The organism is Ensifer sp. VA4, assembly GCF_055710065.1.
The window spans coordinates 164,592-222,262 of sequence record NZ_JBVQPO010000001.1; the positions used below are offsets into that span (position 1 = coordinate 164,592).

The window sequence follows — 57,671 nt, forward strand, 5'->3', positions numbered from 1 at the left end:
CCCCTGCCCTCTTCGGCGATGCGCTTCATGATGCGATCGATCTGGCAGTCCTTGCCGAAGACATCGGCGCCGACATTTTCAAGATGCAGCCGGACCGGGATGTCGACGCCGTCGCGGATGTCGCCGAAGACGACGGCGAGATGCTGCATCGGATCCCAAGGGAGCGAATAGGAATGCCCCTTGGCCGGACCGTACGGCGTTTCGATGTCGAAGGAGCCGCCCTGCTCGATCAGCGTTTCCTTGCGCTGGCGATAGGCGATGAGGTCTGCGACCGAAACCTGCTTCAGTCCGTTGGTTTCGGCAAAGCTCGCGACCTGCGGCCCGCGCATCACGGTGCCGTCGTCATTGACGAGTTCGCAGATGACGCCGATCGGCGGCAGGCTTGCGAGCTTGCAGAGGTCGACGGCAGCTTCCGTGTGACCGGAACGCATGAGGACGCCGCCTTCGCGCGCGACCAGCGGGAAGATGTGGCCGGGGCGAACGAAGTCCGTCGGCCCGACATTGGGATTGGCAAGATTGCGCACCGTCAGCGTGCGGTCGTCGGCGGAAATGCCTGTTGTCGTGCCGTGCTTGAAATCGACCGAAACGGTGAAGGCCGTCGTGTGGGCGGAATCGTTTTCAGCGACCATGGCATTGAGGTTGAGGCGTTTCGCCTCCTCGCGCGGCATCGGGGTACAGACGATGCCGGAGGTATGGCGCACGATGAAGGCCATCTTTTCCGGCGTGCAATGCACCGCGGCGACGATCAGGTCGCCCTCGTTCTCGCGGCCGTCGTCATCGGTCACGACGACGATTTCGCCGGCCTCGAAGGCGCGGATGGCATCGACGACACGCTTCTGATCATAGGACATGGTGCTCTTCCCGACTTGCTTGGCCGATTTGCTTAAGGCCGAATTACTTACAGCGCCGCGCGTCTACTAGACGCGCAAGGGTCGCTGTAACACTTTAAGTTGCCGCATAATTTTGTCCTTAAATCGTCTCCGATTTAAGGAGTTGTGCAGTGACGGCCGGTCTGGCCGCGGTCACGCAGATAGTGATCGGCGATCGTGCAGGCAAGCATCGCCTCACCGATCGGCACGGCGCGGATGCCGACGCAAGGATCGTGGCGGCCCTTGGTGCGGACATCGACTTCGTTGCCATCGCTGTCGACCGAGCGGCGCTCGGTGAGGATCGACGAGGTCGGCTTGATGGCAAAACGCGCGATCACCGGTTCGCCGGTTGCGATGCCACCGAGAATACCCCCGGCATGGTTGGAGAGGAAGACCGGCTTGCCGTCCGCGCCGATGCGCATCTCGTCGGCGTTCTCCTCGCCGGTGATCTCGGCGGCACCGAAGCCGTTGCCGATCTCGACGCCCTTGACGGCGTTGATCGACATCAGGTTGGAGGCAATGTCCTGATCGAGCTTGGCATAGATCGGCGCGCCGATGCCGGCGGGCACGCCTTCCGCGACCACTTCGACCACGGCGCCGATCGAGGAGCCGGCCTTGCGGATCCCGTCGAGGTACTCTTCCCACACCGGCACGATCTCGGGGTCCGGGGCAAAGAAGGGATTGTTGTTGACCTCGGCCCAATCCCAGTTGGCCCGGTTGATCTTGTGCTTGCCGATCTGCACCAGCGCGCCGCGCACGACCAGCCCCGGAACGACCTTGCGGGCGATGCCGCCGGCAGCAACGCGTGCCGCGGTCTCGCGCGCCGACGAACGACCGCCGCCGCGATAGTCGCGAATGCCGTATTTCAGGTCGTAGGTATAGTCGGCATGGCCCGGGCGGTAACGCTTGGCGATTTCGGAATAGTCCTTCGAACGCTGGTCGGTGTTTTCGATCAGCATGGAGATTGGCGTACCGGTCGAGATCATCGTCTCGCCGTCCTCGTCGAACATCACGCCTGACAGTACCTTGACGAGATCGTCCTCGCGGCGCTGCGTCACGAAGCGCGACTGGCCGGGCTTGCGCTTGTCGAGCCAGGCCTGGAGTTCGGCGAGCGTGAAGCGGATGCCGGGCGGGCAGCCGTCAACCACGCAGCCAAGCGCCGGCCCGTGGCTTTCGCCCCAGGTGGTGACACGGAAGAGATGACCGAAAGTATTATGCGACATGAAGGCTACCGGACCTTAAGCAAGCAACGGCCGTACGTTTCGTAGGCGGATGCCCTCTCTTAGTGGAAAGCCGGGGACGGGGAAAGACTTTTGCGCCTGCTGCCGTCGCATTCGTCACGAAGCCAGGCGCAGGCCACGCTCGGCGGCAAAGGCGAGGAACTTCTCCGAGCTCAACGGCCTGGCGAAGGCATAGCCCTGCAGAACGTCGCAGCCGAGGATGCCGAGCATTTCGGCGTGCGCCATGGTCTCCACGCCCTCGGCCACGGTCTCGATGTTGAGCGAGCGGGCAATGTCGATGATCGAACGGACCAGCGCCTGCTCCCTGCGCGCGCTCAAGACCGGAACGACGAGCTGCCGATCGATCTTCAGCCGCTTCGGCTTGATCTTCAGCAGGCTGACGATCGAGGTGTGGCCGGTGCCGAAGTCGTCGAGTTCGATGTCGATGCCAAGCTTCTTGATGCCTTCGATATTGGTGGCAACGATGTCGTCGCTCTCGTCGAGGAAGATCGATTCCACCAGTTCGAAGCAGATCTGGCCGGGCGCGATGCTCAGGCCTTCGAGAGAGGACAGGAGGTCGTCGTCCTGAAGCCGCTTGGCCGAGACGTTGACCGAGATCTTCGGCACCCGCACGCCGGCAGCGGCCCACCGCATCTGGTCGGCCAGCGACTTTTCGAGCACGAGACGGTCCAGCGCCGCCGTGACGTTCAACTCCTCGGCGATGCCGAGAAAACGATCCGGCGTCAGGATGCCCTCACGCGGGTGGTTCCAGCGCACCAGCGCTTCCACCCCGCAAAGCGCGAGCGTGATTGCATCGAACTGCGGCTGATACCAGGGCTCGAACTCGTCACGCTCGATGCCTTCGAGGATTTCGTCAGCGATCCGCTTGGCGGTCACGACCTCGGCCTGCAGCACTTCGGTGAAGAACTGATAGCGGTTACGGCCCGCCTCCTTGGCGCGGTAAAGCGCGATGTCGGCATTGATGAGCAGCTTGCGCGCATCGATCTCCGCGCCACGGCCGACCGCAACACCGATGCTGACGCCGAAACGGCAGGGAAAACCGTTGTAATCGACCGGCTGGCGCATCGCGGCAATGATCCGGTCGCAGCGCGCCGCCAGTGCCGCCTCGCCGGGCGCGCCGATGGCGGCGACCACGAACTCGTCGCCGCCGATGCGGGCGATGATGTCACCGGGCGATGTATTTGCCCGGAGGATTTCGGAAGCGTGGATCAGCATGGCGTCGCCGGCGGCGTGGCCGAGCGTGTCATTGATCTGCTTGAAACGGTCGAGATCGATATGGAGGATGGCGATATCCTCGCGATCACCGGCGCTCGCCAGGCGCTCCAGCGCCTTGTCGAGCATGCGGCGGTTTCCGAGGCCGGTCAGCGGATCGTGGAGGGCGTTGTGCTCGATCCGCACCCGGGCCTGTTCCAGCTCGGCGTTCTTCGCATCCGCCATCGCCTTGGCTGCGCGCAACTGTTCGGTCATCAGCACGTCTTCGGTGACATCGAGCGCCATGCCGACAAATTTGCGTGCGCCATCCGGCGCCACGTGAAGCTTGCCGACCGACCGGATGTGGCGAACGCCGCCGGCCGGCAGAATCGCGCGCGCCTGGTGCACATAGGTCTCGTCCGCCGCAATGGCGCGGTTGACCGCGTCCAGCGCCGGCGCCCGATCTTCAGGATGAAGCGCGGTGAGCCACGTCTCCTCATTGGTGGTCCCATCGATATAGACGAGACCGTAGAGCTGGTGCATGCGTTCGTCCCAATAGGTCAGTCCGCTGTCGAGATCCGCCTCCCACATGCCGCATCGATAGGAATCGAGCGCCAGGTCGAGGCGGCGCGAGAGCAGTTCAAGGTCCTGCTCGCGCTCGTAAAGACCCTTCAGCGCCTGCTCGAGCTCGAGATTCTGCTGATCGACCTGGGCCTTGGCCGCAGTCAGCCGCTCGGTCTTCATGACGTCGTCTGTGACATCCCAGCTAATGCCGGTGACCTTTGCACGGCCGTCGGCACCACGATGGCTGGAGCCGACGTTGCGGATATGGCGCACCGCACCGTCAGGCAGGACGACCCGGTATTGCGAGCGGTATTCCAGTCCGTCGTCCAAGCTGCGGAACAGCGCGTTGGCGGCGATGCAGATATCTTCCGGGTGCACCGTCGCGCGCCATTCTTCATAGGTCGGTTCCTCCAGGTGGACCTCGAGCCCATGCAGATGGAACATGCGATCGTCCCAAGAGCGCTGCTGCGTTTCGACGTCGATCTCCCAGATACCGATCTTGGAAGCGTCAAGCGCAAGGTTCAGCCGGTGAGACAGCGTCATCAGCTCCCCTTCCCGCGCCTTCAATTTGGCAATATTGCGCTGCCGCTCGTTGACGAGCCCGCCGGTCAAAAGGATCGGGATCACCACGATGGCGACGGCGGCGGCGATCGCCAGGCGAATGCTCTCTATGTTTTCAGGAAGCTGGTCCCAGCCTCCAACCGGCATGGCGGCGAGTTCCCAGGCGCCACCTGCCAGATCGAGCCGGCGCGTCACCGGCGCCTTGCGAAAAAGTGCGTCGTCGCCGAAGAACGCATCCTGGATCCGCTCCTGCTCGGAGATATCCCTGATCGCGAGGTGAACGTCGATGTGCCGATGATCCTTCGTCAGCTCCGGTGCTTCGCTGCCGGTCTCCAGGAGGCGCGCCGCGCGATAGAGCGCCTTCTCGTCGATAATGGCCTCGACATAGCCCCAGCGCTCCATGCGTCCCTGGATCTTGGAAAAGACCGGCAGGAAAAGCTCGAAACCGTTGCGTCCGCTCGGCAGGCGAATGGGGCCGATCATCACGGGCCTCACCGTCGACGACGCCCGCTCGATGGCGTGCCTCGTCGCGCCGAACCTGTTGAAATCCGTGCCAACGAACCATTGCTGGCTCTCACGCGGAAAAGCGATCCCCACCACGCCGCCGGGCGCAGCCGAAGCGCGCACCATCTGCGGGTTCTGCAGCAGGAGCTTCGTCGCCATGACGGTGAAATCGTCAGGCGTCATCGCCGGGTGCACGCCGATGCTGTTGGCGAACCCGTTCAGCGCCGCAATGTTGGTGTTTATCGCCGATTGCAACCGATTGGCGATGAGGTTCAGTTCATTCTCGACGTCGATCCGGAGATCATTCTGGAAATTTTCGCGATTTTGCCGCTCGTAGACGTAGCCGCCGGCAAAGACGACGAGGCCGGCGATCGCCGCTGGTATCAGCGATGGTTTCGCAAATCTGGCGGCCGCCCGAACGCGCTGGCGCAGAACGTCGATGATCTTCAATCTCTTCCCCTCGATCCCCAACCAAAGGTAGCGAGCGATTCTTAAGATTGGCTTTCGTCACAATTCCTTGGAAAACCCTATGATTCATGGGGAAATCGGCATTCCGCCTCCCGGACTTCGGCGCCCACCCGCTTGAAAAAAGCGGTGTCGCCGTTCAGTGTTCCGGCGTCGAAAGGCCCGTCAAAAAACCGGGGCCTGACGGCCAAAAGCCAAGCTACAAGGCAATTTTTGCCACAATCGGGGGCCAAGGGTGATGAGAGGGATGTTCGCAGAATCGTTGAAGAGGGCAAGAAAGATGCGTTTTGTCATTGCCGCGCTCATGGCCACCGCCGGCTTGCTTTCGCCTTTATCCGCTCTTGCGGAAAGCGCCGACGTGGAAGCTACCATTACGGGTGTCGATACCGAGCGCCTCAGCCTCCAGCTCGATGACGGCAAGAGCTACCAGGCACCTGAAGAGTTCAATTTCGAGGGCCTGAAGGCAGGCGTGAAGGTTCTGGTCTTCTACACGGAAGTCGATGGCAAACGGGTCATCAACGACCTCGAAATCGTGCAGTAAAAAAGACCAAGATCCACCCGTCCTCCGGGGCGGCTCCTTCATTTCAGCGGTCAGATCCAGCCAATGGTCCCGCCGGAAATGCGCAGGAGGCGATCCTGCGGGATCGCCGCAGACGCAGCCTCCTCGGCCTCCATTTCCCCAAAGAGCTTGAAAAGCGATCGGATGACGCCGCCGTGGCTGACGCACACGGTCGGCTTCGTCACATCCTTGAGCCAGGCGGCAACGCGCCAGGACAGAATCTCATAACTCTCGGCATCGGGTCCCGGCGGAATGAAGTCCCATTTCACCGCGCGCCGTTCAGCGATTCTTTGCGGCGCCGAACGCTTGAGTTCTGGAAGAGTGTGCCCTTCCCAGTCGCCGAAGGAAACTTCCTTCAGCCGTTCGTCTGTCCGGTAGGCGGTGGGATCGAGCCCCATCGCCAGCCTCACGCGCTCCATGGTCTCGCGCGTGCGGCCAAGCGGGCTCGCGACGAAGTCGAAATGCACGGCGTCGGCGCCGAGGATAGCGGCAAGTGCTGCGCCATTGCCGGTCGCCTGCTGGCGACCGAAATCATTGAGCGGGATGTCCTTCTGCCCCTGGAGCCGGCTTTCGGCATTCCAGTCAGTCTGTCCGTGACGGATCATATAGATCAGCACAACATGTCTCCGGGCAGAAGGCCGTCGACCGAACCCGTCGTGGAGGTTCGGTCAGTCCTTGATCACGGAGATATCGGGCGCGTCCACGGCCTTCATGCCGACGACATGGTAGCCGCTGTCGGCATGGTGGACTTCACCGGTAACCGAACGCGACAGGTCGGAGAGCATGTAGAGGCCAACATCACCGACTTCTTCGATCGTTACGGTCCGGCGCAGCGGCGCGTTGTATTCGTTCCACTTGAGGATATAGCGGAAGTCGCCGATGCCGGAGGCAGCCAGCGTCTTGATCGGGCCGGCCGAAATCGCGTTGACGCGGATGTTCTTCGGACCGAGGTCCACCGCGAGATACTTCACGCTCGCTTCGAGCGCAGCCTTCGCGACGCCCATGACGTTGTAGTTCGGCATGACCTTTTCGGCGCCGTAGTAGGTCAGGGTCAGCATCGAGCCGCCATCGGTCATCAGCTTTTCAGCGCGACGGGCGACCGAGGTGAACGAGTAGACCGAGATCTGCATCGTCTTGGCGAAGTTCTCGGGCGAGGTATCGACGTAGCGGCCGGTCAGTTCGTCCTTGTCGGAGAAACCGATCGCGTGAACGACGAAATCGATCTTGCCCCAGTGCTTTTCGAGCGTGTCGAAGACGGCGTCGATGCTGGCTTCGTCGCTGACGTCGCAATGGCCGGCCATGAAGCCGTCGATCTCGGCGAGCAGCGGCTCGACACGCTTCTTGAGTGCGTCGCCCTGATAGGTCAGCGCAACTTCACCACCCTGCGCGTGGATGGCCTTGGCAATGCCCCATGCGATGGAACGGTTGTTTGCAACGCCCATGATGACGCCGCGTTTGCCCTTCATCAGACCGGATGCCTGAGCCATGGTAAAGTCCCCAATACTATTTCCAGCAACGGCCGGCGCCGTTGCCGAAGTTCACAAATGTCGCAGACGCACCGCCGGAACGGGTGCGGCAAAATGTCGAGAATTGCCTATGGCATAGCCGCCGGAGTGGTTCAAGCGCGGCCGACATCAGGAACTGTTAGTCCCCGTAATATTGGTTCAAAGTGTCAGAGAACTGTCACAAATGGGCCATCACAAATAGAGTCCGTCGCGCTGCGACTTCATCAGATCGGTCACCTTCTCATCCGGCGTGTCATTCAGAACCAGCCGCAGCTCGACCAGGAGGTCGCCGCGGGTGCCGTAGCTTCCAGGCAGGCCTTGGCCGGTGAGGCGGATGGTCTTGTCCGACCCGGACCAGGCAGGCACGACGACGGTCACCGGGCCGACCGGCGTCTCGATGCGCTCCTCGCAACCGAGAACGGCGCCCTGGAGATCGATCGACAAGGTCGTCAGCAGGTCGAGACCGCGGGTGCGGAAAGCGCCACCCTGATCGACCCGAAGCGTAACAACCACGTCGCCACGACTCATGCCGGTGACGCGATAGCCCTGTTCGGCAAGGCGAATGGCCTGGCCGTCGACGGCACCCGGAGGTATTTGAACCTTCAGGCTCTCGCCATCCGGAAGTTCGACCGTCAGACGCTGGCGATTGATCAGATCCTCGATGCTGACAGCCAGATCGACGGTCAGGTCGGGCACCTTCTCCGCGGTCTTCGCGGCACGGCCGCGGATGCGCCGGACGATGGCTGCGACGAGTTCGGCTGCGGGCGCTGCGGCGCGCTGCATGAACGGCGAATCCACCTTGGCTGCGGTTTCTTGCTGCACCTCGGCCGCGGGTTGAGACTTTGCCTCGGTGGTCTGAGCAGGCCGCTCCGGTTCCTTCGCCGCGGCCGGTTTCGGTGTAGGCTTGGGCGACGGGTTCGACGCGGGCTTCGGTGACGGCCGGGCCGACTTGGCCCGCGCCTCCGCACCAAAAATCTGCGAGATGGCGTCCTCGGCCGTCTCCGCGTCGACAGGCGGCTCCTCCTGCACGTTACCGCGCATCTTTGCCTTCATCGCCTCCATGCGACGAAGCTCGGCCTCACGGCGTGCATAGTCGTAGCGGCTCCTGAGCTTCGGGTCGCGCAGAAGTTCGTAGGCCTTGCCTGCCTCGGCAAAGCGCTCGGCCGCGGTGGGATCGTCCTGATTATGGTCCGGATGCACGGCCTTTGCCAGCGAACGCCAGGCCGCCTTGATTTCGTCCTGGCCGGCATTGCGCCGGACACCGAGGATCACATAGGGATCACGCATGGCTTCTACCATCTTCTCTGATCGGCGGCCTCTCCCTGACGCCCGCCTCATGCCCCGATTGAAGGCGTCGTTGTCGCCCGTCCACTGGGCATCGATGATCCGGAGAACTTGCTAAATAGTGGTTAGCCGCAGCGGCGCCGCCGGCACTGGAATGAGCGCCAAGGACGATCGTTCGCACCTTTAGAGAATTGTGGTTAATCGCCGATTTCCGAGCTTTGTCTCAGTCGCGCGGGCCGAAGCTCGTCAGATACCAGGCGCCATCGCCGCCCTGGCACGTGCTGCCGTCGAACTTTGCGATACCCTCATAGGAATGGCGCGTCGTGGTGAAGCGGCGGCAGAGCATGCCGCTCGCGCGGTCTTCCTGAATGCTGCTGATGACACCGGCACTGCCCGAAGTCGCATTGGCCCAGGGGATCGGGTTGATCATGCCGCCGCCCAGTTCCGCCGAGGTCACGGCATTGCGAACCATCACGGCATCGGAGAGGCCATCGGAGGTCTTGGCAACGGGAACGGTACCGGTGGAGACCGTGCGGTCGACGCTGCTGCCGAAGAGATCGAGCCCCGCGCCCATGCAGCCGGACAGCGCCAGGACCGGCAGGCAAATTGCCGCGCTACGCAGCAAGGCGAAGGAATACCCCTTCTTGGCGTCGATCCACTTTGCTATGTCTTGCACGGCAATCCTGTCAGACTCGCTGGAGCCGCACGTTTCTCGACAAGGTCAACATACAGGCTCCGACATTTTCGATGCGGAAATACAGGTCGGGCTCATCCCGAAGCATTTCCGCGCCAGACATCACGGCATTGGAACGCAATATGGCGGCGAATGAGTTAACAAGCGGTGACTTCACCGAATCAAATGAACCCTTTTCCCTGTTTGGCACATGGCTGAAGGACGCGGAAGGCAGCGAAATCAACGACCCGAATGCGGTCGCTCTCGCCACCGTCGACAGCGACGGATTGCCGAATGTCCGCATGGTCCTGCTGAAGGGCTTCGACGAGCGCGGCTTCGTTTTCTACACGAATTTCGAGAGCCAGAAGGGCCAGGAAATCCTTGGCGCCCGCAAGGCGGCCATGTGCTTTCACTGGAAGTCCCTGAGGCGGCAGGTGCGCGTGCGCGGTCCGGTCGAGATCGTGACCGACGAAGAGGCGGATGAATATTTCAAGAGCCGGCCGCGCGGCAGCCGCATCGGCGCCTGGGCATCGAAACAGTCACGCCCGCTTGAAAGCCGTTTCGCGCTGGAAAAAGCCGTAGCCGAATACACCGCCCGCTACGCGCTCGGCGAAATTCCGCGTCCGAGCTACTGGTCCGGTTTCCGTATCCGCCCGACTTCGATCGAATTCTGGCACGATCGCCCGTTCCGTCTGCATGACCGGCTGGAATTCCGCCGGGCAGCACCCGAGGGCGGCTGGGAAAAGGTACGAATGTATCCGTGATTGGCCGCCGTTCAGGCGCCCGTTACTGCATGTTTCCTCTGATCGTAGCCGATTGAAGGACCCGCTACAGCGCTCTTTGCACGTCTAATAGGACGTGCGGCGCTGTAGGCGAAAGGGAATGCCCGAGGCCAGTGCCGAGACGTAACGGGCCCGCTGAAAATGACCATTCAGCGAAATACGTGGCAGCGCATGAGGCCGGGAGTGGGCTCGTGCGACCAGCGTACCGGGTTGGGTCGTGACCGCGAGAGTGAAACCGAGATCGGCGACGATCCGATGATCGCGCGGCGAGACCGCCGGTGCGTCGCCATAGGGATAAGCAAAAGTTAGGGGCCGGCGGCCGGTAATGGCCTCGATGCGTTGTGCTGACTCGCCAATTTCCCGCCTTGCCTCGGCGTCGGAGAGACGGGCGACCGACCGGTGGCTGATCGTGTGGGCACCGAGGCTTGCCAGCGGGCTTTCGATCAGCCGCCGCAGCCCCGTCTCATCCAAGGTCAGCCGGTCGGTTATTGCCTTCGGATCGATGCCGCGCTGGAGCGCGGCGGCATTCAGCGACGCAATCGCCTTCGCCTCGTCATGGCTATGGATGTAGGCTGCGACGCGGCCGAAGACCGCCTGTTTCTCCGCCGTCGTACGGGCCTCTAGCGCCTCCATTCCTGAGCCGAAGTCGAAGCGCAGCGTCTCGCTCACCGCGAGCACGTCGGCAAGCGTTTCCCACCAGAGCGTATGGGTACGGTCGATGAAGCCGCCGGTGACGAAGACTGTGAAGGGCGCCTGATGGCGCTCGAACACGGGCAGTGCATGCTCGAGATTGTTGCGGTAGCCGTCATCGAGCGTGAAACAGGCGATCGGCCCGCTCCCCGCGGCCAGCGCATCGGGCAACTGTTCGAGCGTGACGAAACGATTGCCGTCGCGCTTCAGCGTCGTCAGTGTCGCGTCGAGGAATTCCGGGGTGACTTCCAGATGACCGTTGGGATCGAAGGCACGCGCGAGCTTTGGCCGGACATGGTGCAGCGTGAAGATGGCGCCCTGCCCGCGCGCGCCAGCCATCAGCCCGGCGCGGCTCAGCCCGCCGGCGACCTCCAGCCCGCCGGCAATCGCGGCACGGCGAACAATCGTCCTGATCGTGTTCTTGGTGGTCGGCCCCATGTTCCCTCGTGCGGCGCCAGAGCGTCGTGCTCTGCGGGCTCAAGGTTAACGACGAGGGCGTTAAACCTTGTTGAATGAGAAGACATTTATCGCCCATTTACCACAGACTCGAAAACGGGCTAGGACTGTCCCAGTCCGCCCTAAAGTTGCAGCAAAGACACGGATCTTGTCACAAAACGAAACAGCATCGCGCCCGTGACTAACGGCGCTCTTTCGACGGGGATCGACATGAAAACTTTGCGCTGCCTCCTGTTGGCGACCTTCGCATTCGCGCTTGGGTCGGCAACGGCGATCGCCGGGAGTGCGTCGCTGGTGCTCGACGCGCGCACGGGCAAGGTTCTCTCGGCAGAAAATCCTGACGTCCTCAACCACCCGGCTTCGCTGACCAAGATGATGACGGTCTACTTGGCCTTCGAGGCGCTCAAGCGTGGAGAACTCTCCTGGGACAGCAAGATCAAGGTCTCGAAGGCGGCGGCGGCCAAACCGCCGACGCGCCTCGGCCTCAAGCCCGGCATGACGATCACGGTCCGCGAGGCGGTGCTCGGCATGATCGTGCGCTCGGCGAACGATGCGGCAGCGACCATGGCGGAAAAACTCGGAGGTTCTGAAGCCAATTTCGCTCGGATGATGACCGCCAAGGCACGGCAGCTCGGCATGAGCAAGACGGTCTTTGTCAACGCCTCGGGCTTGCCGGCGAGCAAGCAGGTGACGACGGCACGGGAAATGTCGACGCTGGCCGTCGCGCTGATACGCGACTTTCCCAAAGAGTACCGGCTCTTTGCAACCGAGAGCTTCCGTTTCCACGGCCGCAAGCTTCGCGGCCACAACAACCTGATGTATCGCTACGAGGGCATGGACGGCATCAAGACCGGCTATACCAACGCTTCCGGCTTCAACATCGTCAGCGCCGTCAAGGACGGCAATCGCCGGGTGGTCGGCGTCGTGCTCGGCGGCAGAACGGCGCGCAGCCGCGATGCCAAGATGGCCGCGCTTCTCGATCGCCATGTCGGCAAGGCGGCAAAGGGCGGGCGGCAGCTCGTGGCATCGGCGCGCGGTGGCAAGCCGGTCGAAAGTGCGGTGGACGTGGCATCCGTAGCGACAGCCGAAGCGCCGATGCCCTACGCCGCGCCACAGCGCGCCAAGCAGGATTCCGTTGCGGCGCTCATCGCAGCGACATCCGCGACGGCGATCCCCGCGGAACGGCCGACCGAGGTCGCCGAGATCGAAAATACCGCGGCGACGCCCGTATCCGGCGGCTGGCAGATCCAGATTTCAGCTGCACCGTCGGCCGAGGCGGCGCGCATGCTGCTTGCCCAGGCGCGCTCCGAAGCGGGCGCTCCGCTCGCAGGAGCCACGCCCTATACCGAAGCTGTCGGCAAGGGCGCCAATGCGGTCTACCGCGCCCGCTTCGTCGGCTTTTCGAGTCGGGACGCGGCAGCGGCCGCCTGCGATGCGCTCAAGCAGCGCTCCTACGACTGCATGATGCTGCCGTCACGCGGCTGAGCGGCAACAAAGGTTATGCGCCGAGGCGGCGGACGTAGAACTTGCTGTCGACCGCCATCAGCGGAAACGTTCTTGGCAACGCATTGCGGTTGATCTCGGTAAAGCCGTTCTTCTCGTAAAAACGATGCGCGGCCAGGAACTTGTCGGTCGTTCCGAGGAAGACGGCGGAGATGCCGGCGTCTGCGGCATGCCGGAGGAGCGTTTCGAGCAACAGCGGCGCGACGCCAAACTCGCGGCCGCGAAACTCTGCGGCGACGAACATCTTGCGCAAGGCCGCATTACCGGCGCCAATATCCTTGAGACCCACCGTGCCGACAATCCTGTCGTCGGCAGTCGCCACCCAGAAGCCGCCACGGCCGGTCTGATAGAAGTCCGGGATAACGTGCAAATCCGGCTGTTCGTCAGCCGTGATCACGATCCCGAACTCTTCGCGCTGAATCGGCAGAATGACGCCGATGACCGCATCAACGTCCGATGGCTCAAAAGGTCTAACCGCGATCTTGTGCATGGGCCCGTCCTTTCCCCTCGGTCCGCGACAACGAAGATCATTACGCCTGCGTGCCGCCGACGGTGATCTGGTCCATGCGCAGATGCGGCTGGCCGACACCGACGGGCACCCATTGGCCGGCCTTGCCGCAATTGCCGATGCCGGTGTCGAGCTTGGTATCGTTGCCGACCATCGTCACCCGCTTCATCGCGTCCGGGCCATTGCCGATCAGCATGGCGCCTTTCACCGGCGCGCCGATCTTGCCGTTCTCGATCAGATAGGCCTCGGTGCAGCCGAAGACGAACTTGCCGGAGGTGATGTCCACCTGGCCGCCGCCGAAGGAGACAGCATAGATGCCCTTCTTGACCGAGGCGATGATTTCCTCGGGCGTCCGGTCGCCGGAGAGCATGTAGGTGTTGGTCATGCGCGGCATCGGCACATGGGCGTAGCCCTGGCGGCGGCCGTTGCCGGTGGGCTGCATGCCCATCAGCCGGGCGTTTTGGCGATCCTGCATATAGCCGACGAGCCTGCCGTCCTCGATCAGCACGTTGTAGCCGGACGGCGTACCTTCGTCGTCGATGGAAATGGAGCCACGACGCGCCTCTATGGTCCCGTCGTCGACGACGGTCACGCCCTTGGCCGCGACCTGTTCACCCATAAGGCCGGCAAAGGCCGAGGTCTTCTTGCGGTTGAAATCACCTTCGAGGCCATGGCCGACCGCTTCGTGCAGCATGACGCCCGGCCAGCCGGATGCCAGCACCACGTCCATGGTGCCGGCCGGCGCATCGATCGCTTCGAGATTGACCAGGGCCTGGCGCAGCGCCTCGTCGGCGCCCGTCTTCCAGTTTTCCTCGGTGACGAAATCGCCGAAGCCGCGGCGTCCGCCGGTGCCGAAAGAGCCGCTCTCCTGCCGGTCGCCGTCGCCGGCGACGACGGAAATGTTGATGCGCGTCATCGGCCGGATGTCGTGGACGCGGTGGCCGTCGGCCCGGAGGATATCGACGACCTGCCAGCTTGCCGCGATCGAGGCGGTGACCTGGCGAACCTTCGGATCCTTGGCGCGCAGATAGGCGTCGATCTCCTGCAGGAGCGCAACCTTCGCCTCGAAGCTCGGCTCGCCGATCGGGTTTTCGTCGCCATAGAGCTTCTTGTTGGTACGCTGCGGCGCTGCGGCATAGGTGCCGGCGTAACCGCGCGTTACCTGCGCCACCGCGTCGGAGGCTCGACGGAGGGCAGACAGGGTAAGCTCGCCGGCATGGGCATAGCCGACCGCCTCGCCGGCGACGGCGCGCAGGCCGAAGCCCTGGTCGGTATTGAAGCTGCCGCCCTTGAGGCGACCATTATCGAAGGACAGCACCTCGGCCTGGGCATGCTCGAGGAACAGTTCGCCGTCGTCGGCAGCGGCGAGCGTCTCCGAGAGAACCTTGCGGATCGTTGCCTCGTCGGCATCGAAGAGGCTCATCAGATCGGTGTTCATGGTGGCGCGCTCCCGCATCAAGATATCTATGGCCTCCATTTAGGAAGGCCGCGGGTTCAAGCCAAGGAAAATCTCACTTAGGACGGGATGAGGAAAAGTGTGTGCGGTTGTCCGCCCGCATCCCGCTCTGACCGATGAGAGACGATCTCGATGACTTGCTGGTCGGTGCGACCAAAAAGTCATCATGATCTAAAGTGACGCGTTCCAGCCTTCGAGGCGCTCGATTCGATCGACGCCTGCAAAACGGGCTACACGGTCGAGCTCCGCATCGATGCGTTCCAGGCGGCCCGCCGACGCCCGGACGCCCTTCTCGAGCCAGAGCTTGCGGACGTCGAGGCTGCCGCGCTTGCGGTCCGCCTTCATGTCGATGCGGCCGATCATCCGATCGCCTTCGATCAAGGGAAAGACGTAGTAGCCATATTCGCGCTTGGCTTCGGGCACGAAGATCTCGATGCGATAGAAGAAGCCGAACAGGCGCTCCGTGCGGTTGCGGTCGCGCAGCAGCGGGTCGAAGGGGCTGAGCACCCGGACACGGCCTGGCGGTTCGGGAATATCACCCAGCGTGTCCGGAAAACCGGCGAAGGCAAAAGCGGCGCGCGGGCGCCCACCATCGATCGCCTCGATCGAAACTTCATCGAGCTCGTCGCGATGCTCGGCAACCCAGGCCTTGGCTTCATCAGGAGACACCAGATCCCAGAAGGCAGCGATCTCGCCATGGGTCGCAAAGCCCAGACGCTCGAGCGCGCTGCGGCAAGCCCAGTCGATGAATTCTTGGTGGCTGACGTCGCCATCCTGATGATGCGGCGGGATCACCCGCTCGGTCAGATCATAGACCTTCTGGAAGTTCTCGCGCCTTGCGATCGCCAGCTTGCCCGTGCGCCAGAGCACTTCGAGCGCCGTCTTCGAGGGATGCCAGTTCCACCAGCCACCGGATTCGTGTTCGGCTTCCTTGAGGTCGCGGGCGAGCACCGGTCCGCCCTCGGCGATGCGCTGATAGGTCTCGTCGCAGCCCTTTTCGAAGCCTTCGCCGCGCCATTTCCGCCAGCGCTCGACAATCGTCTCGCCCTCCCATTTGAAGCGATGCTTCCAATAGCGGAAGAAGCTGCTCGGAATGATCGAGGCGTCGTGGGTCCAGTGTTCGAACAGATCGCGGTCGTCTTCCAGAAGCGCGGTCAGATGCTCGCGCCGATAGGTCTGGTTGCGGGCAAACAGGATCTGATGATGGGCGCGCTCGACCGTGGCGATGCTGTCCACCTGCACGAAACCGATGTCGTGGATGAGTTTGAGCAGTCCTTCCTTGCCGAGTGCACGGTTCGGCGCACCGGAAAGGCCCTGCTTGGCGAGGAAGATGCGACGGGCGTCGCTGTTGGAAAGGCGAATCGTCATGGCGACAAGAATAGGCTTTTATTCCCATAATTCAAACGCGGTACCAGGCAGATCACGCGCATTGCCCTTGTTGTCGGACTTGGCCTATAGAGCAACCCGAAAACGGCGCGAGCCGAAGACAGCGAGGACGGAATGGACATCCGCTTTACCGATTGCGCGGTCCGCTTCGGCGAGCGGGTAGCGTTGCACCCCCTGACCCTCACGCTCGGCGAGAGACGCGTCGGCATCATCGGCCTCAACGGTTCCGGCAAGACCACGTTCGCCCGGCTGATCAATGGCCTGGTCAAGCCTTCCGCGGGCCGAGTGACAGTCAACGGGCTGAATACGGTCGAGGACGATCGCGCCGTGCTTTCCGAAGCCGGCTTCATCTTCCAGAACCCGCAGCACCAGCTCATCATGCCCATCGTTGCCGAGGACATTGCCTTCGGCTTGAAGAACCGCGGCCTTTCGCGCGAGGAAATCGATCGCCGCATGCAAGGTGCGCTGTCGCGCTTCGGCATCGAACATCTGGCGCGCCGGCGGGTGCATGAGCTTTCGGGTGGCGAGACCCAGCTCGTCGCCATGGCGAGCGTCGTCGTCACCGACCCGAAGATCCTCATCCTCGACGAGCCGACGAACCAGCTCGACCTCAGGAACCGGCGCCGGGTGGCCGCCGCAATCGATGAATTGCCGGAGGATACGGTGGTGATCACCCACGATCTCGCGCTCGTCGAGAACGTTGACCGGCTGCTGCTCTTCCACGAGGGTCGGCTTGCCGCCGACGGCAACCCACACGAGACGATCCGCCACTACCACGAGATCGCCGGATGCTGACGAGCCTGCACATCGAGGGCGATAGCCTGCTGCACCGCCTGCCGGTGAGATTGAAGCTCATTGCGCTCCTGATGCTGAGCATCGTGCTTTTCCTCAGCTCGTCGCTCGCGCATCAGGCAATCGCCTTCGTCATTGCCACCGGCCTCTATCTGTCCGTCGGGCTCTCGCCGAGGGAGGCGTTCAAACGTGTCGGCTTCGTCTTCCTGACGATCTTCTTCCTGGCTGCCGTCAACCTCGTTCTCCTGCCGGTTGCCGAGGTCGCGGCTTTGACATTGCGCCTGATGGCGCTGGTGCTGTTCGCCGCCACAGTCACGGCAACGACGACGATCAGCGCCTTCATGGACGAAGTCACCATCCTGCTGACGCCGCTCGAAAGGCTGGGCTTGGTGCGGGCGGCGGATGTCAGCCTGGCGCTGGGGCTCGTGCTGCGCTTCGTCCCAGATATCTTTGCGCGCTACGAGGCGATCCGCGAGGCCCATCGCGCCCGCGGCCTGCCCGTCAGACCGTTCACGATCATCGGCCCGCTCATCATCCTGACGCTTAAGGATGCCGATACGATTGCCGCGGCAATTGACGCGCGCGGCTTTCGCCGTCAATAAATTCGCGCCCACTAATACACAAGGGAACCGGACCTGCATGAATACCAGAGACCTCGTCCTCATCGCCCTCTTCGCCGCGATCGTCGTCGTGCTCGGCCTCATCCCGCCGATTACGCTCGGCTTCATTCCCGTGCCGATCACCGCACAGTCGATGGGTGTCATGCTCGCCGGCTGCATTCTCGGAGCCAAGCGCGGCGCGCTTGCCTTCCTCTTGTTCCTGCTTCTGGTCGTCATCGGCCTGCCGGTGCTTTCGGGTGGGCGCGGTGGCCTCGCCGCGATCGCCGGGCCGTCCGGCGGCTTCATCATCGGCTGGGTCGTCGCTGCTTTCGTCACCGGCCTCATTGCCGAGCGCATGGTGCGCGAGGGCCAGGCGGAGACGCGCCAGTTCATCGGCTTCTTCCTTGCCTCCGTTCTCGGCGGCATCGTCGTGCTCTATGCGATCGGCATGCCCTGGGTGTCAGTGGTTACCGGCACGCCGCTCCTGACGGTCGCCACCGGTTCGCTCGCCTTCATCCCAGGCGACCTCTTGAAGGCTGCGATCGCGACACTTGCCGCGCGCGCGGTCTATGCCGGCTACCCGCTGCTGCCGGCTCGCACCTGAGCCGATGCCGTTTGCCGCCGCGGTCAATCGCCATGCGGACGAACATCCGCACAGCCCGGCCTTCCAAATCGAGGGCCGGGTCTTCACTTATGGCGAATTGCAACGCCTGGCCGGACAGCTTGTTGCAGCATTCGACGAACTGGCCGGGAGCACCTTGCACCGCAGCGTACTTGGCAACCGCTCGCGGCTGATCGCGCTGGAAGCCGGCAATCATCCGCTTTTCGCTGCCGCCTTTCTCGCCGCCACCAGTAACGGCCACTGCGTCGCGCTGATCGATCCGCATCTGCCGGCCTCAACCCGAGAGGCCATGCGCGATCGCCTGTCTCCCGATCTCGTCATCAGCGCCAATGGCGCCGGCTTGTCTCTGCAGGCCCCGGCAAGCGGCGAGATGCGATCCCTCCGCGAGACCGATGGCAATGAGCGAGCGCCGCTTGCAGCCGGCGCCGGTACCGAGCCATTTCTGATCGTCTTCACATCCGGAACGACGGGCACGCCGAAAGCGATCATCCGCGATCGCGGTTCATGGCGGCGAAGCCTCGCGACCAGCGAACGCTTCTTCGGCATAGACAGTGAGACCCGCACATTCGCCCCCGGCCCGCTGGCACACGGGCTGACGCTCTATGCGCTGGCCGAAACGCTCGTCGCCGGCGCCGAATTCATCGGCACCGCGCACTTCGACGCGCGATCGCTGCGCCTCATCGAAGCGGGGGCAGTGAAGCGCCTGGTTCTCGTGCCGACGATGCTGCGGCGGCTTTGCGCCGCCGCAGGCGGCAATCCATGCGCATCCGTCACACAGATCACCGTCGCCGGTTCAAAGCTGACGACCGGCGATCGAGCCGACGCCGCCATTGCCTTTCCGGCGGCTGCCGTCATCGAATATTACGGCGCCTCGGAACTGGGCTTTATCAGCGTCGCCTCGCAGAACGACACCGCTTCGGCCACCGCCGTCGGCCGCGCCTTTCCCGGCGTCACGCTCAGCATTCGCAATGATACGGGGGACGAAGTGCCCGCAGGCGAAACGGGAACGATCTTCGTCGATAGTACACTCGTCTCCGACGGCTATGTCGGCGACGCCGATGGCGCCGGCTTTCGTCGCCTTGGTCGGCTTGCGACGGTCGGCGATCTCGGCTTTCTCGATGAAGACGGCACGCTTCACCTGCTCGGCCGCGCCGGCGGCATGGTGCTTTCAGGCGGCAACAATATCTATCCGCAAGAGGTGGAAACGACGCTGACCGCGCATCCCGGCGTACATGCCGCCGTCGTCCTCGGACTGGATCATCCGGATCTCGGCAGTGAACTCGTTGCCGTCATCGAGCCGGAAGGCAGCGCGTTCGACCGGGAAGCGCTCGGTCGCCATCTTGCCGCCCACCTGCCCCGCTATAAACATCCGCGTCGCCTCTGGCTCTGCCGGAAGATGCCGATGACGCGCTCGGGCAAGGTGGCGGCCGGCCTACTCAGACAATGGATCTCGGACGAAAACGATGGCCTCGAACGCATCGACTGATCCATCGCGCGTGCCGGTAATAATCGCGGCACTCAGAACGCCGATCGGCCGCGTCAATGGCACGCTTCGCGATGTCGAGCCGTCACGGCTGGCGGCAGCGCTGATTACCCGCCTTGTTGCGGATGTCGGGCTGGCAGCGACCGATATCGACGACGTCATTCTCGGCAACGCCGCCAACAGCGCCGGCAATCTCGCCCGGCTCGCAGCGCTCGAAGCAGGCCTGCCGGTTTCGACACCGGGCGTCACCGTCGATCGCCAATGCGGATCGGGGCTGGAAGCGATCACGCTTGCGGCGCGCATGATCCAGGCCGGCGCGGGACGATTTTATCTCGCCGGCGGCACCGAGAGCGCCAGCCGCGCGCATATCCGCCTGAGGCCGCCGCTGGAGCGTGGCGGCGAACTTGCCCCGGTCAAGCGCGCCCGCATGGCGCCGGACGAGATCGGCGATCCGGACATGGGCGTCGCCGCCGAGAATGTTGCGGTGGCCTGCGGCATTTCTCGCGAACGGCAGGACAGCTTTGCGCTTCAAAGCCATCGCCGCGCCATTAGAGCCGAGCTTGCCGGCGGTTTCCTCCGCGAAATCGTGCCGATCGAGACGGCGGCTAGCGTCGTGTCACGGGACGAATGCCCACGACCCAATGCGTCGATGGAAACGCTGCAGCGGCTGAAGCCGGTCTTCGTCGAGGGCGGCACGGTGACGGCCGGCAATGCCTGCCCGATCAACGACGGCGCGGCCGTCGCGTTGGTGACGAGCCTTGCCGAAGCGCAGCGACTTGGCGCGCCCTTCGCGCTCGAATTCGTCGATGCGGCAACGGCGGGCGTCGATCCCAACCTGCTCGGCCTCGGCCCGGTTCCGGCAATGCAGAAGCTGAAAGCGCGACAGCCTGCGCTCGATCCGGCAAAGGTCGATCTCATCGAATTCAACGAGGCCTTCGCTTCGCAGGTGCTCGGCAGCCTCGACCAGCTCGACATTCCGGCGGAGAGGGTCAACCTCGATGGCGGCGCCATCGCGCTTGGCCATCCCTATGGCGCCTCGGGGGCGATCCTCACCGTCCGGCTCTTCTCGCAGATGTTGACGGCGCCATCGGGTACTGAGGGGCTGGCGATGATGGGCGTTGGCGGCGGGATGGGTGTCGTCGCGCTGTTTCGGGCGGTTTGAATGCACGCGATTGCGAGCGGCAATCGCCTCGCACCTTTCGCGGAATGTCGTTGGCTAGACAGAATAAGCCGCCAGCCATTCCCGCGTCATGGTCGGCAGCGGCAGCGGCGTGTGCCGTTGCGGATCGACCGCCACCCAGACGACCTCGACTTCCGCCGCGAGTTGACCGCGGGCTTCGACCTTGACGGCAAAGCTGATCGAGCTGCCGCCGATCTTCGCCACGTTGACGGTGAAGCGGGCCGGCTCGTCGTAGCGCAGGCCGCGGTGATAGACGCAAGCGGAGCGGCGCACGAGATAGCTCGGTTCGTTCACCACATGCGGGCGATGACGCCACAAACTGGAGAGAGCGGCTTCGGCGTGGGCGTAGTAGGCGGCATTGTGCATATGGCCGTGCATGTCTATATCGCGAAACGGAATGCGAATTTCCGTGACGTTCTCCAGTTCCCTGCCGTCCATGCGAGGCTCCCTGACGATGCGCTCCACCCTCGTTAGACAGTTCGGCGACCCCCGGCAAGTGATTGCGCTGGTCGATGCAGAGCGCGGCACGCCGGGATCGGGGGAAGTCGAGGTGGCGGTGGCGCTGGCCGCCATCAACCCATCCGATCTCATCCCGGTGACCGGCGCCTATAGCGCCCGCACCAGCCTGCCCTTCGTGCCGGGCTTCGAAGGCTTCGGCACGGTGACGCGCGTCGGTCCTGGCGTCATGTCGCTGAAACCCGGCGACCGCGTGGTCCCGATCGGCGCCAGCGGTCTTTGGCAGGAGTACCTGATCAGGCCGGCCGAATGGTGCTTCGCCCTGCCCGACGACATCAGCGAGACCGACGCGGCGACCTGCTACGTCAACCCGCTGACGGCGCTGCAGTTGATCGAGGCACTGCACGCTCATTTCGGTTCGCTCGAGGGGCGCCGCATCGGCGTCACGGCCGCCGGATCCGCAATTGGCGGCATGCTGATGAAGCTGCTTGCCGGCGAAGGGGCGGAGGCCACCGGCATCGTTCGCACCGAGCGCAGCGCCGAGCGGCTCGCGCGTGAAGTTCCCGGCCAGATCGCGCTTGGAGACGAACAGCGCCTGCCGGATCTCCGCTTCGACGCGATCATCGATGCTGTCGGCGGTCCTTTCGCCGGCGACCTCATCCTGCGAACGCTCAAACCCGGCGGCGCCTTCGTCCAGTATGGCGCGCTGAGCAACGTGCCGGTCCCGCAGGGGGCGATCCAGGCACGGCCGGACATCCGCTTCTCCTTCCTGTGGCTGCGCACCTGGGTGCATTCGGCGGGCCGTGCAGCGATCGAGGCCGCTTTTGCGAAGAGTTTCGAAGGCTTGCGGAGCGGCCTCTTCAGGAGCCGCATCGCGGAGATCCATCCCCTGTGCAGGCTCGATGCGGCACTGACGCATCAGGCGGATTCCAGCCGCGACGGCAAGCTGCTGCTCGATCCGCGCTGTTGAAAATTCCGCCTTTCCGCCGCCTCGCCATGGACCTTGGCAGGTTACAGCACTAGTTTCCCGGCATGACCACGTTCCTCTACGAAAATCCGGTCTTCCTGGAACACGAGGTTCCGAAGGGACATCCCGAGCGGCCGGACCGGCTGAAGGCGCTGAACATTGCGCTCGAACATCCGAATTTCGCCGATCTCAAGCGGATCGAAGCGAAAAAGGCGAGCGAAGACCTCGTCCTGCTGGCCCATCCCGAAGAGCATCTGACCGCCGTCCGGCGCGCCATTCCGGACGAAGGCCTCAACCATTTCGAGGCGGATACCTATGCGAGCCCGTTGAGCCTGGAGGCGGCGCTGACCGGCATCGGCGGGGCGGTTGCGGCGGTCGATGCGGTCTTTACCGGCGAGACCGACAACGCCTTCGTGGCGGCGCGGCCACCGGGCCACCACGCCGAGAAGAACAAGGCGATGGGCTTCTGTTTTTTCAACACGGTGGCGATTGCCGCCCGATATGCCCAAAAGGTTCACGGCGCCGAGCGCGTCGCGATCGTCGACTGGGACGTGCACCACGGCAACGGCACCCAGGACATCTTCTGGAACGATCCGTCGGTGCTCTTCTGCTCGACGCACCAGATGCCGCTTTATCCCGGTACCGGCGCCAAGGACGAGACAGGCGTCAAAGGCAACATCGTCAACGCGCCACTCTCGCCGAACAACGGCAGCGAGCACTTCCGCGAGGCATTCCGCAGCCGCGTGCTTTCGGCACTCACCAATTTCCGGCCGGACTTCATCCTGATCTCGGCCGGCTTCGACGCGCATCACCGCGATCCCCTGGCGCAGATCAATCTCGTCGCCGAGGATTTCGACTGGGCCACCGGACGCCTGCACGAGATCGCCGATCGCAGCGCCGGCAACCGCATGGTCAGCCTGCTCGAAGGCGGCTATGACCTTCAGGGCCTGGCCGAATCGGCCGGCCTGCACATTCTGAGACTGATGAGAGGGTAACCATGAACACCACCACGCAACCGGACGTTTCCACCCTCTCCTTCGAGCAGGCCGTCGAGGAACTGGAGCGGATCGTCTCGGCGCTGGAACGCGGCGACGTGGCGCTCGACAAGTCGATCGAGATCTACGAGCGCGGCGAGGCGCTGAAGAAGCATTGCGAGGCGCTCTTGAAGGCCGCTGAAGACCGCATCGAAAAAATCCGGCTCGACCGCGCCGGCAAGCCGCAGGGCGTGGAGCCGCTCGACGCCGACTAAGCCATCAATGCGCTGGAGCGTTCTTCATGCGTTCATTTGAACGCATGGCGCCCTAAGGACATTGATCGCCCCGTGGAAACGCTGCGTATCGGCATGGTCTCTAGCCGCCTCAGATTACAGGCGTTAGTTATTGATGCGACAGCAAAAAACGGGAGCACGCGCATGTCCTTCTTTCCAGGCCCCGATCCATTGGCCGGCGACAAGCCCGCCTGCGACGCCATCGAACATCTGATCGTTCCGCGCACCAGCGATATCGGCGGACTGCAGGTTCGCCGGGCTTTGCCGACGGCGAAGCGCCGCCTCGTCGGACCCTTCATCTTCTTCGACCGGATGGGACCGGCGCTGCTGCGGGCCGGCGAAGCGATCGACGTGCGCCCGCACCCCCATATCGGCCTTTCGACGGTCACCTATCTCTTCGACGGCGAGATCAAGCACCGCGACAGCCTCGGCACCGAGATGGTCATCCGCCCCGGCGACGTCAACCTGATGACCGCCGGCCGCGGCATCGTGCATTCCGAGCGTTCTCCTGAAAACCAGCGCGGCCATGCGCGCTCGATCTCGGGTCTGCAAACCTGGCTGGCGCTGCCCGACCACAAGGAAGAGATCGACCCGATCTTCAGCCACACCGAGGAGCGGGCGCTGCCGCATATGAGCGACGACGGCATCAAGGCGCGGGTGGTGATCGGCAATTTTGAGGGCGCCAAGTCGCCCGTCTCGGTCTTCACCGACACCATCTACGTCGATCTCAACATCGCGCCAGGCAAAAGCGCCCCCTTCGCCGCGCAGTGGGAAGAGCGTGCGCTCTATATTCTCTCCGGCGAGGCGATCATCGCCGGTGACCATTTCGCCGAAAACCAGTTGCTCGTCTTCCGCCCGGGCGACGAGATCACCGTTACCGCCGGGCCTGAGGGCTGTCACGTCATGCTCTTCGGTGGTGCCGCGCTCGGTTCGGCCCGCCACATCTGGTGGAACTTCGTTTCCTCGTCCAAGGAGCGCATCGACAAGGCGAAGGAGGAATGGCGCACCGGCCGCTTCGACGTCGTGCCCGGCGACGAGGAAGAATTCATTCCGCTGCCCGAAGGCTGATTTCGACCAAAAGTAGAGGCGGGATGAGTGCATAAAACCGCGCAACATTGCCTCATCCCGCTTGAATCGATTTCGATTCACAGAATCATGCGCTAGTCTCTTGGTCGACGACGCAGGAACGCCTAATTTTGCATTCAGCAACGATTGCGTCTAAAGAGCCGCTTCGACGGTACCACTAACTATCGCGCGCCTGATCCCGCGGCGCGCATGAGGCATGCAGCGTGACACAACTGCCAACCAATCCGATGCCGGCTACTCCCTTGCTCGATAAGGTGACCTTCCCCGACGATCTGAAGAAGATCGACGACAAGGACCTGCCGCAGCTTGCCGGAGAAGTCCGGGCGGAGATGATCGACGCGGTGTCGCGTACCGGCGGCCACCTCGGCGCGGGCCTCGGCGTCGTCGAACTGACGATCGCCATCCACAAGGTGTTCAACACGCCGCATGACCGACTGATCTTCGACGTCGGCCACCAGTGTTACCCGCACAAGATCCTGACCGGCCGCCGTGACCGCATCCGCACGCTTCGCCAGGAAGGCGGCCTTTCGGGCTTCACCCGTCGCGCCGAGAGCGAATACGATCCCTTCGGCGCCGCCCATTCCTCGACGTCGATTTCCGCCGGCCTCGGCATGGCCGTTGCCGCCGATCTCGACGGCAAGAACCGCAACGTCATCGCCGTCATCGGCGACGGTGCGCTGTCGGCCGGCATGGCCTATGAGGCGCTGAACAATGCCGGCGCGCTCGACGCGCGGCTGATCGTCATCCTCAACGACAACGACATGTCGATCGCGCCGCCGACCGGCGCGATGAGCGCCTATCTGGCGCGCCTCGCCTCCGGCCGCACCTATATGGGCATCCGCGAGGTCGGCAAGAAGCTGACCGCCTATCTCGGCAAGACCGTCGACCGGGCGATCACCCGCGCGGTCGAGCATGCCCGCGGCTACGTCACCGGCGGCACGCTCTTCGAGGAGATGGGCTTCTACCACATCGGCCCGATCGACGGACATTCCTTCGACCATCTGCTGCCGGTGCTGCGCAACGTGCGCGATAACGCCAAGGGTCCTGTGCTGATCCATGTGGTGACGCAGAAGGGCAAGGGCTATCCGCCGGCGGAAGCCGCCGCCGACAAGTATCACGGTGTCAACAAATTCGACGTCATCACCGGGGCCCAGGCGAAGGCCAAGCCGAATGCGCCCGCCTATACCGCCGTCTTTGCCGATGCGCTGACGCAGGAAGCAAGCCTCGACGACAAAATCGTCGCGGTCACCGCCGCCATGCCTACCGGCACCGGTCTCGACAGGTTCGCCAAGGTCCATCCGTCCCGCTGTTTCGACGTCGGCATTGCCGAACAGCATGCGGTGACCTTCGCCGCCGGCCTCGCCGCCGAGGGCTACAAGCCATTCGCGGCCATCTACTCGACCTTTCTGCAGCGCGGCTATGACCAGGTGGTGCATGACGTGGCGATCCAGGGCCTACCCGTGCGCTTCCCGATCGACCGCGCCGGTTTCGTCGGCGCCGACGGACCGACCCATGCGGGTTCGTTCGACACGACCTATCTCGCGACGCTTCCCGGTTTCGTGGTGATGGCAGCCGCCGACGAGGCGGAATTGAAGCACATGGTGCGCACCGCCGCCGCCTATGACGCCGGCCCGATCTCTTTCCGCTATCCGCGCGGCGAAGGCGTCGGCGTCGAAATGCCGGAGCGCGGCCAGATCCTGGAGATCGGCAAGGGCCGCATCGTCAAGCAGGGATCGAAGGTGGCCCTTCTCTCCTTCGGTACCCGTCTCGCCGACTGTCTGATGGCGGCCGAAGATCTCGACGCCGCCGGTCTTTCGACCACGGTCGCCGATGCGCGCTTCGCGAAGCCCCTCGACCACGACCTCATCCGCCAGCTTGCCCGCCACCACGAGGTGCTGATCACCATCGAGGAAGGCGCCGTCGGCGGTTTCGCCAGCCATGTGCTGCAGTTTCTCGCCGAGGACGGCCTGCTTGATGGTGGCCTCAAGGTGCGCCCCATGGTCATGCCCGACATCTGGATGGAACAGGCCAAGCCAGAGGCGATGTATGCCGCCGCCGGCCTCGACCGCGTCGGCATCGTCTCGACCGTTTTCAAGGCGCTCGGCCAGAAGCAGGATATCGGTATCGGCGCTGCCGGCTAATCTTCCAACACGAAGGTCACCTTCAGGATAACCTTGTAGGAAACCGGAGCGCCGTTTTCGACCGCAACCTCCTGCTCTTTCACCCAGGCCGCCTTGACGCCGCGCAGCGTCTGGCAAGCGCGCGTTATGCCGGAGTTGACCGCGTCTTCGAAGCTGACAGACGATGTTGATGAGATTTCGGTAATGCGGGCAATCGACATTGCTATCCTCCCTGGCGTCCACGCCATCCCTTTCTCAATCCGCTCTCAGCCTCACGCGTTCGCATCGGCTTCCGCCTCGACGGGAATGCGTCGAACCTTGGACTGAGCGCGTTCGGTCTTGGGCATCGTCACCTGGAGAACGCCGTTCTTGAATTTGGCGCGGATCTGGTTGTCCTGCACCTCCGTGCCGATCGGTATCCGGCGTTCGAAACGGCCATAGTACCGCTCCGAAAACCGCCTGTCCTTGGATTCCATATCTTCCCGCTTCTCGCCCTTTAGAACCATGGCCCCGTCATCGAAGGTGATTTCGATGTCCTTCTCGTCCATGCCGGGCATCTCCGCGGTTATGCAGATTTCACGCTCGCTATCCGTGACCTCGACGCGCGGCCATGTCGTGCCGTACAGGCGGCTGTAGAGCCGTCCGCCTTCGAGGCCCCTGAACGCATCATCGAACAACCGATCCATCTCCCGGCGGAACGCCATGAAGGGGTCGTCGCGATAGGCGGGAAGGTTGTCCCCGCGGCTCCATGGGATAAGATCTCGAATTGCCATTGAATCCTCCTTCTCGCGCCATCCAAGCCGAGCAGGTCGCCCGGGATGGCGACGGTTCATCGGTCGGTACGCGCCTCGTCGCGCACGCCCGTGCGCGGCGGCTTTGGGCGCAGCCGCCCACCAAACCATGCGAAGCGCAAATGGTTCCATCACCGCAAAGATCGCCAACTCGCCACCCGCCCGGAAAGAGCAACGCAAGCGCAGACCGCTCACGCCTTGGGGCGCCGACCGTAAGCGCGACGCAGTTCATCTTTCGCGTCTTCCAGAATTTTCTTCCTGTCGTCCGACAGGTTCTTGCCCGCGCGATTGACATAGAAAGTCAGCATCGACATGGCCGAACGAAAGGGCCCCGCCTTTCGCCTGCTGCTTCTGTCGGCGGAGCGCTTCAGCGACGCCGCGATCTCCTTCGCCTCATCCTTTTCGAACACATGAGGTTCGAGTTCGAGAGCGTTGCTGTGGCGCGTGACGTCTCGGGACCACTGTTTCTGGCTGCGGGTCATCGCTTCTTCCGTTTGTTGGCTCGGCTACTCGCCGTGCAACTTGGAGACAATGTGAAGCGAACCCCAAATGAGCGGTAATGTTCCAAACCGCACTTATCCGTGATCTACAGCGACCTTTGAAGCGCTGCATATTTTTGTCCTTTAATCGGCTACGATTAAACGAAACATGCAGCAGAGCCAGCGCTCCGAGCGCGAGGGGCTTGCCATTGCGACGGCAAGTCGCCATGAGAAACGCATGTCAGAAGAACGTCAGAATGAAGAACACAGAAACCGGGTCCGTCTCGACCAGTTGCTGCTCAATACAGGATTGGTCGCCAGCCGTGCCCGCGCCCGCGACGCGATCCAGCGCGGCACCGTCAAGGTCGATGGCCGCACGGTCAACAAACCATCGTCGATGTTTGCCGAGAGCGTGACGATCACCATCGATGATCCGGCACAGGACTATGTCTCCCGCGCGGCGCTAAAACTTGTCGCAGCCCTCGATCACTTTGCGCTCGATCCCGCCGGCGAAAGCTGCCTCGATATCGGCGCCTCGACGGGCGGCTTCACCGAAGTCCTCTTGAAGCGCGGCGCCGAGCATGTCGTGGCGGTCGATGTCGGCCATGGGCAAATCCACCCACGCATCGCCGACGACGAGCGTGTCACCAGCATCGAGGGTCTGAATGCGCGCGCGATGACGCCCGAAGACATTGACGATCGCGAGGTCACCTTCGTCGTCTCGGATGTCTCGTTCATCTCGCTGAAGCTTGCTCTCCCTCCGGCGCTCGACATGGCGCTTCCCGGCGCACACTGCATCCTGCTCGTAAAGCCGCAATTCGAGGCGGGTCGCGACGCGATCAGCAAAGCCGGCCTGCTCAAGGATCCCGATAGCGCTCCGGCCGTTGCTACCGAACTCGAGCGCTGGCTCGTGGAGGACATGGGCTGGCAGAGCCTCGGCCTCATCCCCTCGCCCATTGCCGGCGGCGACGGCAATGTGGAGTTTCTGCTGGCGGGGAAAAAGCCATGAGCACCGAGACCGTCACCATCAGCCGCCTTGGCGCCCAGGGCGACGGTATTGCGGAAGGCCCTGACGGGCCGATCTATGCGCCCTTCACGCTGCCCGGCGAGAGCGTGGCGCTGGCGGTCAACAAGTCGCACGGCACCCTGATCTCGCTGAAGGAGCCTTCCGCCGAGCGCGTCGAGCCGCCCTGCCGGCACTTCGGGCCTGACGGTGTCAACGGCACCTGCGGTGGCTGCACCATGCAGCACGCCTCGGACACGCTCTATCACGGGTTCAAGCGCGATCTCGTCATCGCTGCCTTGAAGTCGAAAGGGCTGAAGCCGGAGGTGGCGCCGCTGATCGTCGCCCATCCCGGCCAGCGCCGCCGCGCGGTCTTCACCGCCCGCAAGACCGAGAAGGAACTGCTTCTCGGCTTCAATCAGGCGGAAAGCCATCACATCGTCGCGATCTCCGAATGTCCGATCGCGAGCCCGGGCATCGTCTCGAAGCTCGCAACGATCGCCAGGATCGGCGCCGCCATGGCCGTCAACGCCGAGCCGTTCCGTATCACGGTGCTCGAGACCCTTTCGGGCCTCGACCTTGCCGTCGAGGGCATCAAGAAGCTCGATGACCGCGAACGTCGGCGCACGGTCGAAGCGGTGCTCGGCACCCGCGGCATCGCTCGCGTCAGCCTCAATGGCGAGATCATCGTCGAACCGGTGAAGCCGTTGATCGATTTCGGCGGCGTTTCCGTTTCGCCGCCGCCTGGCAGCTTTACGCAGGCAACGGCCGAAGCCGAGGAGGCGATGGCGAAGCTGGTGCTCGATCACCTCGGCAAGGCCAAGCGCGTCGCCGATCTCTTTGCCGGCTGCGGCACCTTCGCGCTGCGCATCGCCCGCAAGGCGCGCGTGCACGCGGTCGAAGGCGACGACAAGGCGCTGAAGGCGCTCGATTTCGCCGCGCGCAACACGCAGGGGCTGAAACCGGTGACGGTCGAGAAGCGTGACCTGTTCCGCCGTCCGGTCATGGCGCAGGAACTGAAGGTCTATGACGCGATCGTCTTCGATCCACCACGCGCCGGCGCCGAGGCGCAGTGTCATGAGATCGCCCGCTCGGGCGTCAGGAAAATCGCTGCCGTGTCCTGCAATCCGGTCACGTTGGCACGCGATCTTTCCATCCTTACCGCCGCAGGCTACCGGATCACCTCGGTGACGCCGATCGACCAGTTCCTCTGGTCGGCCCATGTCGAGGCGGTCGCGACGCTGGAGAAATGAGAGAAGGTCGGGAGGCCCGGCCTACTGTCTGATCGCTGTCCGGGAACATCGCTCATCTTCTCCGTCACGGGTTGAGCCTGAGGATGACAGAAGCGGCGAACGAAGAACATCAATGAGAAAGGCCCGGTTTCCCGGGCCTTTCTCATGTCAGGCTTGAAGCAATTGCCATACTGAATCGCGGCAATGACCTTATCCCTTTGTTATTGCTGCGTTCTGCCTCCAGGGCGAGGGCATCAGGCCGCGCGACGACGGGCACCGCTCCCTGCATAAGCACCCTGCGTTTCGCCGAGGTTGAACTGGGCAAGCAATGCATTGAGCGAGGCGGCCTCGGAGGCAAGACCGTGGCTTGCCGCCGTCTGCTCTTCCACCATCGCCGCATTCTGCTGCGTGCCCTGGTCCATGGTGTTGACCGCCGTGTTGATCTCCTGGAGACCCGTCGACTGTTCGCGCGTTGCCGTGACGATCGCGCTCACATGCTTGTTGATCTCCTGGACTTCGGCAACGATCATCTCCAGCGCCTTGCCGGTGTCGCCGACCAGCATCACGCCGTTCCTGACCTGGTTGCCCGAGGTGGTGATCAGCGCCTTGATTTCCTTCGCCGCATTGGCCGAACGCTGTGCGAGTTCGCGCACTTCCTGGGCGACGACGGCAAAACCCTTGCCGGCTTCACCGGCACGGGCCGCCTCGACGCCGGCGTTCAGCGCAAGCAGGTTCGTCTGGAAGGCGATGTCGTCGATGACGCCGATGATGTTGGAGATCTCGCCGGAGGACTTCTCGATCGCGTGCATCGCTTCGACGGCGTTCGCAACGACTTCCCCGGACTTCTCGGCACCGGCCCGGGTGCGGGCGACGAGCGCACCGACTTCCTCGGCCCGGCGGGCGGAATCCTTGACAGTCGTGGTGATCTCTTCGAGTGCGGCTGCGGTCTCTTCAACGGAGGCTGCCTGCTGCTCGGTGCGGCGCGCGAGATCGTCGGCGGCCGAGCGGATCTCGGAGGCGCCGGCGTCGATGCCGCGGGCGTTCGCACCGACGGCGCGCAGCGTGTCATGCAGCTTGGCGACGGAGTTGTTGAAGTCGGCGCGCAGGCGATCAAGGCGATCGGCGAAGGGGGTGTCGATCCGGTAGGCGAGATCGCCGTCGGCAAGACGGCCGAGGCCGGTTGCCAGGCCATCGACGGCCTGCTGGATTTCGGCCGCATCCCGTGCCTTCTGCGCTTCGCGCTCCAGCCGCTCGCGTTCCGACAACGACCGGTTGGCATCCGCTTCGCTTTCGAGGCGGGCGCGTTCGACGGCGTTCGCCTTGAAGACGGCGACGGCTGCGGCCATCGAACCGATCTGGTCGCGGCGCTCTTCGCCGGGGATTTCGACGTTGTGATTGCCGGCAGCAAGCTTTTCCATCGCGCCGGTCATCTCCGTCACCGGACGGATGACGAGACGGCTGAGGAAGGTCGCGAGGAAGACGATCATCACGCCGACCGCAAGGATCGTGGCAATGGTGGCTGCGATGCGGAACTTGTCGATCGCCGAATAGGCGGCATCGGCGTCGATGACGAAGCCGACATACCATTCGACCGAGGGAAGGCCCTGCACCGGAACGAAGCTCACCAGCATCGGCTTGCCGCCGAGTTCGGTGTTCATGATGCCCGCACCGATCGTCGGCGTGTCGATCGGGAAGGCCTCGGCGAGCGATTTGGTGACGAGCTTGGCATCCGGATGCACGAGGATCTGGCCGTCCTTGCTGGCGAGGAAGGCAAAGCCTTCGCCGCCGACGTCGACGCCCTTGATCATCGCTACCAGCGTATCGAGCGAAAAGTCGCTGGCGGCAACGCCATAGAGCTTGCCGTCACGCTTGACCGGCACCGCCGCACTGATGATGAGCGCACCGGTCGATGCGTCGACATAGGGCTCGGTCAAAACGCGAGTGTCGGCCTTGACGGCCTGCTGGTACCACGGACGCTGGCGCGGGTCGTAGCCGGCCGGCATCGGATTGTCCGGCCAGGTGATGAACTTGCCGCTCTCGTTGCCGACATAGGTCGACATGAATTCGCTGGTCAGCACGTCGTTCTTCAGGATTGGCTGGATGGCGCCGTCATCGGCCGCGCGGCCGGTGGCATCGGCGACCATCGCGGTCAGCGTGACGCGGCCGTTCAGCCACTTGGCAACGCTCTGCGCGGCCTGCGTGCCGGAGGAGGCAATGTTCTCCTCGACGGCCTTGGTGGTGGTACTACGCTGCAGCGTGTCGATGTAAACGGAAAAGCCGGCAAAGGCGCCGACGACGACACAGGACGCGGCGACGAGGATGCGCGTCATGAGGTTCGATCGCTTGGACAAGATGGGCTCCCAATGGATGCCGGCGACTGCCGCCGGACATGAGCTCTCGATGATTTTCGCGCAGCATCCATCGTCCGCCGGAGGGCGAAGCGCTGACGTCTACGGGAAAACGTTGAACATGCCAGAAGGCGGAGCCAGCCATGCTTCATGCGGCTGGGGCCCTCGAAATGAGGATGGGCCTATCGCGCCGCACGCTACCGATCGCTATTTAAGAAGCAATTAAAATTGATTTATGCAAGTTCGCGATGCCGGCGGCAACGGGATCTTTACCCAGTCGCGGCTAGGACGTTGCCCCCGAACACGAAAACGGGCGCACAGCGGCACCCGCCTCGCCCATGCACGAAGCCTGGATTGTTTAGCGGCGCATGAAGGCCTCAAAGGCCGCACGTGCCTCGGCGCTCTTCAACTGTGCGGCAAAGTGCTTGGCTTCCTCGTCGATGCGCGCCAGAACGTCGCTGCGGTCGCCACGGACGAGGTCGCGGGCGATGCGAAGCGCCTCCGGCGGCTTCTTGGCAAGACGGGCGGCAAGCGCCAGCGCCTCACCTTCGACGGCATCCTGGGCAACGACCTTCCAGATCAAGCCGGCTTCCAGCGCCTCGCGGGCCGTCAGAGCTTCGCCGGCGGCAAGTAGCGCGAAGGCCCGCTGGTGGCCCATGATGCGCGGCACGATCAGGCTGGAAGCCGCTTCCGGCACCAGCGCCAGATCGACGAAGGGCGTCTTGAACACGGAACGCTCGGACGAGACCGTCAGGTCGCAATGGAGATGGATGGTCGTGCCGATGCCGATCGCCAGGCCGTCGACCCCCGAGACGATAGGCTTGGTGGCGGTCGCCAGCGCCTTCAGGAACTCGATCACCTCCATGCCCATGGAGCCGCCCATGGCGAAGGCGAGGAAGTCTGCCATGTCGTTGCCGGCGGAAAAGCAGCCATCGGTGCCGAGGAAGGCGGTGGCCCGCACAGCCTGGTCGCTTGAGGCGACCGTCAGCGCATTGGTCATCTTCGCGTACATGTCGCGTGTGATGGCGTTCTTCTTCTCCGACCGGTTGAAGCGGATCACCTGGACGCCGGGATAGGCTTCCGGCCGTTCGATGAGGACGTGGTCGGTCATGGTATTCCCCTCAAGCCAGAACGGCGCGGGCGACGGCCAGGCTGTCGGCGCCGTTGACGACACGATCCTTCAGCGCGGCGGTTTCCGCCAGAAGGTTTTCCGCCGTGAAGCGGCAGAGCGCGATGCGCTGGTCTTCCTTGGCATCGCTCACTTCAGCCAGACCACCCTTTGCGAGATAGACACCGGTCAGCGCCAGGCCGAACAGGCGCTGATAGGCCGTGGCGCCGGCCAATGCTTCGGCGAGCTTGCCGGCGGCGACGGCCGCTATCAACCACTCGGTCGCAGCCGACAGGTCATCCAGCGCCGCATCGAGACGCGCAGCCGTCTCGCCGAAACCGTTCCGATTCGAAGCGCGCACGGCAGACGCGATTTCGCGCAGTTCGCCGATGAAGCCGCGAACATGGGCGCCGTCGGAAAGCGGCAGCTTGCGGGTGACGAGATCGATCGCCTGGATGCCGTTGGTGCCCTCGTAGATCGGAGCGATGCGGGCATCGCGCAGGTAGCGCGCCGCACCCGTTTCCTCGATGAAGCCCATGCCGCCATGGACCTGGATGCCCATCGAGGCGACGTCGACACCGGCATCGGTCGAAAAGGACTTGGCAATCGGCGTCAGCAGGCTGGAGCGTTCCTGCCAGTATTTCGCCTTCTCGCCTTCGGCCGCATGCGCCATGTCGACGGCATGGGCGCAGGCATAGGAGATCGCGCGCGAGCCTTGCGTCAGCGCCTTCATCGTCAGAAGCGTGCGGGCGACATCGGGATGCTCGATGATCGGACTCATGCCCTGCCCGGTCCAGCCCGGCGCCTTGCCCTGGGTGCGCTCCTTGGCGAATGCGATCGCCTTCTGCGTCGCGGCGTCGGCAATGGCGACACCCTGCATGCCGACGGCAAGCCGGGCGTTGTTCATCATGGTGAACATGCAGGCAAGGCCGCGATTCTCCTCGCCGATCAGGTAACCGACCGCGCCCTTCTCGGCGCCGAACTTGCCGTCGCCATAGATCATCGTGCAGGTCGGTGAGCCATGGATGCCGAGCTTGTGCTCGAGCGAATGACAGAAGAGATCGTTGCGTTCGCCGAGCGAACCATCGGTCTTGACCAGGAACTTCGGCACCAGGAAGAGCGAGATGCCCTTGGTGCCGGCCGGCGCATCGGGAAGCCGCGCCAGCACCAGATGGACGATATTGTCGGTGAAGTCGTGCTCACCCCAGGTGATGAAGATCTTCTGGCCGAAGATGCGGTAGGTGCCGTCGTCGCGGCGCTCGGCACGGGTCTTGAGCACGCCGAGGTCGGAGCCGGCATGCGGCTCGGTCAGATTCATCGTGCCGGTCCATTCGCCGGAAACCATCTTCGGCAGATAGGTGGCCTTCAGCGCGTCGGAGCCATGCTTCTCCAATGCCTCGATCGCGCCCATGGTGAGCGTCGGGCCGAGCGCAAAGGCCATGGAACCGGCGTTCCACATTTCCATGGCGGCAACATGCAGCATGTGCGGCAGGTTCTGGCCGCCGAATTCTTCCGGCGCCGTCAGGCCATTCCAGCCGCCGCCGATCCAGTTGTGATAGAGGTCACGCCAGCCATCCGGCGTCTGAACGTTGCCTCCGACGAGGCGCGAGCCCTGACGGTCGCCGATATCGCCGAGGGGGGCGACCTCTTCCGTCGCGAACCGGCCGGCTTCCGAAAGGATGGCATCGACCAAGTCCTCGCCGAGGTCGCCAAGGGCGCCCGATTGCAGCGCGTCGACCATGCCTGCCACGTGTTTCAGCGTGAACGCAATCTCGTCGACGGGTGCCTTGTACATGATGATCCTCCCAGATGGCCAGGTCGCGCAGAGCGTATCCTCGTTGCGTCGAACACTATTGATTTTTACGTAAACGTCAACGTCAATTCCCACTCCTCTACGCACGCGGCGCCGTGCTTGCCTGTAACAAAACTGTCATCAACCGGGCATAGAAGCCAAGGCATACAACGCCGCGCGTCTTGGTAAGGCGCGCTAAGGTCGCTGTAGCATTTTTGAATGGCCGCATGTTTTCTCCCTTAAGTCGGTGCGCTTTAGGGAACATGCGGTAGGCCCCTGCCAAGGCATTCCGATGAACCTGATTTCCCCCGAAATACCCGGCATCGTATGGGCCTATCGTTTTCTGCCCGGCGAAAGCCGCTGCCAGCGTATCGCCACCGACGCTTCGATCGACAGCCTGCTTGCGGGCGAAGGATGGGTCTGGGTTCATCTGGCGCTCTCCGACGCACGCACACCTGCCTTGATCGAGCGGATCGGCAACCTTCCGCCGCTCGCGGTCGCGACGCTGACCAGCCACGACACGCAGGCCGCGATTACGGTCTCGGACGATATCGTACACGGGACGCTCGTCGACTTCGAGCGCACCTTCGACGCAGTGACCAAGACGATCGGCTGGCTGCATTTCGCCGTCAGCGACAGGATCATCATCACCACGCGCCTGCATCCACTGCGCAGCATCGACCGCGTCAAGGCAGCGGTCGAGAAGAGCGCGAAATGCGCCCGCCCGATCGATCTCTTCGAGATGATCGTGATCGAATTCCAGCGCACTTTGATCTCGCTGGTTCTGGAACTGACCGAGGACCTGAATGTCATCGAGGATCACGTCTATGGCGAAGCGGGGCACCGGCAGCAACCGGGCCTCGCGCCGCTGCGCCGTACGGTCGTGCGGCTTCACCGCCATCTGCGCACGATCCTGGCCTTGCTGAGACGGGCTGCCGCCTCGGACGAAGACGAGGTGCCGCCCGGCTTCATCGACGCCGCCGAGCGGCTTTCAGACCGGCTCGAAACGGTTGACCGCGACGTCTTCGCCTTGCAGGAACGGGCGCGCCTGCTGCACGAAGAGATCGACAGCAAGATTTCCTCGGAAACCAACCGGCATCTCTACATCCTGTCGCTGATGACCGCTTTCCTGCTGCCGCCGACGCTCGTCACCGGCTTCTTCGGCATGAATACCGGGGCACTGCCCTTCGCCGATGGCACCGGCACGCTCTATGCGGCGCTGTTCATCGCGCTCTCCATGGGCCTTGCCTGGTGGATCCTGAGGCGGATCGGTATCCTCTAAGAGCCGGGAGCCAGGCCCGGCTATCAAATCCTCCACCGCGAAAACACATTCCGTGAGCCTCGAAGACTTCGGGCGACGATCGCGATCTCAACTTCTGCATGATTCACCCGGATCGGCGCCAATCCAAGGATCTCCCTCAGCCGGAATATCCGAAATCGCGCGGCAGCGCGTAGACCTCAGGCTTGTTCCGCCTTCGGAGACCGTCCGGGCCAAATTGCAAAGAGCCCGGCTGCAACTGGAAATCAGCTGGCGGCTCCGGGCTTTCAAGCCTTCCTGCCGTCGATCGCCTGCAACCACGAGACGAAGGGATACAACGTCGCTATGCAAGACATCACTCACATACAGCCGCAGGTCGGTATACATTCGCGTTTGCCTCCAGCACAGTTCGCGCGGGGGCTGAGATTTACGATGCGTTAACGATACTGTCGGCAATCTCAGAGAATGGCTAAGCGGTATATCTCCACCACAGGGATGATTCTGCGCCTCGCGACCTTCCTGGGTCTGATTTTCGCGGCGGCGACCGCACGCGCCGGTGAACTGGAACCCTGGAAGACCAAGTCGAATTCCATCATTGTTGACGCCTATGAAATGAACAGCATCGACTGGGAAGTCATGCTCGCCGACAAGCGCATCTCCGGCTTCATCGCCAAGGCCTCCGACGGCCTGCCCGAAAGCTTCTCCTGCACCGGCGACCACAATGGCGACACCTTCAACCACTGCAAGACCATGTGGCGCAAATACGCCGTCAGCCGCGAGCTCTACCAGACCCGGCGCATGATCGCCCGTTCGCACGGGCTGCTGTGGGGCGCCTACCATCTCGCCCGTCCCGGCAACCCGGTGGACCAGGCGAACCATTTCCTCGACTACGCCGAGCCGCGCGACGACGAGCTGATGGTTCTCGATCTCGAAGGCATCGATCCCGACAAATACATGTCGCTCGAGGATGCCGCCATCTTCGCCGGCCACATCAAGACCCGGACCGGACGCTATCCGATCCTCTATACCAACCACATCACGGCCAAGTACATCGCCACGCATCGCGCCAAGCACCGGCTGCTATCGCGCCTGCCGCTCTGGTATGCGCGCTACAAGCCGGATATCCGCCAGGTCTTCCCGATGGGCAACTGGGACAGCTATGCGCTGTGGCAGTTCTCCTCCGGCGTCAATTGCGGCAAGCGGCGCTGTCCCTATCGTGTGCCCGGCACCTTGGACGACATCGACGTGAACGTCGCCGCGATGTCGCCGCTGGCGCTGAAGGCGATCTGGGCGCAAGGCGCGTTGCTGCCGGAAAAACCAATGCCGCTCACCCTCGTCGCTCAAGCTGCGCAAGGGACCGGAGTGCACGCGGCCACACGGGCGACCGCAACGCTTGGCGAGCCACTGCTCGTCAGCCGTGCCGGTGCCACGAGCGGCGCCGGCAGCAGCGTCGACATGCTGGTGACCGGCTCGATCGATTTCGCCCGCCATGAGCGCGCCCTGCAGGTGGCAGTTGCGGCCGATGGCGCCGCGCAGGGCGGATGCTCCAAGCCACCTGCCGATGCCGGCGGCCCAGGGTCTGCCACCGTCCAGCCTCCGCCCTGTAACACGCCCTAGCCCCTTCAGGCTTCGATCTGGACATCTCCCAGCGGCCGCGAGCAGCAGGCGAGGATGTAGCCCTCGTCGATCTCGTCATCGAGAATGCCGCCATTGTGGCTCATCTCGACCTCGCCTGCGACCTTCATCACACGGCAGGTGCCGCAGATGCCGCCCTCGCAGGCCGCGCCGATCCTGACGCCGTTGGCGCGGGCCGTCTGCAGGATCGTCTGGCCGGGCTTTGCCACCACTTCCTTGCCGCTCATGGTGAAGGCGACCTTGGCCACCTGACCGTCGCCGTCATCGCCGATACCAGCGCGCACGGCGATTTCTTCCGCAGCCGGCGCGGCCGCCGGCTGGAAGCTCTCCTCGTGATAGCGGCTCATGTCGAAACCGGCTGCCTTCAGCATCTCGCGCACACCGCGCATGAAGGGCTCCGGCCCGCAGCAGAACACCGTGCGTTCCAGGAAGTCGGGAGCGAGTAGCGGCAACTTGGCACCGTCGATCCGGCCGCGCAGACCATGCCAGCCGTGACGTGCCTCATGTCCCTCGACGATGAAGCCGAGGTTCAGCCCGGACATCTGCGTTGCCAGGACCTCGAGTTCCGAGCGGAACAAAAGATCCTCCGGCCGACGGGCGCAGGAGATGAAGGTGACGTCCGTCTCCGGCACGCAGTCCGCCATCCAGCGGGTCATCGACATCATCGGCGTGACGCCGGAGCCGGCCGAGATGAACAGGTACTTGTCGCCCGGATGGCGGACGAAGCTGAAATCGCCGAGCGGCCCGAAGGCCCTCAGCTTCATGCCCGGCTTGAGATGGTCGAACATCCAGCGGGTGCCGATGCTGTCGGCCTGTGCCTTCACCGTGACCGCGATCGAGAGCGGCCGCGATGGCGTCGAGGACAGGGTATAGGTGCGCATGACCGGTTCGTCCGCGACCGGCAGTTCGAGGGTGACGAACTGGCCAGGCAGGTATCGAAACCAGGCCGGCTTCTCCGCGCGGAAGGTGAAGGTCATGACATCGGCGGTCTCGACGACCGCCGAAGTGCATTCGAGCATCTGCTGCCGGTCGATCCAGACATGCAGTTCGTCGAAATGGTGGAAGGAAGGTGCCATCTGCATGTCAGGCGACCTTCGACAACGGAGCCGCATCGCCCTCGAGGCGCTGCTCCATGAACTTGCAGTACCATTCGACGAACTGCATCACACCGCCTTCATGCTCCGGCGAATAGGGGCCGGACTCATAGGCCGGCGAGCGGATGCCGAAGGCGTTTTCCTCGACGATCTGGCGATCCTGGTCATTGGTCTCGGTCCAGACATGGGTCAGGTCATCGAGCGTATAGTCGACGCCTTCGACCGCATCCTTGTTGACCAGCCACTTCGTCGTCACCTGCGTGAGCTCTGGCCCGAGCGGCAGCACGCGGAAGGTGATGGCGTGATCGGAAAGCACATGGTTCCAGGTGGTCGGGTAGTGGAACATCAGGAGCGTGCCGATCTGCCTCTGCCGGACATCGGCCGACAGCGCCCTTTTGACGGCCGCTGCACCCGACATGGTGTAGCTTTCGGCATTATCGACCAGCGGCATGCGCGCGGCGCGGAACTGGCCGGTCGGCGACATCCGGAACTCGCTCGGCAGGCCCTCTGCCTCGCATTTCGCCCAATGGGCGGCGATCACCGGATCGTCCTTGGCGCCCTGCACCCCGGTCGCGGTCGGCGCTTCCGGATAGGTCCGGCAGAGTTCGGGGTGATTGGCGGCGCAATGGTAGCACTCGCGGTTGTTTTCCCAGACGAGCTTCCAGTTGCCCTTTTCGATGATGGTGCTTTCGAAGGCGACCTTGGTCTCCCCCAGCCGGTGCGGAGCGAGATAGGGGGTGACCAGTTCACGGAAGGCCGCGAAATCCGCCGGCGTCTCCGACAGGTTGATGAAGATGTAGCCGCCGACCGTCTCGCAGTGGATCGGTTTCAGGCTGTGGGCCGCCTTGTCGAAGTCCTCGCCCATCTGGCGCGCGAAGAGCAGCGAGCCATCGAGCTCGTAGGTCCATTGATGATAGGGACAGACGAGCTTCGCCGCGGACCCCTTGTGCTGCGTGCAGACGCGGGAACCGCGGTGCCGGCAGGAATTGTGGAGCGCGCGGATCGTACCCTGGCGATCACGGGTGACGACGACGGGAAAATCGCCGACCTGGACGGTGAAATAGTTGCCGGCCCGCGGGATCTCGCAGTCATGGCCGATGAACAGCCAGTCCTTGTACCAGATGTTTTCCAGATCCTGCCGGTAATAGTCGGGATCGATGTAGAAGGCCCGATCGAGGCTGTAGCCGTCACGCCGGCCCTTCAGCTTGCGAAGCATATCGGTCTTGGTATCCATGTCCTGTCCTCATGCGCCATGTTTCGGAGAGGCAGGACAGGAACCCGCACGGGCGCACCCATGCGTTTCAGGCTCCGATCCGGCTGCCCGCCGCAACCCGTTACGGTTATGTCCGTCAAGGCTGGTTTCCGGGCTCAGGAGCCGTCCTTTGCGGACCAGCCCGGCGCCTTCCCGGACGGAACCGTCCAGTGGCTTTTGCCGAGGCTTTCGCTCCACCACCGTTGCGGGGGCAGCGCCGGGATTTGACCGGCTTCCCAATTCTCCGCCTCCCCTTTGGAAGGCGACACCTTGAGTAAGGCTATGTAAGCGCGGAAGGCGTCCTGGCAGACGCCGGATAGCGACATCCAATTCCAGAATGACGACACGACAGAAACCGTTCTCCCAAACCGGCGTCGGGAATTTTTCACTTTATAAACAGACAGATAGATCAAATATTGGGCATATGCCACCTTTTGTGGCTGATATGGCGCAGGCGCGGGAAGACTTCGCCCGTTTGCGACATTTTCATGAAAGTACCGGCGCATCTTCCGCCAACGAAAGGAAATCCTTCATTAACCATAAGGCACTAGGCTTGCCGGTGGACGAGGATGTCCCGCAGGCAGATGGCGCATGGCAAAACTCAGATATTACGACGCAGCGGCCGAGAAGCCGCCGGCCGTCGTGCCGAAGACGGCGGTTCACAGCGAGTTCCTGCGCACCGGCAGGATCAACCGCCGGCAATGGGCGCCGAGCGAACGACGGTATCTGAGCTATGAGGAAGTCGCGGACAGAACCGGCAAGAAGCTCGCGACCGCCGGCGACACGACGCACAAGCGGATCAACGGCTTTCACGCCTCGATCCAGTTTCCGAAGCTGATCTTCCACCGCACGCTCGTCGGCAAGCCGCATCTCGGCTATTGCCATGTGACGGCGGCGCGCACCGCGGTGACTCCTTCCAAGGACATCACCTGGTCGTTCTATTTCGCCAATTTCTTCAGCGACCTTGGTGACGAGACCCATTTCTTCGACCGCATCCAGAGCGGCTATTCCCGCATGTATTTCGCCGTCGCGATCGAGCCGAACGCCGAAGACGGACAGATGGTCATCAACCGCAACGTCCGTGACAACGGGCTGCTCTTCCGCACGGACGACCCAAAGGTTGCTCTCAAGAACGTGCTGATGCTGGGTGCGCGGGACGACGCGCTGCGCCGCATCATCCGCAGCCTCTGAGCCAGCAACCGATCCCCGCAAAGAAAATCGTTCTGTTTTCCCGGCACGTCCGCTAAGGAAGCGTCGGAAAGGAAACGGCATGGCAGAGATCATCGACACGGGTATTGAACCGGACCGCGCGATCGAACGCGCCTGCGCCGTTCTTGCCGAAGGCGAACCGGTCGCCATTCCCACCGAAACCGTCTATGGCCTTGCTGCCGACGCGACCAATCCCGACGCGATCAGCCGCATCTACGAGATGAAGGGGCGGCCGCGTTTCAATCCGCTGATCTCGCATGTTTCCGACATGGCCATGGCCGAGGCTCATGTGCGCTTCGACCCCCTGTCCCGACGCCTGGCGGAAGCGTTCTGGCCCGGCCCCCTGACCTTGATCCTGCCGCAGCGGCCGGAGAGCACCGTGCACGCGCTTGCCTCGGCCGGCCTCGATACGCTTGGCATCCGCATGCCCGACGGCTTCTCGCGCCGGGTGATCGCTCGTTTCGGGCGGCCGCTCGCCGCACCCAGCGCCAATACCTCGGGCAAGATCAGCCCGACCAGTGCGGCCCATGTCGATGCCGATCTCGGCGAGAAACTGAAACTGATCCTCGATGCCGGCCCAGCCGAAATCGGCTTGGAGTCCACGATCATCAAGGTCGACGGCAACGAGATCCGGCTGCTGCGCCCGGGCGGCCTCGATGCCGCCGAGGTCGAGCGCCTGCTCGATCGTCCGGTGATCCGGCCGGAAACGGCGGGCGCAACGATCGAGGCGCCGGGCATGCTGGCCTCCCACTACGCGCCAGGCGCTGCCGTGAGGCTTGATGCCGCCGATGTGCGCAGCGGTGAGGCGCTGATCCGCTTCGGCGGCGACCGGATCGCCGGCGAGGAACAGGCGGCCGTGGTTCTCGATCTCAGCCCGACCGGAAATCTTCGCGAAGCGGCAGCCAATCTCTTCGACTACATGAAGCGCGCGGACGCCAGCGGGGCGGCGACGATCGCCGTCGGGCCGATCCCTTCGGAAGGATTGGGCGAAGCGATCATCGATCGGCTGCAGCGGGCGGCGGCGCCGCGCGGGTGAGATGGCGTGCGGCATCTCGTCCGCACCGCGATTGCGGTTATGATCGCAGTCGATACGAACCGAGGATCGTGTCTTCATATCAACCGGTCCGATAGCGCGCGCAGGCGCAACACGAAGGCAGGCCTATGACGACGACCCTTCCCTCACCCGAACTCATCGCCTCCTTCGTCGAGATCGTCGGCAGCGCCAATACGCTGACCGCCGAAGCGGACAAGGCCCGCTATCTCGTCGAATCCCGCGGGCTCTATCGCGGCACGACGCCGATGGTGCTTCGTCCCGGCTCGGTCGACGAGGTTTCGCGCATCATGAAACTCGCCAGCGCGACCCGCACGGCGATCGTGCCGCAGGGCGGCAATACCGGCCACGTCGCCGGCCAGATCCCACGGGAAGGCAAGGCGGATATCGTGCTTTCGCTCGAACGGCTGAACCGCATTCGCGACGTCGATCCGGTCGGCAACGTGATCGTGGCGGACGCCGGCTGCATTCTCGCCGACATCCAGAAGGCGGCCGACGATCACAATCGCCTGTTCCCGCTGTCGCTCGGATCGGAAGGCTCCGCCCGCATCGGCGGCAATCTCTCCACCAATGCCGGTGGTACAGCGGTGCTCGCCTATGGCAACATGCGCCAGCTTTGCCTCGGCCTCGAAGTGGTGTTGCCGACCGGCGAGATCTGGGACGGGCTGCGCCGGCTGAAGAAAGACAATACCGGCTATGACCTGCGCGACCTCTTCATCGGCGCTGAGGGCACGCTTGGCATCATCACCGGTGCCGTGCTCAAGCTGTTTCCGAAGCCGCTCGGACACCAGGTGGCTTTCGCCGGCGTCGGCAGCGTCGAGCATGCGCTCGCCCTCTTCGAGAAGGCCTCCAGTCTTTGCGGGCCGGCGCTGACGGGCTTCGAACTCATGCCGCGGCTCGGCGTCGAATTCACGACAAGGCACATTCCCGGCGTTCGCGACCCGCTGGAAACCGTCCACCCCTGGTATGCACTGATCGACATCTCCACCTCCGATTCCGCCGAAAGCGCCGAGCGGATGGTCAGCGACCTCCTGGAACAGGGATTTGCAGCCGGCCTCGTCGAAAATGCCGTGATCGCTGCCAACGAGGCGCAAGGCAAGGCGCTGTGGCATATGCGCGAAAGCATGTCGCCGGCGCAGAAGCCCGAGGGCGGTTCGATCAAGCACGACGTTTCGGTGCCCGTCTCCAGCATTCCCGCCTTCATGAAGGAGGCGGATGCCGCTGTCATGAAGGCGATCCCCGGCGCGCGCATCTGCTCCTTCGGCCACATGGGCGACGGCAACATCCACTACAACATCTCGCAGCCGGTCGACGCCGACAAGCAAGCCTTCCTCGATCGCTGGCGCGAGATCAACGCGATCGTCCACGGTATCGTTCTCAAATACAACGGCTCGATCTCGGCCGAACACGGCATCGGCCAGTTGAAGCGCGACGAGCTCGCGGAGATCCGGTCGCCGATCGAGATCGAGCTGATGCTACGGATCAAGCACGCCTTCGATCCGGCGGGCATCATGAACCCTGACAAAGTGCTGCGCGCGGACCGGTGATTGCGGGCGGCCCTACTGCATGTCTCCTTAGATCGACCTCGATTTAAGGGCAAAGACATGCAGTAAATCAAAGTGCTACAGCGACCTTTGCGCGTCTGAAAAGACGCGCGGCGCTGTAGGCCGAGGGCTCGTGCACCCCGCAGGAGGTCGCCAGACTTCCGGGTCCGCGTCAGCGACCGCCTGCGCGCAATTGCGAGAGGGACAGGAGCGTCTCGGCGCTGACACCGCCACCACCGCTACCGCTGAGGATCGCCAGCCCTGGTGAGACGTCCGTGTTGTTTTCGACGTCATAAAGCGCCGTGAACCGCTGCAGGAGCTTTTCGAGCTTCGCCGGGTCCTGCAGCTCCTTGATGTCGATGACGCGCTCGATATAGGCGGCCTGCGCCTCGATCTTGGCGTTCTGCAGTCCCTCCGGCATGCTGTAGGCCGTCTTGATAACCTGGAACAGGGCGGTCTCGGCCAGGATGTCGTAGGCCGTGTTGATCTCCGGCGCCTTGCGCTTGAAATAGAGCGCCAGGCGAACGCCGCCGTTGTCGGCGCCTTCCGACTCCTCGAGCGACTGATTGAGATAGAGATCGACCGTGGTGATCAACCCGCGCCGGGTCTGGATCTGGCCGGCCTCGCCCCGGACGATCTTGCCGTCCGTATCGAAGTTGAAGGAGGCGACGATCTCGCGATATCTCAGCCCGTTCGGATCGGTATTGATGAAGCTCTTGGGATCGTCCAGGTCGGACGTGAACATGTCCTTGAGGTATTCGGTCTTGACCGTTTCCGGATCGATGCCGGCGCCGACGAGAACGAAGTCGACCAGACGCCGGTTCGCAAGAAAGGCGTCGAGCGTCTCGATCTTCTCGATCTCGGCAGTGTAGTATTTGGCTTCCTCCTGCGCCTTATCCTTGGCGACCTTCTTCTCTTCATCCGTTCCAAAGCGGGACTTGGCGATCACGTAGGCCTTGGCCGTGTTCATGATGTCGGCTTCGCTCTGCGCCAGCTTCGGTGCGCCGAGCGTGCCGTCCGGATTGAAGTTGAATGCCTTTACCAGCTTGACGTAGCGCTCATCGCGCAGCGTGTTGGCATAGCTCTTGGGATCGTTGAGGTCGCTGGTCAGAATACGCTTCAACGTTCGCGTGCTCAGATCCTCGTTTTCGAGACCGAAGGCCCGCAGCATGAATTTCTTCATGTCGTTGTTGGCGAGCAGTTCATCGACCGATTTCATTGTGCCGATCAGGAGCTTGAAGCGCTTGACCAGAGCTTCGTCCTCGGCATCGCTCTTGTCGTTGTAGCGCACCATGTACTCGTCGGACGTCGTCTTCATCTGGTTCGCATCCTGCGCCGTCTTGCCGGCCTGCAGCGTGCCGTCGGCCTGGAAGTTGAAGGCGGCGAACATCTTCTTGTAGGCGGCGTTGTATTCGCCGCCATATTTGTTCACGTAGCTCTCGGGGTCGTTGATGTCGCTGGTCAGGATGTTTTCGACCGTAGAGGGCACCGTCGTCGCGGATGGCAAGCCGAAGGCCGTGACGATGTAGTTGAACAGACGGCTATTGCCGACCAGGTCCGAGACCGTGGTGATGCTGCCGATTGTCTGTTCGTAGTATTCCTTGTTGAGCAACGCCCCGGCGCCGGTCAGTCGTGCGGCGCCCGACGGTGTGACGCCAGGGCGCTCGAAGACATAGGCCTCGTTGAGCAGCGCCTTCTTTTCGTCGCTGATTGCCTTCTCGCCGGCGGGCACGCTGCCGTCGGCATCGAAATTAAACGTCGAGGCGAGCTGGATATAGATATCGAGACTGCGCACCTGCCGGTCGAGCGTCGTCAGCTCCAGTGAGAGCTGCGCCTTCAGCGCAGGCGCCTGGTCGCGCGGAGGCAGCCTGGCGTCGAGATCGGCCACGATCGCGTTCTGCTCGTCGATCTTCGCCTGGATGGCCGGCTTCTCGGCATCGGGCGCTGCGGCCAGTTGCTCCGTCAGGCTGGAGATCTGCGAAAGCGCCGTGTCGCGTGCCCCGAGGTCCGTCAGCTGCTTCGTCGCCTCCGTCATCCTGGTCTTGGCGGCCGTCTGGTTGGCCGTAAGCGTCGCGGGATCGCTGGTCAGCGCATTGCGGACGTCCGTGTAGGAAAATGTCTTGGGGTCCAGTCCGAACACCGTGAAGGCAAAGCTGCGCAGCTTTTCGTTACCCAGGAACTGGTCGACATCGGTGACCAGATCCATGGCCGCGCCAAAATAGGCCATCTCCTGCCGCATGACTGTATCGAGATTGGTGATACGCTCGTTGTAGAGGCCGATCAGCGCATCCTGCTGTGCGTTGGTTTGGGCCACCGCGGTTGCCGAACTGAAGTTGAAGGCTTGTGCAAAATTGCGGTAGCGTTCATCCGTGAGACGGTTGGCGAAACTGTTGTCATCCTTGAGGTCGCTTTCCAGAACCTTGCGCATGAAGGCCTTGGCATAGGTCATGTCCTCCAGGCCATGCGCCTTCATCGCGTAGGAATAGAGCCGGTAGTCGTCGAGGAACTCGTCGACGGTTTTCACGCTGCCGATGTTTTCCCGGTAATACTCGGCTTCGCGCGCGATCTGCGGCTGCTGGGCAACACGGTTGAGGCTGCTGCGCAAATCACGCGTGATGCGACTGTAGTCGAGATAGGTCGATACCATGCCTGGCCCCGTCGGTTACCCATGGGGTGGGCGAACCATCCCCGAAACAGAATTCTGACGCGTCATGATTGCAGCACTGGCTTGTGTCTGGCTTTTCGCCGACGGCCGGCGCCCCGCGTTGCGCCCGATCGGGACAAGACGGTCCGAGCCGTTGACGAAACGGAAACCCTGAGCGGTCGGCTTTTGCTAACCATCGAAAAACGCAAAGTTTTCTTAACCGCGATTCTTAAGTCGTTCGGAAAGGGGGGCGCCTATTCTCCAGCCCATAGAGGACGAAAAGTCCCGACGAGAAGACCGGATACCGGCTCTCAAGGAAAAACAAGGGCGATTGAAATGCGCAATACACTCTCTCAACCCGCATGGGTCGAAAACACGCTCCGTCTTGATCCGAAGCGCTTTCCACAGCAGGCAAGCTACGCTTTGCACGGTCATACGGGTAATGTCACGATCAGCCTGGACGAGCGTGGCGCAGTTCTGCGCAAGGTGCTACCATCGAGCGGCCTGCCGCTTTCGATCGCATTGCCGGCGCGGGCATTCAAAGGGGTCGCGGCTCGCGCGATCGATCACGGCGACGGAGACGTTACAGTGACGCTGGAACTTCATCACGACGACCCGGACCTCTGCGTTCCGCTGCTCGTCGCACACGATCTGTCCGACATCGCGGCTGACTGGCGCGCCTGGGCGGAGGCCTATCGCATTCCGATGCTGATGGTCGAAGCGGACGGCGTTGCAAGGCCGCTCGAAGAGCATCTCGGCGACGTGCGCACCGCACCGGTCAAGCCGCGGCGGCGCCACTCCTTCTTCGCCGAGCGCCGGCCGCGTTTCCTCGTGCGTCGTTCCACCGGCAAGCTTGGCGTTCACATGAAGATCGACGGGCGCGAGATCATCGCCCGCAGTTAATCCGCAGCAGCACTTCCAGCGCGACAGCCGGCCGTTCCCTGCGGTCGGCTGTTGTCGTTTTCCGAGCCGCCGATTTTGCAATGCGGCTCCGTACGGCAAGCATTCACAGTTTTTCTGGGACTGCTCGAGATGTTCCCACGGAAACAGATCCGTCGCCTTCTTCGTGCCATATCGGCTTCATAGCCAAGATCACGAAAGAAGGAGAAACCCGATGCGCAAGCATATCGCCGCCGCCGTTGCCGTCATCCTGTCCAGCTTCCGTGCGCGTCATGAGGCGAAGGAGCGCAAGGCCGCCCGCGAGATCAGCTGGGCCTGACGCTTTTTGCGGCCCGCCACTACAGCGCGGCACGTCCTATCAGACGCGCAAAGGTCGCAGTAGCACTTTCAGGGCTGCCGGGACGAACCGAACGTATGAAGAGGATCCTCCGCCGCGACGGAGGATTTTTCATATCAGGCGTATAAGAATCGCCAGCACCAGGCCGGCAAAGATTATCAGGCCGACGACCCCATTGAACTTGAACAGCGCCAGACACTGCGCCGGATCGTGGATATTCAACACCAGGATCTGGTAGGTCAGCATCGCCGCGGCAATCAGAAGGCCGATATAGGCGACAGCGCCGGCACCGGCAGCCACGAAGGACATGAGCAGCAGCAGCGTCGCGATGCCATAGAGGCCGATCAGCCACGGCCGCGGATTTTCGCCGAACCGCCGTGCCGTCGAACGTACGCCGATCAGCTCGTCGTCCTCCCTGTCCTGGTAGGCGTAGATCGTGTCATAGCCGATCGTCCAGGCAATCGCCGCGCCATAGAGCGACACGGCTGCCAGCGAGAGCGTGCCGAACTCGGCCGTCCACCCCATCAGCGCACCCCAGGAAAAAGCCAGACCCAGGAAGAATTGCGGCCAATCGGTAAACCGCTTGGCGAAGGGATAGATCGCCACGACCGCCAACGACAGGATGCCGAGCACGATCGAAAAAGTGTTGAACTGCAGCAGCACGACGAGGCCGACGAGCGCCTGCAGCACCATGAACACCTTCGCCTGGAGACGCGAGACGCGCCCCGACGGCAGCGGCCGCGATCGGGTGCGCGCAACCTCCATATCGATGTCGTGGTCGACGATGTCGTTGTAGGTGCAACCGGCGCCGCGCATGGCGATCGCGCCGGCGGTGAACAGGAAGCAATGGTACAGGAAGCGGCCGAACGAGAATGCCTCGGTGCCCGCCACCGCGCCGGTAGCCAGCGCCACGGACCAGAGGCAGGGCAACAGCAGCAATTGCCAGCCGATCGGGCGGTCCCAACGGGCGAGCTGCGCATAGGGCCAGAGCGCGCGCGGCATCACGCGATAGACCCAGTTGTTGGACGGCGCGTCATGGACGCGGCCGGAATCGGCGGAAAAGGTGTTCATGCTTCTGTTTGACGCCGCGCGTCCGGCCGGTCAAGCGGCGAGATCGTCGCGGCGCCGGCCCGGCGCATTGTCACGGAAGGCTGAAGTCGAAGCGGTAGGTTGCCGACAGGCCGACCAGGACCTGGTTGCGGCTGCCGCGCTCGCGAACGAGGCTGGAATCGGCGGCAGGGCCAAGCAAACGCCGGTACTCGGCATAGGCACTCGTTTCGAGCTTCTCCGTTGCCTGCCAAGTGATCGCGGCGCCGACGCCGGCGGATCCGACGCCGCCATGCGGATAATACGTGGCAAGACCAGATGCGGCCGACTCGCGGTCATTCACGCCATAATAAGCGCCGTAGTAGTCGCTGGTCGCAGCGGTCAGGCGTGGACCGCCGGAGATGCGGACATTGCTGCTGACGTCGGTGAAGGCGTCGGCCGCGACATCGGCGACGATGCCGTGGTGGCTGCGAATGCCCTGGCGGACTTCGGCGCGCACCCGCAGCCAATCGGTCGGATAGACCTCCGCAAAGCCACCGACTTCGCCGCCGAACTTGATCGGATCGAGACCCTTCAGATCGCTGGAGGTGCCGGCATCGCGCTCGAAGATCAACTTACCGACGAGACCGGCACGGAAACTTCCCTGGTCGACCAGCGCATAGGACATGTTGTCGTTGCGCGAGGAGAAGCGGACCGTGCTGCCGGCCTTGCCGAGCGAGATCAGCGGTGCGGCCTGGAACATGCGCTTCGAGGCGCCTTCGTATTTCGGGCCGAGGAACCCGGTGGCTCCGACCTTCAGATACCAGTCACCGGACCAGAAATATTGGCCGTCACCGGCAGAGGCGGCGTTCGCCGACAGCAAAAGGGTTCCAGAAAGGAACACGAGAGAACGGATACGCAAGAAACAACTCCGGAAGAATCATTCGCCGGGGCGAAGCATTGACCGTGCCGACAGGACGAGGGAGGCAGACGCGGACTGGAACGGCACAGGGCGACTTATTCCGGCTTGTTCCTACGATTCCGTTAACCAGGTCAATTCAAGCTTCCTTTGCCATACCCGACGTGCCGACGCCGATCACTGCCCAAGATAGGTCTTGAGATAAACACTCGGCGGGCTGCCGAGCATGCGGCGAAACATGGTGGTGAAGGCGGCGACGTTCTCATAGCCGGCATCGAGCGCCACATTGGTGATCGGCTCGCCATCGGCCAGCAGCGGCAAGGAGGCGAAGATACACGCCTGCTGGCGCCAGGTGACGAAGCTGACCCCTGTCTCCTTGCGAAAAAACCGCGTGAACGATCGCCGGCTGAGGCCCATCCGGTCCGCCCACTGGTCGATGCTCGCTGCCGCTGACGGCGCCTGCAGGAACTGTCGGCACAGCGCTGCAAGTTTCTCGTCACGCGGGAACGGCAGGCCGAGCGGGCGTTCCCGCAGCCGGCCGATTTCTTCCAGAAGCAGATCCGTGACCAGTTGCTCGCGCCGCTCCGACATCGTCTCGTTCTCGATGCCGACGAGCGCATCGACGAGGCTGCCGGCGAGCGGGTTGATCTCCATGACCATCGGCCGCTCGGCGAAAAGCAGGTCCGGCGCGAAGTAGATCGAATGCATGCGCACGTCGCTGATCATCTCGGCCGAGTGCTCCATGCCGGCCGGGATCAGCAGGGCATGGCCGGGCGGAACCATCCAGCGTCCGCGTTCGGTGCGCATCAGCACGACGCCGCCGCGCGCCCACCAGAGTTGCGTGCGCGTATGGCTGTGGAAAGGGACGAGAAGGCCGGCACTGTAGTCTCGCCCCAATGCCAGCACCGGGGCGTTTCCCGTCTCGATCCAATCGAGGTTGCGAAAGTGATCCTCATCGGGAAGCTGCGGCAAGGGAAATCGGCGGATCGGCATCTGGCCCACTCACGAAAGAACTCGACCAGATCACAAAAGCAGGCCAATCGCAACCTCAGTACAGATAACCACGCCGCATACAACCTTCGAGACGGCAAGGAATCACCCATGTCTACCGTGACCTCAACTTCCGGGATCACCCCAGAAAAGACGGCCTTCTCCGTCATCCTGGCTGTCAGCTTCTGCCACATGCTGAACGACATCATGCAGTCGCTGCTGACCGCGCTCTACCCGCTGCTCAAGGCGAACTACGCGCTCGATTTCGTGCAGATCGGCCTCCTGACCTTCACCTTCCAGCTGACGGCATCGATGCTGCAGCCGGCCGTCGGCATCATCACCGACCGCTGGGCGCTGCCCTATTCGCTGCCGGTTGCGATGCTCTCGACCTGCAGCGGCCTGATCCTGCTTGCCAATGCCCGCGACTTCTGGGTTCTCCTCATTGCGGCAAGCCTCATCGGCATCGGGTCGGCGATCTTCCATCCGGAGTCCTCCCGCATCGCCCGCCTCGCCTCCGGCGGTCGCCACGGCCTGGCGCAATCGCTGTTCCAGGTGGGCGGAAACGCCGGCAGCGCCATGGGGCCGCTGCTTGCCGCCTTCATCGTCATTCCCTTTGGCCAGGGAAGCCTCAGCTGGTTCTCGATCGTCGCGATCATCGGCTTCTTCGTGCTCTCCTGGGTCAGCACCTGGCATGTCCGCCATCGCCGCACGACGATGAGCCGGCCGGCGCCGAGCCGCACCCTTCCCCTGCCGAAGGGGCGGGTGATGTGGGCGGTCGCCGTGCTGGTGCTGCTGACGGCCACGAAGAACGTCTACATGGCCAGCATCTCCAGCTATTTCACCTTCTTCGTCATCGAGAAGTTCGGCGTCGGCGTTCAGGAGGCACAACTCATGCTGTTCCTGTTCCTCGGCGCGGCCGCGGCCGGAACCTTCCTCGGCGGCCCGATCGGCGACCGCTACGGCGCCCGCTTCGTCATCTGGTTCTCGATCCTCGGCGTCATCCCCTTCGCCTTGCTGCTGCCCTATGCGAACCTCTTCTGGACCGGGGTTCTGTCGATCGTCATCGGCCTGATCTTCTCCTCGGCCTTCTCGGCGATCGTCGTCTTTGCCCAGGAACTGGTGCCGGGTCGGGTCGGGCTGATCGCCGGCGTCTTCTTCGGTTTCGCCTTCGGCTTCGGCGGCATGGGCGCGGCCGTGCTCGGCATCTTCGCCGACCGGCAGGGCATCGAGTTTGTCTACACCGTCTGCTCCTATCTTCCGCTGCTCGGTATCCTCACGATCCTGCTGCCGAAGATCCCGGCGAGATAGTGTTTCGCGCAGAGATTGTCCTTGCAAATTCACCGGGCGCCGCCATGCGGCGCCCGGTTTCGTTTGAGCGGCAAGCCGCACCCGACACCTTCCTTACCCGTCGCAGCCCCACGTAATCATTCATCAATTTTTGCGCGCTACGGTCGTCTGACGGGCTTGGGCAGGGGTATGCAATGCAGGGGCGAACGGTGATTCCGGCCTTTCTGGCGACGTTGCTTTTTGCAACGGCGGCACCGGCCGAGACCCTGAACCTGCTGATCTGGGAATCCTATATCGACCAGAAGATCCTGGACCGCTGGACGGCGATCACAGGCGTTGCGGTGCATCAGGTCTATTACGATAACGGCGACACGCGCGACGAAGTGCTGGCCGACCCGAACAGCCGCGTCGACCTGGTGGTCACTGGTGAAAACAGCGCCGCCCTTTTCGGCCGCAAGGGCGTGCTCGAAAAGCTCGACGAGACCAATGTCGCCTCTCTGCGGGACTACGACGAAAGCTGGCGCAAGCGCTGCTCGGGCCGCGGCCTGCCCTACCTCTGGGGCACGATGGGCATCCTCTACCGATCGGACGTCGTTACGGAGGTGCCGACCTCCTGGCAGGATCTCATGCGCCCGGCGCCGGCGCTCGCCAAGCATGTCGCCATGTATGACGACCACAACGAGGCCTTCGTCGCGCCGCTGATGCTGCTCGGCCAATCGATCAACACCAACGACAGCGCGACGCTGAAAGCGGCCTTCGGTCTGATGAAGGAACAGGCGCCCTCGGTGCTCACCTACGAATACGTCATCAGCTCGATCCAGAATCCGACGGTCAGCAAGGACATCCACATGGCGCTGGGCTATAGCGGCGACCAGCACGTGCTCAACGACAAAGCCGGTACGCCCGGCGTCTGGCGCTACGCCGTTCCCAAGGAAGGCACGCTTTCCTGGCTCGATTGCATGTCGGTCGTCGCCAACTCGCCGAACAAGGATCGCGCACTCGCTCTCCTCGACTATCTCGGCTCGCCCGGAAGTGCCGCCGCGAACGCGCTGGCGCTCAACATGCCGACGGCAAGCCGGGCCGCCTATGCGCTCCTGCCGCAAGAAGTCCGCGCCGACCCCGCCATCTACCCCTCGCCCGACATCCTGGCCAGGAGCCAGTATCAACAGGAACTGTCCACAGAGTCGGTGCAATTGCGCCGGCGCATCATCAGCACATTGGCGAACTTCCAGTGAACCTCGGCAAACGCGCGCTCATCCTGATCTTTCCCGTCGTTCTCGCTGGTTACCTGCTGGCAGCGGTCTCGGTCCACGTCACGCAGAGCCGCTCGATCCGTGCGCTCGAACACGCCAAACTGTCGCAGCGACTGGAACATGCGGCCGCCGTTTTTCAAAACGAGATCGGCCGCAGCAAGGCCTTCCTCAATGCGCTCCTGAACGGCAACTCGCTGCGCCAGTATGTTTCCGAAACGGACGAGAATTACCGCGCCAATGCGCTCGGCGTCAGGCTGCAGGAGAGCCTCAAGTCGCTTCTGGACGACCCGACGGACTACGTCTCGCTGGCGCTGCTGACCTCCGACCTGAGAACGGACTACTATTTCGAGAACAGCTGGGATCCCTTCGCCCAGATCGACGATGCCCAGCTCAACCTCGCCCGCCGGCTGATCCGCGAAGACAAGCTCTCCGACTGGACCTACCTCTACGAAGCCGGGCAAAGACCGCGCATCGTCTATTCCTTCTTCCTCGATCCGATTGCCTTCACCCGGCCGCTGCCCAGCAAGAAATCGAGCGCCCTGCTCGTCCAGGTCGCGATCCAGCCGGACCGCTTCCTCGACATGCAGCAGGCGCTGAAGAAGGAATACGGCTCCGACATCGTGCTCCAGCCCTGGCCGTTGGCGATCACCGATGACCTTTCGGCAAGCGTCCATCTCGGGCCTTCGCTCTACGCAACGCTGACCGTTCCCAGCGAGCATTTCGATGCGCTGATGGCCCGGCAGAAGTTTCTGCTGGCGCTCGGCGCCGTCGCCATGAGCCTGTTCTCGATCTGGCTGATCATCATGCTGATCCGCCGTTTCATCACCGATCCGATCGCCACGCTCGACGCCGATGTGATGGCGGTGATGGTGGGCGCGCGCGACGAGATCCGCGACATGGAGGAGAAAGGCGAGATCGGGCGGCTGATGGAAAATATCCGCGAACTCCATCGGCAGTCGGTGCAATCGTTGAAACTGGTGCAGCGCAGCTCCTGGACCGACACCCTGACCGGGATCAGCAATCGCGGTCGTTTCAACGCGCTTGCCGCCGGTGCCGTGCGCGAGGCGATCGCCGCCGGCGAGAAGTGCAGCCTGCTGTTCATCGACATCGACAACTTCAAGTTCGTCAACGACAAGCATGGCCACGAGATCGGCGACGAGCTTCTGAAGACGCTGGCCGCCCGGATCGGCGAGCGGGTCGATGCGATCACCGAGCGGCGCGGCCAGAAGCCGGCCATTCTTGCCCGCCTCTCCGGCGACGAATTCGCCGTCTTCGTGCGGTCGCGGCCGGGCGACGGCACGGTCCGGGAAATTTCGGCCGCCATTCTGGGGCTGTTCGAGGACGGCTTCGAGGTCTCCGACAAGCGCTATCCGGTGACCGCAAGCATCGGCGCTGCGATCTGCCCTGATGACGCGACCAACCTTGCCGAGCTGATCTCGAACGCCGATGCCGCGATGTATCAGGCAAAGACCAGCGGCAAGAACCGCTCGGCCCGCTTCTCCCGCGCCCTTCACGACAAGCGTACGCGGCTGCGCCAGATCCAGGACGAACTGCGTTCGCTGGATCCGGACGAACAGTTTCACCTCGTCTATATGCCGATGGTCGACACCGATGGTCGCGTGACCGGTTGCGAAGCGCTCTTGCGCTGGTACTCGCCCGTTCTCGGCAACGTTACCCCGGACGAATTCGTGCCGATCGCCGAAAGCTCGGGCCTTTTCACCAAGATCGACTGGTGGGTGATCAACAAGGCGATGTCGGATTGCGGCCAGCTCAAGGCCCTCTTCGGCCCGCAAACGGTACTGGCGATCAACATCTCCTCGGCCGAACTGCATTCGAAGGCGATCGCCGATCATTTCTCCGACTGCCTGGAGATGCATGGGCTGGAGGCGCGTTCGATCGAAATCGAGCTCACCGAAACCTTCGCCGTCAAGTTCAGCGACCAGCTTCGCCGCAACATCGACGCCCTGCGCCAGAGGGGCTTCCGCCTTTCGATCGACGATTTCGGCGCCGGCTACACCTCCGTGCAGCAGATCATCGAATACACGGCCGACACGATCAAGCTCGACCGGGCGCTGGTCTCGAACCTCACCGCCTCGCAATCTCTACCGGTGCTCAAGGCACTGATCGCGCTCTGCCATGCCAAGGACGTCGCCGTCGTCGGCGAAGGCATCGACACGCCGGAAAAGCTCTCCATGCTGACGGCTGCGGGCTGCGACCTGTTCCAGGGCTATCTCATCAGCAAGCCGCTGCCGATCGAGGACCTGGCGATCTGGGCGCTGACACGTACCGCCCGCTACGCGCACGGCGATGGACAGGACGACCTGCAAAGCCGGCAGGCCATCGCCTGAACGGCGGTGATTGCGGGAATCGCTGGCCGGACTCCCGTTTTCCCTTGACCTTGCCGCCCTGCCGTCCTAACCGCAGCGCAGCAATTTCGGGATATCGGGGGCTGCAATGAAGGTTCTTCTGATTGGATCGGGTGGGCGCGAGCACGCCCTAGCATGGAAGATTGCACAGTCTCCCAAACTGACGAAGCTTTATGCAGCACCGGGCAATCCCGGCATCGCCGAAGAAGCTGCCATCATCGCGCTCGACACGGAAGACCATGCGGCCGTCGCCGACTTCTGCCGCAAGGAAGCGATCGATTTCGTGGTGGTCGGTCCCGAAGGGCCGCTCGTCGCCGGTCTCGCCGACGTCCTGCGCGCAGCCGGCATCGCCGTCTTCGGCCCGTCCGCAGCCGCCGCCCAGCTTGAAGGCTCCAAGGGCTTCACCAAGGATCTCTGCGCCCGCTACGGCATTCCGACCGGCGCCTATGGCCGCTTCACCGATGCCGAGACGGCAAAGGCCTATGTGCGCGAACAGGGTGCGCCGATCGTCATCAAGGCCGACGGCCTGGCTGCCGGCAAGGGTGTAACCGTGGCGATGACACTCGATGAGGCGCTCGCCGCCGTCGACGATTGTTTTGCCGGCGCCTTTGGTGCCGCCGGCGCCGAAGTGGTGGTGGAAGCCTATCTCGATGGCGAAGAAGCAAGCTTCTTCTGCCTCTGTGACGGCAAGACCGCGCTGGCGCTTGCCTCCGCCCAGGACCACAAGCGCGTCGGCGACGGCGATACCGGACCGAACACCGGCGGCATGGGCGCCTACTCGCCCGCCCCGGTCATGACCGCGGAAATGATCGAACGGACGATGAAGGAAATCATCGAGCCGACGATGCGCGGCATGGCGGAAAGCGGCCATCCCTTCTCCGGCGTCTTCTTTGCCGGGCTGATGATCACCGCCAAGGGACCGGAACTCATCGAATACAACGTCCGTTTCGGCGACCCGGAATGCCAGGTATTGATGATGCGGATGAAGAGCGACCTGCTGCCGCTGCTCTATGCCGCGGCAACCGGCACGCTCGCCGGCATGAGCGCAGAATGGCGCGAGGAGACGGCGCTGACCGTCGTCATGGCCTCCAAGGGTTATCCCGGAAGCTACGCCAAGAACACGCCAATCGACGCCCTTCCCGCGCCCTCTGACACCACCAAGGTGTTCCATGCCGGCACGGCCATGAAGGACGGAGCCCTGGTCGCGACCGGCGGCCGCGTGCTCAACATCACCGCAACGGGTGAAAATGCCGGCATGGCCAAGGACAGAGCCTATGCGGCGCTTGCGGCCGTTTCCTGGGAGAACGGCTTCTACCGGCACGATATCGGCTGGCGCGCGGTTGCACGCGAGAACGAGAAAGCGTGAACCGGGGATCATTCTATT

48 protein-coding genes, 1 pseudogene and 1 riboswitch (1 of these 50 only partly in view) are annotated in these 57,671 nt (G+C 63.4%); of the genes and pseudogenes, 25 read left to right on the top strand and 24 right to left on the bottom strand.

All coding sequences use genetic code 11. From position 1 onward, the window contains the following. The 3 genes from ribB to AC0C6X_RS00875 form a co-directional block, all read right to left on the bottom strand. On the bottom strand, positions 1-851 hold the 5' portion of the coding sequence (gene ribB / locus AC0C6X_RS00865; RefSeq protein ID WP_472951375.1) for a 3,4-dihydroxy-2-butanone-4-phosphate synthase. It extends 250 nt beyond the left edge of the window; the window shows 851 of its 1,101 coding nt (coding positions 1-851); it begins with the start codon at positions 849-851; the stop codon falls past the left edge of the window. Positions 852-985: 134 nt separating this feature from the next. After that, the gene (gene aroC, locus AC0C6X_RS00870; protein ID WP_472951377.1) at positions 986-2,092 is read right to left on the bottom strand and encodes a chorismate synthase; all 1,107 of its coding nucleotides are present in this window, start codon (positions 2,090-2,092) and stop codon (positions 986-988) included. Positions 2,093-2,206: 114 nt separating this feature from the next. Next, positions 2,207-5,380: a bifunctional diguanylate cyclase/phosphodiesterase gene (locus tag AC0C6X_RS00875; RefSeq protein WP_472951379.1), complete on the bottom strand. Its 3,174-nt coding sequence runs from the start codon at positions 5,378-5,380 to the stop codon at positions 2,207-2,209. Positions 5,381-5,675: 295 nt separating this feature from the next. On the opposite strand from AC0C6X_RS00875, the gene AC0C6X_RS00880 reads away from it, so the two are divergent. Continuing rightward, a complete protein-coding gene (locus tag AC0C6X_RS00880) occupies positions 5,676-5,936 on the top strand; it encodes a DUF1344 domain-containing protein (protein ID WP_113538088.1) in 261 nt (86 codons plus the stop codon). A 50-nt stretch (positions 5,937-5,986) separates the two neighbouring features. Here the strand turns inward: AC0C6X_RS00880 and AC0C6X_RS00885 are convergent, their stop codons facing one another. From AC0C6X_RS00885 to AC0C6X_RS00900, 4 genes are all read right to left on the bottom strand, one after another. After that, complete coding sequence (locus AC0C6X_RS00885; protein WP_173515826.1) at positions 5,987-6,571, bottom strand: histidine phosphatase family protein; 585 nt, start codon at positions 6,569-6,571, stop codon at positions 5,987-5,989. Positions 6,572-6,622: 51 nt separating this feature from the next. After that, positions 6,623-7,441 carry an enoyl-ACP reductase FabI gene (gene fabI, locus AC0C6X_RS00890; protein ID WP_113537991.1) on the bottom strand — a complete coding sequence of 273 codons (819 nt, stop codon included), beginning with the start codon at positions 7,439-7,441 and terminating at the stop codon, positions 6,623-6,625. Positions 7,442-7,651: 210 nt separating this feature from the next. Further along, entirely contained in the window at positions 7,652-8,758 is a 1,107-nt protein-coding gene (locus tag AC0C6X_RS00895) for a DnaJ C-terminal domain-containing protein (RefSeq protein ID WP_173515825.1), read from the bottom strand. A 208-nt stretch (positions 8,759-8,966) separates the two neighbouring features. Further along, positions 8,967-9,419: an RT0821/Lpp0805 family surface protein gene (locus AC0C6X_RS00900; RefSeq protein WP_173515824.1), complete on the bottom strand. Its 453-nt coding sequence runs from the start codon at positions 9,417-9,419 to the stop codon at positions 8,967-8,969. A gap of 71 nt (positions 9,420-9,490) precedes the next feature. Here AC0C6X_RS00900 and pdxH point away from each other — a divergent pair, with 71 nt between their 5' ends. Then, positions 9,491-10,180, top strand: a complete 690-nt coding sequence (gene pdxH / locus AC0C6X_RS00905; protein ID WP_173515823.1) for a pyridoxamine 5'-phosphate oxidase — start codon at positions 9,491-9,493, stop codon at positions 10,178-10,180. A gap of 84 nt (positions 10,181-10,264) precedes the next feature. Here pdxH and AC0C6X_RS00910 read toward each other — a convergent pair whose 3' ends face one another. Next, positions 10,265-11,326 (bottom strand): polysaccharide deacetylase family protein, encoded by a 1,062-nt coding sequence (locus AC0C6X_RS00910; protein ID WP_472951383.1) that lies wholly within the window; start codon positions 11,324-11,326, stop codon positions 10,265-10,267. 228 nt (positions 11,327-11,554) lie between these two features. Here AC0C6X_RS00910 and AC0C6X_RS00915 point away from each other — a divergent pair, with 228 nt between their 5' ends. After that, positions 11,555-12,829 carry a serine hydrolase gene (locus AC0C6X_RS00915; protein WP_472951385.1) on the top strand — a complete coding sequence of 425 codons (1,275 nt, stop codon included), beginning with the start codon at positions 11,555-11,557 and terminating at the stop codon, positions 12,827-12,829. Between the two features lie 13 nt (positions 12,830-12,842). Here the strand turns inward: AC0C6X_RS00915 and AC0C6X_RS00920 are convergent, their stop codons facing one another. The 3 genes from AC0C6X_RS00920 to AC0C6X_RS00930 form a co-directional block, all read right to left on the bottom strand. Next, on the bottom strand, positions 12,843-13,337 hold the full coding sequence (locus AC0C6X_RS00920) for a GNAT family N-acetyltransferase (protein ID WP_173515820.1): 495 nt from the start codon (positions 13,335-13,337) through the stop codon (positions 12,843-12,845). A gap of 40 nt (positions 13,338-13,377) precedes the next feature. Further along, on the bottom strand, positions 13,378-14,793 hold the full coding sequence (gene tldD, locus AC0C6X_RS00925; protein ID WP_472951387.1) for a metalloprotease TldD: 1,416 nt from the start codon (positions 14,791-14,793) through the stop codon (positions 13,378-13,380). Between the two features lie 189 nt (positions 14,794-14,982). Then, positions 14,983-16,179: a winged helix-turn-helix domain-containing protein gene (locus AC0C6X_RS00930; protein ID WP_472951389.1), complete on the bottom strand. Its 1,197-nt coding sequence runs from the start codon at positions 16,177-16,179 to the stop codon at positions 14,983-14,985. Positions 16,180-16,311: 132 nt separating this feature from the next. Here AC0C6X_RS00930 and AC0C6X_RS00935 point away from each other — a divergent pair, with 132 nt between their 5' ends. Genes AC0C6X_RS00935 through AC0C6X_RS00955 form a run of 5 tightly spaced genes read left to right on the top strand, consistent with a single transcriptional unit; the run spans position 16,312 to position 20,855 of the window. Next, positions 16,312-16,992 carry an energy-coupling factor ABC transporter ATP-binding protein gene (locus AC0C6X_RS00935; protein WP_247957981.1) on the top strand — a complete coding sequence of 227 codons (681 nt, stop codon included), beginning with the start codon at positions 16,312-16,314 and terminating at the stop codon, positions 16,990-16,992. Beyond that, a complete protein-coding gene (locus AC0C6X_RS00940) occupies positions 16,986-17,591 on the top strand; it encodes a CbiQ family ECF transporter T component (protein WP_472951391.1) in 606 nt (201 codons plus the stop codon). Before AC0C6X_RS00935 ends, AC0C6X_RS00940 begins: the two co-directional genes overlap by 7 nt. Positions 17,592-17,628: 37 nt before the next feature. Continuing rightward, the gene (locus AC0C6X_RS00945) at positions 17,629-18,192 is read left to right on the top strand and encodes a biotin transporter BioY (RefSeq protein ID WP_472951393.1); all 564 of its coding nucleotides are present in this window, start codon (positions 17,629-17,631) and stop codon (positions 18,190-18,192) included. A 4-nt stretch (positions 18,193-18,196) separates the two neighbouring features. Beyond that, positions 18,197-19,696 carry a class I adenylate-forming enzyme family protein gene (locus AC0C6X_RS00950; protein WP_472951395.1) on the top strand — a complete coding sequence of 500 codons (1,500 nt, stop codon included), beginning with the start codon at positions 18,197-18,199 and terminating at the stop codon, positions 19,694-19,696. Next, on the top strand, positions 19,674-20,855 hold the full coding sequence (locus AC0C6X_RS00955) for a thiolase family protein (protein WP_247957984.1): 1,182 nt from the start codon (positions 19,674-19,676) through the stop codon (positions 20,853-20,855). The genes AC0C6X_RS00950 and AC0C6X_RS00955 overlap by 23 nt, the downstream gene beginning before the upstream one ends. A 54-nt stretch (positions 20,856-20,909) precedes the next feature. Here the strand turns inward: AC0C6X_RS00955 and AC0C6X_RS00960 are convergent, their stop codons facing one another. Beyond that, positions 20,910-21,311, bottom strand: a complete 402-nt coding sequence (locus tag AC0C6X_RS00960) for an acyl-CoA thioesterase (protein WP_173515812.1) — start codon at positions 21,309-21,311, stop codon at positions 20,910-20,912. 16 nt (positions 21,312-21,327) lie between these two features. Between AC0C6X_RS00960 and AC0C6X_RS00965 the strand changes: the two genes are divergently transcribed. The 5 genes from AC0C6X_RS00965 to dxs all read left to right on the top strand — a co-directional run bounded on the left by AC0C6X_RS00965 (position 21,328) and on the right by dxs (position 26,790). Continuing rightward, complete coding sequence (locus AC0C6X_RS00965; protein ID WP_472951398.1) at positions 21,328-22,299, top strand: zinc-dependent alcohol dehydrogenase family protein; 972 nt, start codon at positions 21,328-21,330, stop codon at positions 22,297-22,299. Between the two features lie 62 nt (positions 22,300-22,361). After that, complete coding sequence (locus AC0C6X_RS00970; RefSeq protein ID WP_472951400.1) at positions 22,362-23,291, top strand: histone deacetylase family protein; 930 nt, start codon at positions 22,362-22,364, stop codon at positions 23,289-23,291. Between the two features lie 2 nt (positions 23,292-23,293). After that, positions 23,294-23,545, top strand: coding sequence for an exodeoxyribonuclease VII small subunit (locus tag AC0C6X_RS00975; RefSeq protein ID WP_173515809.1), 252 nt, complete (start codon positions 23,294-23,296; stop codon positions 23,543-23,545). 162 nt (positions 23,546-23,707) lie between these two features. Then, a complete protein-coding gene (locus tag AC0C6X_RS00980; protein WP_173515808.1) occupies positions 23,708-24,631 on the top strand; it encodes a pirin family protein in 924 nt (307 codons plus the stop codon). A gap of 245 nt (positions 24,632-24,876) precedes the next feature. After that, entirely contained in the window at positions 24,877-26,790 is a 1,914-nt protein-coding gene (gene dxs, locus AC0C6X_RS00985; RefSeq protein ID WP_472951830.1) for a 1-deoxy-D-xylulose-5-phosphate synthase, read from the top strand. Here dxs and AC0C6X_RS00990 read toward each other — a convergent pair. From AC0C6X_RS00990 to AC0C6X_RS01000, 3 genes are all read right to left on the bottom strand, one after another. Next, on the bottom strand, positions 26,787-26,990 hold the full coding sequence (locus tag AC0C6X_RS00990; RefSeq protein ID WP_173515806.1) for a dodecin family protein: 204 nt from the start codon (positions 26,988-26,990) through the stop codon (positions 26,787-26,789). The two genes, dxs and AC0C6X_RS00990, sit on opposite strands and share 4 nt — an antisense overlap. 51 nt (positions 26,991-27,041) lie before the next feature. Continuing rightward, positions 27,042-27,542 carry an Hsp20/alpha crystallin family protein gene (locus AC0C6X_RS00995; RefSeq protein ID WP_472951403.1) on the bottom strand — a complete coding sequence of 167 codons (501 nt, stop codon included), beginning with the start codon at positions 27,540-27,542 and terminating at the stop codon, positions 27,042-27,044. A gap of 209 nt (positions 27,543-27,751) precedes the next feature. Beyond that, positions 27,752-28,042, bottom strand: coding sequence for a DUF3175 domain-containing protein (locus AC0C6X_RS01000; protein ID WP_247957987.1), 291 nt, complete (start codon positions 28,040-28,042; stop codon positions 27,752-27,754). 235 nt (positions 28,043-28,277) lie between these two features. Here AC0C6X_RS01000 and AC0C6X_RS01005 point away from each other — a divergent pair, with 235 nt between their 5' ends. Both AC0C6X_RS01005 and AC0C6X_RS01010 read left to right on the top strand, forming a co-directional pair. Further along, a complete protein-coding gene (locus AC0C6X_RS01005; protein WP_472951405.1) occupies positions 28,278-29,048 on the top strand; it encodes a TlyA family RNA methyltransferase in 771 nt (256 codons plus the stop codon). Next, a complete protein-coding gene (locus AC0C6X_RS01010) occupies positions 29,045-30,295 on the top strand; it encodes a class I SAM-dependent RNA methyltransferase (protein ID WP_472951407.1) in 1,251 nt (416 codons plus the stop codon). Before AC0C6X_RS01005 ends, AC0C6X_RS01010 begins: the two co-directional genes overlap by 4 nt. Positions 30,296-30,528: 233 nt before the next feature. On the opposite strand, the gene mcpU is transcribed toward AC0C6X_RS01010, so the two are convergent. From mcpU to AC0C6X_RS01025, 3 genes are all read right to left on the bottom strand, one after another. Further along, entirely contained in the window at positions 30,529-32,625 is a 2,097-nt protein-coding gene (mcpU, locus tag AC0C6X_RS01015) for a methyl-accepting chemotaxis protein McpU (RefSeq protein WP_472951409.1), read from the bottom strand. 355 nt (positions 32,626-32,980) lie between these two features. Next, positions 32,981-33,733, bottom strand: a complete 753-nt coding sequence (locus tag AC0C6X_RS01020) for a crotonase/enoyl-CoA hydratase family protein (protein WP_472951411.1) — start codon at positions 33,731-33,733, stop codon at positions 32,981-32,983. Between the two features lie 10 nt (positions 33,734-33,743). Next, positions 33,744-35,525 (bottom strand): acyl-CoA dehydrogenase, encoded by a 1,782-nt coding sequence (locus AC0C6X_RS01025; RefSeq protein WP_472951413.1) that lies wholly within the window; start codon positions 35,523-35,525, stop codon positions 33,744-33,746. Between the two features lie 289 nt (positions 35,526-35,814). Here AC0C6X_RS01025 and AC0C6X_RS01030 point away from each other — a divergent pair, with 289 nt between their 5' ends. Further along, positions 35,815-36,804, top strand: coding sequence for a transporter (locus tag AC0C6X_RS01030; RefSeq protein ID WP_472951415.1), 990 nt, complete (start codon positions 35,815-35,817; stop codon positions 36,802-36,804). A gap of 441 nt (positions 36,805-37,245) precedes the next feature. Continuing rightward, a pseudogene (locus AC0C6X_RS01035) lies at positions 37,246-38,256 on the top strand (glycoside hydrolase family 25 protein); the annotation flags it as partial. A 146-nt stretch (positions 38,257-38,402) separates the two neighbouring features. Here the strand turns inward: AC0C6X_RS01035 and AC0C6X_RS01040 are convergent. Together AC0C6X_RS01040 and AC0C6X_RS01045 are read right to left on the bottom strand one after the other, a co-directional pair. Then, positions 38,403-39,497, bottom strand: a complete 1,095-nt coding sequence (locus tag AC0C6X_RS01040) for an FAD-binding oxidoreductase (protein ID WP_472951417.1) — start codon at positions 39,495-39,497, stop codon at positions 38,403-38,405. Position 39,498: 1 nt separating this feature from the next. Next, positions 39,499-40,743 carry an aromatic ring-hydroxylating oxygenase subunit alpha gene (locus AC0C6X_RS01045; RefSeq protein WP_472951419.1) on the bottom strand — a complete coding sequence of 415 codons (1,245 nt, stop codon included), beginning with the start codon at positions 40,741-40,743 and terminating at the stop codon, positions 39,499-39,501. 102 nt (positions 40,744-40,845) lie between these two features. Then, positions 40,846-41,049: riboswitch (cobalamin riboswitch) on the bottom strand. Positions 41,050-41,352: 303 nt separating this feature from the next. On the opposite strand from AC0C6X_RS01045, the gene AC0C6X_RS01050 reads away from it, so the two are divergent. From AC0C6X_RS01050 to AC0C6X_RS01060, 3 genes are all read left to right on the top strand, one after another. Continuing rightward, positions 41,353-41,952, top strand: coding sequence for a DUF6656 family protein (locus tag AC0C6X_RS01050; protein ID WP_247957994.1), 600 nt, complete (start codon positions 41,353-41,355; stop codon positions 41,950-41,952). 79 nt (positions 41,953-42,031) lie between these two features. After that, positions 42,032-43,006, top strand: a complete 975-nt coding sequence (locus AC0C6X_RS01055; RefSeq protein WP_472951421.1) for an L-threonylcarbamoyladenylate synthase — start codon at positions 42,032-42,034, stop codon at positions 43,004-43,006. Positions 43,007-43,131: 125 nt separating this feature from the next. After that, positions 43,132-44,568, top strand: coding sequence for an FAD-binding oxidoreductase (locus tag AC0C6X_RS01060; RefSeq protein WP_472951423.1), 1,437 nt, complete (start codon positions 43,132-43,134; stop codon positions 44,566-44,568). A gap of 169 nt (positions 44,569-44,737) precedes the next feature. On the opposite strand, the gene AC0C6X_RS01065 is transcribed toward AC0C6X_RS01060, so the two are convergent. Beyond that, complete coding sequence (locus AC0C6X_RS01065) at positions 44,738-47,212, bottom strand: DUF1217 domain-containing protein (RefSeq protein ID WP_472951425.1); 2,475 nt, start codon at positions 47,210-47,212, stop codon at positions 44,738-44,740. A 333-nt stretch (positions 47,213-47,545) separates the two neighbouring features. On the opposite strand from AC0C6X_RS01065, the gene AC0C6X_RS01070 reads away from it, so the two are divergent. Further along, the gene (locus AC0C6X_RS01070) at positions 47,546-48,112 is read left to right on the top strand and encodes a DUF6101 family protein (protein WP_173515790.1); all 567 of its coding nucleotides are present in this window, start codon (positions 47,546-47,548) and stop codon (positions 48,110-48,112) included. 445 nt (positions 48,113-48,557) lie between these two features. Here the strand turns inward: AC0C6X_RS01070 and ubiA are convergent, their stop codons facing one another. From ubiA to AC0C6X_RS01085, 3 genes are all read right to left on the bottom strand, one after another. After that, positions 48,558-49,517 (bottom strand): 4-hydroxybenzoate octaprenyltransferase, encoded by a 960-nt coding sequence (gene ubiA, locus AC0C6X_RS01075; protein WP_472951427.1) that lies wholly within the window; start codon positions 49,515-49,517, stop codon positions 48,558-48,560. A 70-nt stretch (positions 49,518-49,587) separates the two neighbouring features. Further along, complete coding sequence (locus AC0C6X_RS01080; protein WP_173515788.1) at positions 49,588-50,394, bottom strand: MipA/OmpV family protein; 807 nt, start codon at positions 50,392-50,394, stop codon at positions 49,588-49,590. Positions 50,395-50,568: 174 nt separating this feature from the next. Continuing rightward, positions 50,569-51,384, bottom strand: a complete 816-nt coding sequence (locus tag AC0C6X_RS01085; protein WP_247957999.1) for an AraC family transcriptional regulator — start codon at positions 51,382-51,384, stop codon at positions 50,569-50,571. A 108-nt stretch (positions 51,385-51,492) separates the two neighbouring features. Here AC0C6X_RS01085 and AC0C6X_RS01090 point away from each other — a divergent pair, with 108 nt between their 5' ends. The 4 genes from AC0C6X_RS01090 (at position 51,493) to purD (ending at position 57,653) form a co-directional block, all read left to right on the top strand. Beyond that, entirely contained in the window at positions 51,493-52,689 is a 1,197-nt protein-coding gene (locus AC0C6X_RS01090) for an MFS transporter (RefSeq protein ID WP_173515786.1), read from the top strand. A 173-nt stretch (positions 52,690-52,862) separates the two neighbouring features. Then, complete coding sequence (locus tag AC0C6X_RS01095) at positions 52,863-53,903, top strand: ABC transporter substrate-binding protein (protein ID WP_472951431.1); 1,041 nt, start codon at positions 52,863-52,865, stop codon at positions 53,901-53,903. Continuing rightward, a complete protein-coding gene (locus AC0C6X_RS01100) occupies positions 53,900-56,269 on the top strand; it encodes a putative bifunctional diguanylate cyclase/phosphodiesterase (protein ID WP_472951433.1) in 2,370 nt (789 codons plus the stop codon). The genes AC0C6X_RS01095 and AC0C6X_RS01100 overlap by 4 nt, the downstream gene beginning before the upstream one ends. 106 nt (positions 56,270-56,375) lie before the next feature. After that, positions 56,376-57,653, top strand: a complete 1,278-nt coding sequence (gene purD / locus AC0C6X_RS01105) for a phosphoribosylamine--glycine ligase (protein WP_472951435.1) — start codon at positions 56,376-56,378, stop codon at positions 57,651-57,653. Positions 57,654-57,671 lie beyond the last annotated feature (18 nt).

Excerpts from the sequence above, each read along its gene's own strand:
- AC0C6X_RS00915 (WP_472951385.1), top strand. The coding sequence starts at position 11,555 with ATGAAAACTTTGCGCTGCCTCCTGTTGGCGACCTTCGCATTCGCGCTT.
- AC0C6X_RS00910 (WP_472951383.1), bottom strand. The coding sequence starts at position 11,326 with ATGGGGCCGACCACCAAGAACACGATCAGGACGATTGTTCGCCGTGCC.
- AC0C6X_RS01055 (WP_472951421.1), top strand. The coding sequence starts at position 42,032 with ATGGCAGAGATCATCGACACGGGTATTGAACCGGACCGCGCGATCGAA.
- AC0C6X_RS01070 (WP_173515790.1), top strand. The coding sequence starts at position 47,546 with ATGCGCAATACACTCTCTCAACCCGCATGGGTCGAAAACACGCTCCGT.
- AC0C6X_RS00945 (WP_472951393.1), top strand. The coding sequence starts at position 17,629 with ATGAATACCAGAGACCTCGTCCTCATCGCCCTCTTCGCCGCGATCGTC.
- AC0C6X_RS01000 (WP_247957987.1), bottom strand. The coding sequence starts at position 28,042 with ATGACCCGCAGCCAGAAACAGTGGTCCCGAGACGTCACGCGCCACAGC.
- aroC (WP_472951377.1), bottom strand. The coding sequence starts at position 2,092 with ATGTCGCATAATACTTTCGGTCATCTCTTCCGTGTCACCACCTGGGGC.
- AC0C6X_RS00975 (WP_173515809.1), top strand. The coding sequence starts at position 23,294 with ATGAACACCACCACGCAACCGGACGTTTCCACCCTCTCCTTCGAGCAG.
- AC0C6X_RS00935 (WP_247957981.1), top strand. The coding sequence starts at position 16,312 with ATGGACATCCGCTTTACCGATTGCGCGGTCCGCTTCGGCGAGCGGGTA.
- AC0C6X_RS01010 (WP_472951407.1), top strand. The coding sequence starts at position 29,045 with ATGAGCACCGAGACCGTCACCATCAGCCGCCTTGGCGCCCAGGGCGAC.
- AC0C6X_RS01020 (WP_472951411.1), bottom strand. The coding sequence starts at position 33,733 with ATGACCGACCACGTCCTCATCGAACGGCCGGAAGCCTATCCCGGCGTC.
- AC0C6X_RS00880 (WP_113538088.1), top strand. The coding sequence starts at position 5,676 with ATGCGTTTTGTCATTGCCGCGCTCATGGCCACCGCCGGCTTGCTTTCG.
- AC0C6X_RS01095 (WP_472951431.1), top strand. The coding sequence starts at position 52,863 with ATGCAGGGGCGAACGGTGATTCCGGCCTTTCTGGCGACGTTGCTTTTT.
- AC0C6X_RS01040 (WP_472951417.1), bottom strand. The coding sequence starts at position 39,497 with ATGCAGATGGCACCTTCCTTCCACCATTTCGACGAACTGCATGTCTGG.
- AC0C6X_RS01030 (WP_472951415.1), top strand. The coding sequence starts at position 35,815 with ATGAACCTGATTTCCCCCGAAATACCCGGCATCGTATGGGCCTATCGT.
- AC0C6X_RS00930 (WP_472951389.1), bottom strand. The coding sequence starts at position 16,179 with ATGACGATTCGCCTTTCCAACAGCGACGCCCGTCGCATCTTCCTCGCC.
- AC0C6X_RS00995 (WP_472951403.1), bottom strand. The coding sequence starts at position 27,542 with ATGGCAATTCGAGATCTTATCCCATGGAGCCGCGGGGACAACCTTCCC.
- AC0C6X_RS00950 (WP_472951395.1), top strand. The coding sequence starts at position 18,197 with ATGCCGTTTGCCGCCGCGGTCAATCGCCATGCGGACGAACATCCGCAC.
- AC0C6X_RS00965 (WP_472951398.1), top strand. The coding sequence starts at position 21,328 with ATGCGCTCCACCCTCGTTAGACAGTTCGGCGACCCCCGGCAAGTGATT.
- AC0C6X_RS00970 (WP_472951400.1), top strand. The coding sequence starts at position 22,362 with ATGACCACGTTCCTCTACGAAAATCCGGTCTTCCTGGAACACGAGGTT.
- AC0C6X_RS00895 (WP_173515825.1), bottom strand. The coding sequence starts at position 8,758 with ATGGTAGAAGCCATGCGTGATCCCTATGTGATCCTCGGTGTCCGGCGC.
- AC0C6X_RS01090 (WP_173515786.1), top strand. The coding sequence starts at position 51,493 with ATGTCTACCGTGACCTCAACTTCCGGGATCACCCCAGAAAAGACGGCC.
- AC0C6X_RS01085 (WP_247957999.1), bottom strand. The coding sequence starts at position 51,384 with ATGCCGATCCGCCGATTTCCCTTGCCGCAGCTTCCCGATGAGGATCAC.
- AC0C6X_RS00940 (WP_472951391.1), top strand. The coding sequence starts at position 16,986 with ATGCTGACGAGCCTGCACATCGAGGGCGATAGCCTGCTGCACCGCCTG.
- AC0C6X_RS01050 (WP_247957994.1), top strand. The coding sequence starts at position 41,353 with ATGGCAAAACTCAGATATTACGACGCAGCGGCCGAGAAGCCGCCGGCC.
- AC0C6X_RS01045 (WP_472951419.1), bottom strand. The coding sequence starts at position 40,743 with ATGGATACCAAGACCGATATGCTTCGCAAGCTGAAGGGCCGGCGTGAC.
- tldD (WP_472951387.1), bottom strand. The coding sequence starts at position 14,793 with ATGAACACCGATCTGATGAGCCTCTTCGATGCCGACGAGGCAACGATC.
- AC0C6X_RS01065 (WP_472951425.1), bottom strand. The coding sequence starts at position 47,212 with ATGGTATCGACCTATCTCGACTACAGTCGCATCACGCGTGATTTGCGC.
- fabI (WP_113537991.1), bottom strand. The coding sequence starts at position 7,441 with ATGGCTCAGGCATCCGGTCTGATGAAGGGCAAACGCGGCGTCATCATG.
- AC0C6X_RS00955 (WP_247957984.1), top strand. The coding sequence starts at position 19,674 with ATGGCCTCGAACGCATCGACTGATCCATCGCGCGTGCCGGTAATAATC.
- AC0C6X_RS00920 (WP_173515820.1), bottom strand. The coding sequence starts at position 13,337 with ATGCACAAGATCGCGGTTAGACCTTTTGAGCCATCGGACGTTGATGCG.
- AC0C6X_RS01060 (WP_472951423.1), top strand. The coding sequence starts at position 43,132 with ATGACGACGACCCTTCCCTCACCCGAACTCATCGCCTCCTTCGTCGAG.
- AC0C6X_RS01005 (WP_472951405.1), top strand. The coding sequence starts at position 28,278 with ATGTCAGAAGAACGTCAGAATGAAGAACACAGAAACCGGGTCCGTCTC.
- AC0C6X_RS00960 (WP_173515812.1), bottom strand. The coding sequence starts at position 21,311 with ATGGACGGCAGGGAACTGGAGAACGTCACGGAAATTCGCATTCCGTTT.
- purD (WP_472951435.1), top strand. The coding sequence starts at position 56,376 with ATGAAGGTTCTTCTGATTGGATCGGGTGGGCGCGAGCACGCCCTAGCA.
- dxs (WP_472951830.1), top strand. The coding sequence starts at position 24,877 with ATGCCGGCTACTCCCTTGCTCGATAAGGTGACCTTCCCCGACGATCTG.
- ubiA (WP_472951427.1), bottom strand. The coding sequence starts at position 49,517 with ATGAACACCTTTTCCGCCGATTCCGGCCGCGTCCATGACGCGCCGTCC.
- AC0C6X_RS00980 (WP_173515808.1), top strand. The coding sequence starts at position 23,708 with ATGTCCTTCTTTCCAGGCCCCGATCCATTGGCCGGCGACAAGCCCGCC.
- pdxH (WP_173515823.1), top strand. The coding sequence starts at position 9,491 with ATGCGGAAATACAGGTCGGGCTCATCCCGAAGCATTTCCGCGCCAGAC.
- AC0C6X_RS00990 (WP_173515806.1), bottom strand. The coding sequence starts at position 26,990 with ATGTCGATTGCCCGCATTACCGAAATCTCATCAACATCGTCTGTCAGC.
- AC0C6X_RS01025 (WP_472951413.1), bottom strand. The coding sequence starts at position 35,525 with ATGTACAAGGCACCCGTCGACGAGATTGCGTTCACGCTGAAACACGTG.